The organism is Arthrobacter sp. 179 (assembly GCF_052379645.1).
Lineage (GTDB): Bacteria > Actinomycetota > Actinomycetes > Actinomycetales > Micrococcaceae > Arthrobacter_H.
In genome coordinates, this window is sequence record NZ_JBQSYU010000025.1 from 1 (window position 1) to 54,081 (window position 54,081).

Consider the following 54,081-nt stretch of genomic DNA (forward strand, 5'->3'; position numbering starts at 1 on the left):
TCACTGCCGACCCGGCGAGGCGGCCGGTGGTTTGTGGTCGGAGCAAAACCGGCGACACACCACCGGCCAGGCTAGGCGCGCCGGATGGATCGACGGATCTGGAGGCCCGCCAGCCCGAAGAGGATGGCCAGGATCCCGGAGACCAACCCCGCCCACCAGCAGGACGTCGTCCAGCGGGCGGCGATGGCGACGACCACTTCCGTGATGCCCAGCATCATGGCCCAGGCACCGACGAACAGGGCCACGGCCAACGCCGTCAAGCCGGGGGCGACCAGGCCGGCCAGGACTGAGATGACGGCACCGGCCAGGATCCATTCCGAGTGCCGCCGCGGCCTCGGATCGCGGCGCGCGCTGAACCACTGGGAGCCGGCCGCCACGCCATCGACGATCGCGTGGATCCCGAAGACGATCGACACCAGTCCACGCCACCACAGGGCATTCCCGACGGGCCTGGACGGGGCAACTGTCAGACTATTGGCCACTTGAACTTCTTCGACCGAAACCCCGGTGCCCCCCGAACGGGGGAGCCGGGCCGTGGGAGACTTCGGGCCGGGAGTCGGGGCGTCCTTCGTGGAACCGGCAGGGCACCAGCACACCCTCGGGGTCAGGGGGCTACCTCGTCCGAATCGATGGTGGCCCTGGCATAACTCGCCCGGGTCGCCGTGGCCGTATGCATCCAACTGAATCCATGCGATCTCGCGACGGCCGTATGGCCCATCCGTGCGACGTCGTCCCGGTGCGTCGCCGCGTGGGCGATGGCCTCGGCCCAGCTTTCCGCCGAGAGATCGGGGACGAGGACCCCGGTGGAGCCATCGGCGACACTATGGCGCAGGCCGCCGACGTCATGGGCCAGCACGGGGGTCCCGCAGGCCTGTGCCTCCATGGCGACCAGGCCGAAGGATTCGCTGTAGGAAGGCACGGCCACCACATCGGCGGCCCGGAACCAGGCAGCCAGCTCGTCGGCCGGCGACGGCGGAAGCAGGTGGGCGATCTCCTGGAGCTGTTCTTCATCGATCAGCCGCGCCAGGTCCAGGTCCTTCGAGCCGCTGCGGGAGCCGATGATTGCCAGCTCCACCTCGATGTCCGGCCGGGTGCGCGCCAGCAGCCCCAGGGCGCGCAACAGCACCTGGGGTCCCTTGAGCTTCTGGATGCGCCCGGCAAAGACCAGCCGCAGGGGATCCACTGCCGGACCAGGGGTGTGTCCCGCGTCGGCGACCCACATCCGGGGCCCTTCGGGGTGGAAGGTCTGCAGATTCACTCCGGGGACCACCAGGTCGATGCGGGAGGGCTCGGCGCCGTAGTCGGTGACCAGCTCATCGGCCTCGGCTTGGCTGTTGGCCGTCAGTCGGGTGGCCCGGCGAGCCAACTGCGTCTCGGCCTCGACCCGGCGATCCGATTCCTCAGCATCCTGTTGGAGCCGGCGTTTGACCTTCGCCAGGGTGTGCATGGTGTGGACCAGGGGCAGTTCCCACCGGCTGGCCAGTTCCAGACCGACGATCCCCGACATCCAGTAGTGGCTGTGGATGATGTCGAACGGTCCATGGTCGCCGCCGGCGATCCTTGCGGTGATCTCCGGAAGGTGGTCGGGCAGATCCTCCTTGGCCAGCGGGCCGTCGGGGCCGGCCGGGACATGGTGGACCCTCACCTGCTCGTTCAAGGACACCGACTCGGTGCCCCGGGGGCCACGGGTGAAGATGTCCACCAGCAGTCCGGAGGAGGCCATGGCCAGGGCGACCTCACGGACGTAGACGTTCATTCCCCCGGCATCCCCCGAGCCCGGCTGGTCCAACGGAGAAGTATGCAGGCAGAGCATCGCCACATGCAGCGGTGGCGAATTCTCGGGATCCGGCAGGTGGGTGGCCGGATGAGGGGCGTGCGTCATGGAGGTCCTGGAAGGGCTGGGTGGAGGATGGCCAAGCGTTCCCCTGAAGACTAGTCCGAACGGCCGCCCGGGTACTACTTGCCGGTGTCCCCGGTGTCCTTCGTGCTCTTGGTTTTCGCGATGAAGGCCTTCACCAGGGCCGAGACATCAGCCGTCGGCGTCTGGCCGTCAACTTCGTCAGGGAACCATTCGCCGCAGTGGCGGGCCACCTCCTCAACGGTCAGGGGCGCCGCGAATTCCTCCGTATCGGGCGAGTCCCCGGCCCAGGGGTGGGCCTTGACGGCCCGGGTCAGGAGAGTCATCTCGATCGTCCCCAGGACACGGGATGCCGGGGGCTCCGGGGCCTTTGCCGTGTCCTCTTCCCCGCTGAGGTATTCGTCCTCGTAGGCGAGGCAGAGCCCGTCCAAGGTCGCTGGCTCATCCCTGCCCGGATCCGGCGAAGCGCTCGGCTCACCGGCGGTCGGGGACGGTGTCGGGGTCGGAGTGGAGGTCGGCGGCACCGAGGGCGTCGGGGTGACCGTGGGGGTCGGCGCCGCGGAGGGGGTGGGTTTGGCCGGCGGTGTCTTCGTCGGCGTCTTGGCCGGTGCCTTGGTTGGTGGTTTGCCCGGTGTCGGCGAGGGGGATTTCACCGGAGTCGTGGTCGGGGTGCTGGACGGAGCAGGAGCCGAGGGGGTGGGCTTCGTCGAGGACGAGCGCGGTTTCCGTTCCACGTCCGTGGAATGTGCGGGGGCCTGTTGCTTCGCGGATTCCTTGGTTTGCCCGGGCCGTGGGCGTGTACCCGGTGTGGGGTCCTTCGGGGCAGGGCCGGCAGCGGTGGGGCTCTTCGACGCCGAGGGCTGCGGGGCCGCCGCGGCCCGGTGCGATGCGGCCGGAGCGCTGGAGGAGGCCGCCGTCGTCGTACGCGAGGGGGTGGGCGAGGGGGACGGGGAAGTCCGGCTCTTGGCGATCTGGCGTAGCTCCTGTTCGGAGACCGGCCGCTTCTGGCCCGGGACCCGGGGCAGATACTTCGCCGGGTCGACCCATTTGCCGTGCAGGTAGACCTCGAAATGCACATGGCACCCGGTGGAGTTGCCCGTGGTGCCTGACAGTGCCAAGAGGTCGCCCCGGTGCACGCGGTCACCCTGATGGGCCACGAGCAGCGAATTATGGCTGTACGCGGTTTCGACGCCGCTTCCATGATCCACGCGGACGCGTTGGCCTGAATGTCCGGCCCAGGCCGATTGGACGACGCGCCCATCGGCAGCCGCCCGGACCGGGGTCCCGCACGCGACCCCGTAGTCCTGACCGATATGGATGTAGGAGCCGGGGCCCGTCGGATTCAACCGCCAGCCGAAACCGCTGGTGATCCGGGTGGTTTCCACCGGTGGGGCGAGGGCCAGTCCGCCGGGCAACAAACCCGCCGGACCGGTGGTGACGTGCTCGGCGCCGCGTCGGGAGGGCAGGCCCTCTCCATCGGCCGGGCTGCCGTCGGGGCTGACGATGGAGGTGATTTCCGGTTGGTAGCCCGGGGACCAGTCCCCGCCGCCGAGGCCGGAGCCGGCAGAAGGGTCACGGAGCGGGGAGGTGCCGGCGACCATGGCGAAGTCGGGTTGGACCGTACGGCTCGGGCTGGATTCCGTGGAGGCGGTGCTGGTCGCAGCGGCCGCGGGGTCGGGTGCGGGAAGGCTGCCGGCGGCCGGGGCCGTGCCGATGAGCAGTGCGCCCGCCGTGGCCAGACCCAACCATTTGAGCAGTGGGCCTTTGCTGGACGGGCGTGACGGAGCGTGGCGAGGCACTTGCTGGTGCTCTGGCACCCGTGCACCCATGTTTCCCCCGAGTGGTCGGCCCCTATGCCCGCATTGCGACACTCATTGTCGTCCGCGGAGTGGTGGAGATCACGCTACCCGTGCCCGGGAGTTTGGACCAGAGGTGCCGACCGGAAATCGGAGGGAGGGGTGAGCGCCGCGGGGTGGGGCAGCGCCCGGGCATGAAAAAAGCCCCGGAGAACCGGGGCTCATTTCGTGCGCGGAGGGGGACTTGAACCCCCACCCACTATACGTGGACTAGCACCTCAAGCTAGCGCGTCTGCCTATTCCGCCACCCGCGCAGGTGGTGCGATTCGGCCGGTCGGGAGTACTCGTGGGACTTCCTGCCCGGCGAAAGCAGCGAGTAAGACTCTAACATGTCGGTGAGGCAGTTCCCAATTCCACCCTCTTTCCACGGATGACTAGGCTGGAACCACCCGAACAACCCGGAAGGCCAGGCCATGACCGAGCTAGGAAACCACGGTGCCGCAGGCATCACGGCAGCCGACGAAGTCGAAGAAATCTGCCGTACCTTGATCCGTTTCGACACCAGCAATTTCGGCGGCAACGACGCCCGCCCCGAACGTCCGGCAGCAGAGTACGTCGCCGAGCTGATGACCGGGGGAGGGCTCGCCCCGAAGATCTATGAATCCTCCCCGGGCCGTGCCAGCGTCGTGGCCCGGATGGAAGGCACGGATCCCTCGCTGCCGGCCCTGGTAGTCCACGGCCATCTGGACGTGGTCCCGGCCCAGGCCGAGGACTGGAGCGTCGACCCGTTCGCCGCCGAGGTCAAGGACGGGCTGATCTGGGGGCGGGGCGCGGTGGACATGAAGGACATGGACGCCATGATCCTGGCCGTGCAGCGGCAAATGCACCGTGAAGGGGTGAAACCCCAACGCGACCTCATCTTCGCCTACTTCGCCGATGAGGAGGCCGGCGGGACCTACGGGGCCGGGTGGATGGTCGAGAACCATCCCGAGGTCTTCGCCGGTGCGGGGGAGGCCATCAGCGAAGTCGGGGGGTTCTCCTCGACCGTCGGCGGGCGACGGGCCTACTTCCTGCAAACCGCGGAAAAGGGACTGCACTGGCTCACCATGCACGCCGGGGGCCGCGCCGGACACGGATCGCAGATCAACGACGAGAACGCGGTGACCCGGCTGGCTGGGGCCATCAGCCGCATCGGCGCCCATGAATGGCCCATCGAATACACGAAGACCACCCGGGCACTGATGGAAGGTGTCTCCGAGCTCACGGGCATCGAGTTCGACGAACGGAATCCGGAACCGTTGCTCGATGCGTTGGGCAATGTGTCCCGGTTCGTCGGGGCCACCTTGCAGAACACCTCGAATCCCACGGCCCTGAAATCCGGCTATAAGCACAACGTCATCCCCGGCGCCGCCGAGGCCTTCCTGGATTGCCGGACCCTGCCCGGACGCGACGAACTGCTGCACGAGACCCTGCGCGAACTGGCAGGAGCCGGAGTCGATTTCTCCACCGAGCACTCGGATACCTCACTGGAGGTCCCCTTCTCCGGATCGCTGGTGGACAACATGGTCGCGTCGATCTCCGCCGAGGATCCCGGGGCCGTCGTGCTGCCCTACATGCTCTCCGGCGGCACCGACAACAAATCGTTGTCCCGGCTGGGAATCACGGGATACGGCTTCGCCCCGCTGCAGTTACCCGACGAGCTGGACTTCACCAGCATGTTCCATGGTGTGGACGAACGGGTCCCGGTGGACGCACTGAAATTCGGCACCCGGGTCCTGTCCCGGCTGCTGCGCACCTACTAGGGTGCCTCGGGGCCCGAAGGGCGGCTGGGCAGGGTCCGGAAGGATGAAGCCCGGCCCCGCTTCGGCGTTGTTCAGGCGGGGAAGCTGTCCAGGGTGCTGGTCACCCGCATGACGCGGCGGCGCATCCAGTATCGGCGCATCCCGCCCATGTAGATGCGGGTGGTGCGCAATTCCCATTTTCCGTATTCGGCGTGCTCGGCCAGTTCACGCCGGGCATCGGCGATCGACTGGCCGGGACGGACCGTGAGGACCAGATATTCGAAGCCCGCCGCGTGGTCGGTGGACTTCCGTGCTGCTGTGGGGGAGTTTTTCATCATCTTGCCTCCATTCTGCTCGCTCTACGGGTAACGTCTAGACCATGAGCACTGATCCGCGTGTTGCACTGCAGGCACTGGTTGCCTCGTTCGAAGAACATCTCTCCGCCGTGTCCTCACGCCGGGGCGATGACGACCCCGCGGTGGAGAGCGCCGCCTACAGGATGATGGACGCCTTCGAGGAGTACGAGGACTCCCTCTACGACACCTATGGTGAAGTCACCCCGCTGGACGTCTACGACGACTCCGACGATGACGACCTCGACGACGATGACGACGATGGTCCCGACCTGGACGACTCCGACGACGAGGACGACGCCTCCGAGACGGACGACCGCCGCTGAACCGTCCCCTTCCATGCGGCACACCCCACATAAGTGGGCCCGGGCCCTGCCGGGTGAAGTAGTGTTTCACGCGTGAATTGGTTTGAAGCGGCCTTTTTGGGCCTGATCCAGGGACTGACCGAGTTCCTCCCCATCTCCTCCAGCGCCCACCTGCGCATCGTGGGGGAGTTCCTGCCCAATGCAGCGGATCCGGGGGCCGCGTTCACCGCGATCACCCAACTCGGCACGGAAACCGCCGTCGTCATGTTCTTCTGGCGTGACATCGTGCGGATCATCCGGGCCTGGTTCCGGGCCATCACCGGCAAGATCCCGCATAGCGACCCCGACGCACGGATGGGCTGGCTCATCATCGTCGGTTCACTGCCGATCGGCGTGCTGGGGCTGCTCTTCCAGGACGATATCGAGACGACCTTCAGATCCTTGTGGCTCGTGGCCACGATGCTCGTGGTCTTCGGCGTCTTCCTGGCCATCGCCGACTATTACGGCAAACAGAAGCGCGAGCTGAAGGAATTGACCGTCAAGCACGGCATCCTCTTCGGCCTGGCCCAGGCGCTGGCCCTGATCCCGGGGGTCTCCCGCTCGGGAGGCACCATCACCGGTGGTCTGCTCATGGGCTACTCCCGCGAGGCGGCCGCCCGCTACTCCTTCCTGCTGGCCATCCCGGCGGTCTTCGCCTCCGGGCTGTTCCAGGCGTTCAAGAGCTTCGGTGAGCCGAGCGTCTATTCCGGGGCGGAAACCATCCTCGCCACCGTCATTGCCTTCGCCGTCGGTTTCGTGATCATCGGGTGGTTCCTGAGATACGTTTCCACCCACAGCTACAGTGTCTTCGTGTGGTACCGGATCGCTTTGGGTCTGGTGCTGTTCCTCCTCCTGGGTTTCAACGTCATCAGCGCCTGATTCCCCCTTCCATACCCCGCTTTCGAAAGGCCGATCCTTCGTGCACGCATGGCCCGCGCCCAGCATTCCCACCCTCCCTGGAACCCCTCCGCCGTTGCGGATCTTCGACTCCTCACGGGGAGAGGTCCTCACCCCGGCCACGGAGCAGCAGGCGGGCATGTACGTCTGCGGGATCACTCCGTACGACGCCACCCACATGGGCCATGCCGCCACCTATGTCGCCTTCGACCTGCTCTACCGTTTCTGGCGCGACGCCGGACTGGACGTGACCTACGTGCAGAACGTCACCGACGTCGATGACCCGCTGCTCGAACGGGCCACCGAAACCGGCGTCGATTGGAAGGACCTGGCCGAAGGACAGACCGATTTGTTCCGCGGGGACATGGAATCGCTGAACGTGATCCCGCCCGAGCACTACATCGGCGCCGTCGAGTCCGTGTCCTGGATCGTCCCGGTGGTGGAGAACCTCCTCGAGGCGGGATTGGCCTACCGGGTGCCCGGCCCCGGGGACGAGCCCGACGGCGACGTCTACTTCGACTCCGACGCGGCCGCCTCCGAGGTCTGGCGCCTGGGTTCGGTGAGCGGTTACGACCAGGAGACCATGGCCACGTTCTTCGCCGAACGCGGCGGGGACCCCGAGCGGGCGGGAAAGAAGAACACGCTGGACCCGCTGCTATGGAGGCTGCGCCGACCCGGCGAACCCTTCTGGGACGGAGCGGGCCTGGGTGAAGGCCGCCCGGGGTGGCATATCGAATGCTCGGTGATCGCCCGGCGTTTCCTGCCCGCCCCCTTCACCGTCCAGGGGGGAGGAAGCGACCTGATCTTCCCGCACCACGAATTCTCCGCGGGCCACGCCACGGCGGGCGACGGGAAGCCGCTGGCCGAGCATTACGTCCACACCGGGATGGTGGGCCTGGACGGCGAAAAGATGAGCAAGTCACTGGGCAACCTCGTGTTGGTGTCGAAGCTGCGGGCCGCGGGGGAGGACCCCATGGCCGTTCGCGCCGTCCTGGTGGGCCAGCACTACCGCACCGATTGGGAATGGACCGATGAACTGCTGAGCCAGGCCAAGGACCGCTTGGCCGCCTGGCGCTCCCGGGCTGCCGGGACGACGCCGGAACGGGCCGAAGCACTCGTGGCACAACTGCGCACGCATCTGGCCGACGACCTGGATTCCCCCTCGGCACTGGCGGCCCTCGACGAATGGGCCGCCGAAGCACCCGGCAATGATCCCACCGCCCAGGGAGCCACCACGGTCCTGGCCGCACTGGATGCCCTGCTGGGGCTGAAACTGGCGTAGCGGCGCCCCCGCGCCCCGGGGCTCACCTCCGGGGACGGAGGGACGAAGTCAGCGGGGCGCTCCGGTGCAAGGAAATGATCGGGCCCAGCGCCGTGGAGACCGTCATGAAACGTGCCGCCAGGTCCCGCAGACTACAGAACGCCCGCCCGGTGGCGAACATCAGTTTCGCGAGCCGGCGGGAATTCTCGTGGGCGGCCAGTACCCGCGGGCGTTGGGCCTGCTCATAGTCCAGCAAGGCGCGGGCCACGCCGGTGGCCGGGACCCCGGCCAGATGGGTATCGAGCACCGCCGCCGATTCGATGGCCATCGCGGCGCCGACCCCTGCGGTCGGCAGGAAGCCGGCGGCCGCATCCCCCAAGAGGATGACCCGCCCCAGCGCCCAGCGGGGGCTGCGCGCATCAGCGAGCTTCCAGAGAAAAGGCGAATCGGCCGATTCGATGGCGACCAGGGCGTCCGCCGTCGGACGGTCCAGCTCGGCGATCCGGGTCCGGAGATGGTCGACGAAGGCGGCCGGACCGGCGTCGGTCCGACCGCGGGGCCCGCCGACGAAGACACCCACCCGGTGACGGACCGGATAACGTCCGATGAAAAACCCGCGGCCCCAGGTTTCGGCATAGAGGTCGTTGCTGGTGGTGTCCGTCCCGGCGTCGGACCAGGCGACCCAACCACCCCACCCCGTATCGAACCTCTCGACGTCGGCGGGATCCACCACCAGCGCCCGGGTGGTCGAGTTCATCCCGTCCGCGGCAATGACGAGATCGAAGCGGGCCACCACCGGGCCGTCGGGGGTCTGGATCCTCGCGGTGGCCCCGGCGGCATCCTGGACCAACGCAGCCACCGACGCCCCCAGGGTGGCCGGCAGTCCGGGGCCGGCCATCGCCTCGATCAGCTCCCCGCGCCCGATGCCGCCGTACCTGCCGTAGCGGGCGAACACCCCGTCGAAGGAGTAGGTGCGGATCACCCGGCCCCGGCTGGAGCGCAATTGGTAGCGATGCATCGCCACGCTCTGCCGGAGGTAACGGTCCCTGGCCCCCAGCCGGCGCAACGGTGCTTCGACCAGCGGCATCAGCCCCAGCATGTAGCCCTCGTCCGCACCGCGGGGGGATCGTTCCAGTACTACGGGATGCAGCCCGCGACGCCGCAGCAGTCCTGCCACGCAGACGCCGGCGACCCCGGCCCCCACCACGAGTACGCGCAACCGGTCCCGGGCCGCGGCCTCGAGCTGCCCGGTGAGCGGGGTGTCCTCCACCATGGTTCCGTGCCTTTCCCCGGCCTGTTCCGGACGCTGCGGTGGGGCTAGCCTTCGGTTCCGCCGTCGCGCCGTTTCAGATAGCGCTCGAATTCGCGGGCGATCGACTCTCCGCTGGCCTCGGGCAGCTTGGTGGCGTCCTGGGTCTCCTCCAGCTGCTGGACATAGGCGGCGACCTCAGGATCCTCCTCGGAGAGTTCGTTGACCCCGCGTTGCCAGGCCTCGGCCTCCTCGGTGAGCAGCGTCAGATCGAAGGGCGTGTGCAGGACCGCCTCCAGCTGGGTCAACAACGCCAGGGTCGCCTTCGGGGAGGGTGAATGGCCCACATAGTGGGGGACCGCGGCCCAGATCGACAGGGTCGGCAGGCCCGCCGAGTCGGCGGTCTCCGCCAGGACGCCCAGGATCCCGGTGGGTCCCTCATAGGTGGTGCGGTCCGCGCCGAGAAGCGCCCGCAGATGCCCGTCCTCACTGGTGATGCTGGCCGGCAGCGGGCGGGTGTGCGGGACATCGGCCAACAAGGCCCCCACCAGGACCACGGCCTTCACGTTCTGCAGTTCGGCCTGGGTGAGCAGTTCCGCAGTGAAGGCCTGCCAGCGGTAGGTCGGCTCCGCCCCGCGCACCAGCAACAGGTCCACGCCGGTATCGGGGATCTCGGCCCGGAACATCCGGGTGCTGGGCCAGCGGATCGTGCGCTTGCCTGCGGCATTGCGCCGGACCGACGGACGCGAATACTGGTAATCGTAATAATCGTCTTCCGAGAGTTCGGCGACCTTCTTGGCCTCGAAGTGCCGGGCGAGGAATCGCAGGGAATCACTGGCGGCCTCGCCGGCGTCGTTCCAGCCACCGAAGGCGACCACCATGATGGTGGGCCGTCGGCCGCTTCCCGGAGGCGCCTCGGCCGCAATCAGCTCGGTGAGCGAGCCCTGCGAATCATTATTCTCAGCCACGCTCTCACCCTAACGCGAACGGTGGCCGTGGCAACGTGCCCGCCCACGTAGAATCGAGGCATGAGTGCCTTCCCCACCCACGCCCCACGGACCACGAACGTTTTTGATGCCCATGACGGGTTGCAAGCCGTACTCTGGGACATGGACGGGACCATCGTGGACACCGAGCCGTATTGGATCGCCGCCGAGAAGGAACTGGTCCACCGCCATGGCGGGACCTGGAGCGATGAAGAAGCCCAGGAACTGATCGGCCAGGCGCTGCCCACCAGCGCAGCGGTCCTGCGTGAGGCCGGCGTCGACCTCGAGATCCGCGAGATCATCGACGAGATGACCGCCAGTGTGGTCCGTGGTTTGCGCGAGCACATGGTCTTCCGTCCCGGCGCCCGCGAGCTGCTGGCCGATCTGCGCGCCCACGGGGTGCCGTGTGCCCTGGTCACCATGTCCGAGGGCCCGATGGCCCAGCTGGTCGCCGATTCCCTCCCGTCCGGGACCTTCGAATTCCTGATCACCGGGGACCAGGTCCCCGCCGGCAAACCGGATCCGGCGCCGTACCACCTGGCGATGGACCGGATGTCGGGGCAGGTCCCCTCGCTGCAGCGCCACCGGGTGGTGGCCATCGAGGACTCCGATCCCGGGGTCCGCTCGGCGGCGGCCAGTGGAACCCCCACCATCGCCGTTCCGCATTATTCGACCCTGCCCGCGACAGGCAACTGGACGGTCTGGCCGACACTCGCCGGTGTCACCGCCGGCGACCTGGACTCCTTCGTCGCCCCCGAAGGCGCCGCCGGATGAGCGGTTCCGCGCAGCAGTCGGGCCACCACGACACCCCGGTCCCCGGCCAGGAGAAGTCCCGCCGCCCCGGCATCCCGTTGGGACGCATCGGCGGCATCCCCGTTTATCTGGCCTGGTCCTGGTTCCTGATCGCCGGCTTCATCCTGTTGGTCTTCACCCCCGATGTGATGCGGATCCTGCCGGGAATCGGTCTGGGCGCCTACGCGGTGTCCTTCGGCTATGCGGTCCTGCTGGCCCTGTCGATCCTGATCCACGAGCTGGCCCATGCCCTCTGTGCCACTGCCTTCGGCTGGCCCAACGCCCATATCGTGCTCACCCTGTGGGGTGGACACACCCAGTTCGGTTCCTTCCATGCCACCCCCGGGAAGTCCCTGCTCGTGGCATTGGCCGGGCCGGCAGCGAACTTCCTGCTGGCGGGGTTGGGGTATCTGGCCATCGTGAACCTGGATCCGATCGGGGTCACCGGGCTGCTGCTGACCATCCTGGTGTGGGCGAACCTCCTGGTCGCGATCTTCAACATCCTGCCCGGGTTGCCGCTCGACGGCGGCCGACTGGTCGAATCCGCCGTCTGGGCGGGAACCGGTTCGCAGGAAAAGGGGACCGTGGCCGCCGGCTGGGCGGGACGGATCATCGTCATCGCCCTGGGCCTGTACTTCGTGGTGCTCCCGCTGTTCAACCGGGAACCGATCAACCTGCAAGTGACCATCATCGCGGTGCTGCTCTGCGGGTTCCTCTGGGTGGGGGCCAGCGGGGCCATCAACGATGCCCGCATGCGGTTGCGGCTGCCACGGATCGGGGCCGGGGAACTCATGGAGCCGGCCACCGCCCTGCCCGGCACCGCCGTCGTCACGGACATCGACCACCGGCTGGCCCGCTCCCCGGGGCATGTCCTGCTGTGTTCGGCCACCGGCCGGCCCGAAGCCGTCGTGGACCGCACCTCGCTGGCTGCCGTGCCCGGGACCTTGCGCTCCACCACTGCGGCGGGGACCGTGGCCCGGGCCCTGGCCCCCGGGGCCGTCGTGGCCGCCAGCCGGTCCGGGCGGGACCTGGTGACCTACCTGGCCAGCCTGGACGGCAGCGAATATGCCGTCGTCGACGGCAACGGCAGGATCGTGGGCCTGCTGCTCCAGCGGACCGTCGTCTCCGCCATCACCGGCAAGAAGTCCGGTTCATGAACCATCCAGCCAACGGAACGAGCCCCAGCATGAACGAAACCCCCCACCAGCCCGCCACCCCGCATGGCGCCGCTCACCGCCGCGGGCCCTTCGCCCCGGGGGACCGGGTCCAGCTCACCGATGAGAAACGGCGGATGAACACCCTGACGTTGACTCCCGGGGGCCAGTTCCACACCCACCGCGGGGTGTTGGACCACGATGCGTTGATCGGCCAGCCCGAAGGCATCGTGCTGGAGAATTCGGAGGGACGGCGCTACCAGGCGCTGCGCCCGCTGCTGAAGGACTTCGTGCTCTCCATGCCGCGGGGGGCCGCCGTCGTCTACCCCAAGGACGCCGCGCAGATCGTCACGATGGGCGACATCTACCCGGGCGCCCGCGTCCTGGAAGCCGGCGTCGGTTCCGGGGCCCTGTCGATCTCCCTGCTGCGGGCGGTGGGAGATGGCGGATACTTGCACAGCATCGAACGTCGTGCCGAATTCGCCGAGATCGCCCGTGGCAACGTGGAAACGATCTTCGGCGGTGAACATCCGGCCTGGAGGATCAGCCTCGGCGACTTCCAGGACCAGGCCACCGCCACCGAGGAACCCGGTTCCATCGACCGCGTCGTATTAGACATGCTGGCTCCCTGGGAATGCGTGGATTCCGTGGCCACCGTGCTGGCCCCCGGCGGGGTCTGGGTGAACTACGTCGCCACCGTCACCCAGCTTTCACGCACCGCCGAGGCCATCCGGGCCGATGGCCGGTTCACCGAACCCGAATCCTGGGAATCGATGGTCCGCGGCTGGCATCTGGACGGTTTGGCCGTGCGCCCCGACCACCGAATGGTCGCCCATACCGGGTTCCTGCTCACCGCCCGCCGGCTCGCCGACGGGGCCGCGGGGATCCCGGGGCAGAAACGCATGAAGAACACCGAATTCGCCGCCGAGGACGTCCAGGCCTGGACCAAGGAGCACGACGACGGGGCCTGGGATGCCACGGGACTGGGCGAACGCGGGGTCTCGGACAAGAAACTGCGTCGGGCCGCCAAGGACGCGAAATCGATGAAGCAGCGCGGGGCCTTCCGTGATGCCGACGGCAACGGCCTGGATCCCGCCGACTTCCCGAAGCCGACCCCCGGGGAGTGAACCCCGGCCTGGACGGCGACACTTGCGGTTAACATCGATGCCCTGACGGGCCGCGGGTGGCTACGATGAAGGGGACGGACCCCATCGGGGCAAGGCGCGACGAAGGGTGCTCATATGCCGGACAACACATCGACCCCAGCCTCCGGGGCGGCCGAGGGGGACGGGCGGCTGCAACGCCAACTCGAGATCGCCGAACGCCAGCTCAACGTCCTGCGCGACAAGTCACGGACCTTGGATCGCCAACTGGGGACGACGACGGCCAACAACGCCCGGCTGACCGCCATGCTCGAACGCACCCGGGAACAGATCGTCACGCTCAAATCGGCGTTGGATCGGGACGGGGACACCCCGTTCAGTTTCGGCACCATCGTGGGGATCAACGCCCGCAGCCATCCCGCAGCCGGAACCGCCATCTCCTCCACCGGGGTCCCGGGGGCGGACATCGTCCAGGGCGGCCGGAAGCTCCGGGTGGCGATCAGCCCGCTGCTGGACCTGGAGAGCCTGCAGCTGGGGCAGGAAGTGCTGCTGAACGAATCCTTGACCATCGTCGCCGGACTCGGCTTCGAAGCCTCCGGGGAACTGGTCTCCGTCAAGGAGGTCATGGAGGACGGGCGGGTCCTGGCCGTGGGCCGGGCCGACGACCAGAAGGTCATCCGGCTGGCCGGGCCGCTGCTGCGCGAAAAGGTCAGGGTGGGCGATTCACTGGCCATCGACCCGCGGACCGGGCTGGCCACCGAACGGGTGCAGCTCTCGGAGATGCAGTCGCTGGTCCTGGAAGAGGTCCCGAACATCTCCTACGCCGATATCGGCGGGCTGGGCCCGCAGATCGAACAGATCCGCGACGCCGTCGAACTGCCGTTCCTGCACCAGGATCTCTACCGCGAACACGGGCTGAAGGCCCCCAAGGGCATCCTGCTCTACGGCCCCCCGGGCTGCGGCAAGACGCTCATTGCCAAGGCGGTGGCCCATTCACTGGCCGAACGGACCGCCGAACTGCGCGGCGGGGAAAGCGCCCGCAGCTACTTCCTGAACATCAAGGGCCCCGAACTGCTCGATAAATATGTCGGCGAAACCGAACGACATATCCGGCTGATCTTCTCCCGTGCCCGGGAAAAGGCCGCCGGGGGCAACCCGGTGGTCGTGTTCTTCGACGAAATGGATTCGCTGTTCCGCACCCGCGGCACCGGGGTCTCCTCCGATGTCGAAACGACGATCGTTCCCCAGCTGCTCAGCGAGATCGATGGCGTGGAGAAGCTCGACAACGTCATCATCATCGGCGCCTCCAACCGCGAGGACATGATCGACCCGGCCATCCTGCGGCCCGGACGGTTGGACGTGAAGATCAAGGTGCTGCGCCCCGACGCCGAGGGCTCCGCCGAGATCTTCGCCAAATACCTCACCACCGACCTGCCCCTGCACGCCGACGACCTGGCCGAACACGGGGGCAACGCCGAGGCCACCGTGCAGGGGATGATCCGCCAGACCGTGGAGGCCATGTACTCCACGGGCACGGAGAACGAGTTCCTGGAGGTCACCTACGCCAACGGCGAGACCGAGACGCTCTACTTCAAGGACTTCAACTCCGGGGCGGTGATCCGCAACGTGGTCGATCGGGCCAAGAAATCGGCCATCAAGGAACTGCTGACCTCCGGGGAGCGTGGATTGCGGATCGACCACCTGCTGCGCGGTGTCGCCGACGAATTCCACGAACACGAGGACATGCCCAACACCACCAACCCCGACGACTGGGCGCGGATCTCGGGCAAGAAGGGCGAACGGATCACCTACATCCGCACCATCGTCGCCGATAAGAGCGGCTCCGGCGTCGGACGCAGCCTCGAGACGGAACCGGGGCAGGGATACTCCAATACGGGGCAGTACCTGTGAGTGTCCGGCGGGTCATCGGTCTGGAAACCGAATTCGGGGTGCTGGCCCCCAGCCAGCCCGGAGCGAACTCCACGATCCTGTCCGCGCAGGTCATCAACGCCTATGCCGCCACCGTGCGCCAGGGCTACGGGCAGCTGGCGGGGACGCGCTGGGACTATGCCGATGAGGCGCCGTTGGCCGACGCCCGGGGTTGGAACATGCCCCGGGCCGTGGCCGACGCCTCCCAGCTGACCGACACCCCGCGCGAACTCACGGCCGAGGAGATCGCCTTGGCCGGCGGGGACGTCAGGGCGGGGGAGACCCTGTATGCCGAGCAGGACACGGACGGTCATGTGCTGATGAACATGGTGCTGGGCAACGGGGCCCGGCTCTACGTGGATCATGCCCACCCCGAATACTCCTCACCCGAGACCACCGGACCCCATGACGCGGTCCTCCACGACCAGGCGGGGGACCGGGTCGCCCTGGCCGCCCAACGGCGGATCGCCGAGTCCCCTGGCTTCGCCGAGGTCCTGCTGTACAAGAACAACACGGATAACAAGGGCGTGAGCTACGGGGCCCACGAGAACTACCTGATGCCGCGGTCCACCCCCTTCGACGACATCGCCGCAGGACTGATCCCGTTCTTCGCCACCCGGCAGGTCCTGTGCGGTTCCGGACGCGTGGGCCGGGGGATGACCGGGGCGGAACCCGGCTACCAGATCAGTCAACGCGCCGACTTCTTCGAAGCCGAGGTCGGACTGGAAACCACCATCAGGCGTCCCATCGTGAACACCCGCGACGAGCCTCATGCCACCTGGGAGAAGTACCGGCGGCTGCACGTGATCGCCGGGGACGCGAACCTGGGCCAGGTCTCCACGCTGCTGCGGGTCGGGACCACCTCCCTGGTCCTCTCGCTCATCGAAGCCGGTACCGCGCCGCGGATCCAACTCCGTGAACCGGTGGCCGCCCTGCAGCAGATCAGCCACGACCCCACCCTGCAGACCGTCGTCGAACTCTCCGACGGCCGACGGGTCACCGCCCTGGAGATCCAACGGATCTACCTCGACGCGGCACGCGCCCACTGCCGGACCACCGGGGCCGAGGATGCCGCGACCACCGATGTGCTGACCCGCTGGCAGGACACCCTCGACACCCTGGGCCGGGACGTCTTCGCCGCGAAACGCACCGTGGACTGGGTTGCCAAACTGGATCTGATGAACCGCTACCGTGACCGGGATGGCCTGTCCTGGCAGGACCACCGGCTGGCGATGATGGACCTTCAATGGGCGGATCTGCGCCCCGAACGCGGTCTCTACCACCGGTTGGCCGGACGCGGGATGGTCGAGACGCTCTTCAGCGAGGAACAGATCGCCCGGGCCGTTGTCGAACCCCCGGAGGACACCCGCGCCTACTTCCGCGGCCGCTGCCTGAGCCAGTACCCGCAGGATGTGTTGGGGGCCAGCTGGGATGCGGTGATCTTCAGCATCCCCGGCCGCCCCGGCAGCCACCGGGTGGCGACCCCCGAACCGCTGCGCGGAACCAAGGAGCGGGTCGGGCGGCTCTTCGACGCGGGACTCGACGTGGGCCGGTTCGTCGACGAGCTGGCCCGCGGGCGGACCTGAACCGGGCAGGACCGCGGTCCCGCCGATCCACCAGCAGCCGGAACCACCAAGTGAGACGATAGACAGACCGGCGATTCGTCGCCCCGAGGAGAGGAGCAGACCATGGCACAGGAACAGCAGCGGCCGCAGCCGTCCACGCAGGAGCAGGAAGTCGAGGAGACCCCGGCCCCGGCCGCGGCGGCACCGGCCACGCAGGAGCAGACCCAAGGTGTGGACGACCTGCTGGAGGACATCGACGGCGTACTGGAACAAAATGCTGAGGAGTTCGTGCGTGGTTTCGTGCAAAAGGGCGGACAGTAGCCATGCAGATTCCCGAGGGGCCTTCCTTCGTCGAGCATCTGCGGCGCGAACGCCCTGACCTGCTGCCGGCGGCCGATACGGCCGGGGCCACTGAAGGGCTCCGGCATGCCACCACGATCGTCGCGCTGACCTATGACCAGGGGGTGGTCATGGCCGGTGACCGGAGGGCGACCATCGGCAACGTCATTGCCAGCAGGCATATGCAGAAGGTCTTCGCCACCGACCACTTCTCAACGGTCGGGATCGCCGGTTCGGCCGGCATAGGACTGGATCTGGTGAGGCTCTTCCAGGTCGAACTCGAGCATTACGAAAAGATCGAAGGGGCCCTGCTCAGCCTCGACGGCAAGGCCAACCGGTTGGCCGCCATGATCCGTTCGAACCTGGGCCGGGCCATGCAGGGCATGTCGGTGGTCCCGTTGTTCGCCGGCTACGACCCCCGCCAGCAACTGGGCAGGATCTTCTCCTACGACATCACCGGCGGACGTTTCGAGGAGATCGAACACCACAGCATCGGTTCGGGCTCGGTCTACGCCCGCGGGGCCCTGAAGAAGCTCTGGCGCCCCTCACTGGGCGCCACGGGCGCCATCCGGGTGGCCATGGAGGCCCTGTACGATGCGGCCGACGATGATTCGGCCACCGGGGGCCCGGATCTGGTCCGCCAACTCATGCCGATCCTCTACCGGGTCGACGCCGACGGCTCGGCACGGATCCCCGACGACGAGCTGGTCCGTCTCGCCCGGGAAATCGTCGCCGAACGCTCGGCCACAGCCAGGGAGGCCTGATGAGCGCACAGTTCTACGTTTCACCCGAACAACTCATGAAGGACCGGGCGGATTTCGCCCGCAAGGGCATCGCCCGGGGCCGTTCGGTCATCGTGGCCAGCTGCCGGGACGGCATCGCCCTGATCGCCGAGAACCCCTCCAGGACGTTGCGCAAGATCGGGGAGATCTACGACAGGATCGGTTTTGCCGCCGTCGGCAAATACAACGAATTCGAATCCCTGCGCCAGGCAGGGGTCAGGTATGCGGACACCCGGGGCTACTCCTACGACCGGGAGGATGTCACCGGCCGCGGTTTGGCCAGCGTGTACGCCCAAAGCCTCGGCGCGGTCTTCACCGCCGAATCCAAACCCTTCGAAGTCGAACTGGCGATCGCCGAAGTAGGGGAGGAGCCCGCCTCGGATGAGTTGTACCGGGTGAATTTCGACGGTTCGATCTCCGACGAACCCGGACTGGTCGTCATGGGCGGTGACGCCCGGTCGTTGGCCGAGGCCATGGACGCCGCCTGGGCCGGCCGCGAACTGGCCACCGCCGGATTCGACGAGGTCATCCGGACCGCGGCCGCCGCCTTGCCCGAGGTCTCCGGGCCCGACGCCGTGGACCTGTTGGAGGTCGCCGTCCTGGAGCGCAGCCCGGTCGACCGGCCGCTGACCGGCAGGACCTTCAAACGACGGGGCAAGGACGAGATCCTGCGCGCCCTGGCTGGAAAGGACGGTGCCTGAGATGGACCGCCGCATCTTTGGAATCGAAACCGAATACGGGATCGCCTACTCCGATCCCGGAGGACGACCGCTGACCCCCGAGGAAGTCGCCCGCTACCTCTTCAAGCCGGTGGTGGCCTGGGGGCGCAGTTCCAACGTCTTCCTGACCAACGGTTCCCGGCTCTATCTCGACGTCGGATCCCACCCCGAATACGCCACCGCCGAATGCGACGACGTCGCCCAACTGATCGCCCACGACCGGGCCGGGGAGTCGGTCCTCAACGATCTGGTGGCCAGCGCCGAGGAACTCATGAAGGCCGACGGGCTCCGGGGATCCATCTACCTGTTCAAGAACAACACCGACTCGGCCGGGAACTCCTACGGCTGCCACGAGAACTACCTGATCCCGCGCAAACTGGAATTCGCCCGGCTGGCCGAGATCCTCATCCCGTTCCTGGTCACCCGCCAGCTCTTCGCCGGGGCCGGGAAGGTGCTGCCGGTGGACGGCGAACACCGTTTTGCCTTCTCCCAACGTGCGGACCACGTCTGGGAAGGCGTCTCCTCGGCGACCACCCGGTCCCGCCCGATCATCAACACCCGGGACGAACCGCATGCCGATGCCGAATATTATCGGCGCCTGCACGTGATCGTGGGGGATTCGAACATGTCCGAAACGACCCAGCTCGTGAAGATCGGCGCCACCGATCTGGTCCTGCGCATGATCGAGGCCGGCACGATCATGGAGGACCTGCGATTGGAGAACCCGATCCGCAGCATCCGCGATATCTCCCACGACCCCACCGGGCGGCACCGGGTGCGGTTGGCCAGCGGCCGCGAGCTGAGTGCCCTGGAACTCCAGGAGATCTTCCATGCCAAGGTGACCACGTTCATCGAACGCCACGGGGCCCATAACGAGCACGTGCCCCGGGTGATGGACCTGTGGCGCCGTGCCCTGGATGCGGTGGCCAGCGGGGACGCCTCGGGGATCGACACCGAAATCGACTGGGCCATCAAACAGCGGCTGATCCGGCAATACCAGGAAAAGCACTCCCTGGAACTCTCCTCCCCGCGGATCGCCCAACTGGATCTGACGTATCACGACATCGATCCGCGCCGCGGGCTGTTTTCGCTGCTGCGCCGGGGCGGTCGGGCGCAGGCGGTGGTCTCCGAAGCCGAGATCGCCGCCGCGACGACGACCCCACCCCAGACCACCCGAGCCAAACTACGCGGGGACTTCGTCCGGGCCGCCCAGGAAGCCGGCCGCGACTTCACCGTGGATTGGGTCCATCTCAAGCTCAACGACCATGCCGGCCAGACGGTCCTGTGCAAGGACCCCTTCGCCCAGGTCGACCCGCGGGTGGAGGAACTGACGGCCCTGATTCGGTCCCAAGACTGATTTTCCGGCGCGGCCTCAGGACATTCACAGGCGGGAACCTTAAGCTGGACGGGGCCCGGGTGGCGCCGTGGTGCCCCCGGGTCGATTGTTGACCATTGATGTACGACGACGAAAGTGGATTTTGTGCGCAAGCTGCTGGCACTGGTTCTCGGGGTCGCGCTGCTAGCGCTGACCGCCTGTGGAGCCGGAACCCCGAGGACCGTGGGCGCGGCCGAGCCGCTCTCCTCCATCAAACTCACGCCCGGGGAGGATGAGGACTCGGCGCCGAAGGTCGAGTTCGATACCCCCTTGGAAGCCACCGAGCCCGGGGCGAAGGTCCTCGAAGAGGGTGACGGGGCCAAGGTGGAGGAAGGCCAGGACGTCTCCTATAAGTTGGCCGGATACAACATGAAGGACGGCAGCGAGGTCGGCAACACGTTCAAGGAACCGGCCATGACCCTCAGCGTCAATGACGACTTGAAGGAACAGGACGAGCAGATCCACGAGATCCTCGTCGGGACCAAGATCGGTTCCTGGGTTGCCTACGTCCATCCCAAGAACGCCGACGAATCCGATGACGACGGCGCCTCCGCCAACCCGAAGGATCCGTCCCAGATCGATCAGCTGCTGATCCTGAAGGTCGTGGACGCCAAGGACAAGATCAAGGTCGACTTCACGAAGGAAGACGGCGACGCGAAGAAGGACGCCGAACCCACCGCCGACATCGCCGAAGACGGCAGCGGCACCGTGAAGATCCCCGCCGGCAACGAACCGCCCGCCGACCTGAAGGTCACCACCTTGAAGGAAGGCGACGGCGACAAGGTCAAGAAGTCCGACACCATCACGGTGGACTATGCCGGGGCCCGCTGGGAAGACGGCGAACAGTTCGATTCCAGCTACGAGAAGGGCTCCCCGGCGACCTTCGGCCTGGATCAGGTCATCAAGGGGTGGACCGAAGGCCTCGAAGGGGTCAAGGAAGGCTCCACCGTCCTGCTGACGATCCCCAGCAAGCTCGCCTACGACGGCCAGGACGGCATGCCGCAAGGTACCCTCGTCTTCGTCGTCGACGTGAAGTCGATCGACAAGCCCGCGAAGTAGAAATCCCGGAACGGAAACAGGAGAAGGACGAATATGTCTTTTGGCAAACGCGAGTACGACCGCACCAAACCCGAAGTCGACTTCCCCACGGAAGGCGCACCCACCGAATTGCGTTCGGAGGACCTCATCGTCGGTGACGGCGCCGAGGCGACCGCCGGCGCCACGGTTTCGGCACACTACGTCGGGGTCGCCTGGTCCACGGGCGAGGAATTCGACGCCTCCTGGAACCGCGGCGAACCGCTGCAGTTCCGGGCCGGTACCGGACAGGTCATCCAGGGCTGGGACGAAGGCATCCTGGGCATGAAGGTCGGCGGACGCCGGCGCCTGGAAATCCCCTCGCATCTGGCCTATGGCGAACGCGGGGCAGGGGCCGCCATCGCCGGCGGCGAATCGTTGATCTTCGTGGTCGACCTGGTGGACGTGCGCTAGCAGTCCTCCCGCCACGACGGCGCCGTCCCCCCCACCGGGGGGCGGCGCCGTCGTGCTTTCTAGTAACGTGGGTCCGGTGTCTGCCAAACGTAATGCGGGTGCGCCTTCGCGCACGGAAAAGCTCGTCAGCCTCACCTATGCCCTGATGTCCCGACGCCGGGGCTACACCCGGGCCGAGCTGCGGGGCATCGTGGATGACTACCAGGATTTGTCCGACGAGGCCTTCGAGCGCAAATTCGAACGTGATAAGAGCGATCTGCGCTCCCTCGGGGTCCCGCTGGAATCCCTGGTCGGGGACACCTACTACGGCAACGACCGCCAAGAGACCCACTACCGCGTCCGCCCCGAGGAATACCGGCTTCCCGCGGTGTCCTTCACCCCCGAGGAAGCCATGGCCCTGGGACTGGCGGCCCGGGTCTGGAAGGATCCGACGATCGCCTCCGCCGCGGACCGGGCCTTCAACCGGCTCTCCCCGGGCGCCGCCGGAAGCCCCGACTCCGAGGGCGCCTCCTTCGAGACCTTCGAACCGAGGCTCCATGCCGCGGACGCCGCCTTCCGCGATGTGCTCGGCGCCGTATGGGATCGAACCCCGATCCGTTTCAGCTACCGTGCGGCCTCCGGGCAGAGCGCCGTGCGCACCATCGAACCCTGGGGCATCGGCAACCGCTTCGGCCACTGGTACCTCGTGGGCCGCGACCGCGACCGGGACGGCCAACGCATCTTCCGGCTCTCGCGGATCTGTTCCGAGATCGCCCGTCGCCCGGGCACCGTCGAGAGACCCGAAGGATTCCGCATCGCAGAGGTCCTGGACGGGCTGGACCCCGACACGGCCCGCCAACGGGCGAGGGTGCGTCTGGCCCCGGGGCGGGGACTGGCCCTGCGGAGCCGGGCGGTCGAGCCCGTCGACGGCACGGACCCGGGGCAACCACCTGCCGGGCAGGACCCCGAGGACACCGCCGATACCGTGTGCCTGGACTACCAGGACGACGAGGCGCTCAGCGCCGAAATCGCCGAACTCGGTCCGGCAGCGGCGGTCCTGGGCCCCGAGGGCCTGCGCGACGCCGTCGGACGCCGCTTGCAGGGGGCCTGCGAAGCACAAAACGCCCCGGTGCCGGCCTACTCCTTCGGACAGGCACGCCCCGGGGGCCGGCCGTCCTCCTCCGACGTCGTGGCCCGGGCCCTGGACATCATCGCCTACGTGGTGCGCGAAGGCGCCCCGCTGCTCGAGGACACCGCCGCGCGGTTCGGATTGTCCCGGCGTCGGCTGATCGAGGACCTGACCATGATCCAGCTCTGCGGGGTCCCCAATGGCCTGCCCGATGAACTGATCGACGTCGACCTGGAGGGGGACCGGGTCTCCATCGTCAACGCGGAGGGCCTCGCGGCCCCGATCCGGCTGAACCTCCTGGAGGCCTTCTCGCTGCTGGTCGGATTGCAGACCCTCCTGGACCTGCCCGGGACCACGGACCGCAGCGCCGCGCGGTCGGCGCTGGAGAAGCTGCGCGGGGCCGCGGGGGAATTCGCGGACATCGACCGGATCGCCTCCGCGCGGTTGGCAGCCACCGAGTCCTCCGCCGTCCGCGAGACGGTGAGCGCCGCCGTGGCCTCCGACGAGGTGCTCCAGCTGCGCTACCACCAACCCAGCCGCGACGAGATCAGCGACCGGGAGATCGAGCCGATCCGCCTCCTGGAGGACGGTGGCCGGACCTATGTCCAGGCGTGGTGCCGCAGCTCCCGGGCCAGACGGAACTTCCGGCTGGATCGGATCCTCTCCGCACGGGCCACCGGTGAGAGGTTCGTCCGCGAGGCCGAACGACACACCGTGGCGGAGGGCACGCTCTACACTCCGGCCCCGGAGGACATCGCCGTCGAACTCGGATTCGCCCCCCGGCTGCACCGGCTCGTCGAGGAATTCGCCCCGTACCAGAGCGCGAAGGCCAAGGACGGGACCCTGATCGCCGAGGTCGGTGTCCCGGCGCCGGAATTGCTGCCCGGGCTGGTGGCCCGGCACGGCGGAGGCCTGCGGGTCATCGCCCCCGACACCGCCGCCGACACCACGCGCCGCTGGTTGGACGCGGCCCTGGCCGCCCACGAAAACCGTCGCCCCCACCCCCTGACCAAGGAGAACGCATGATGCCCTGGTGGTTCTGGATCCTGCTCTGGGCCGTGCTGGCCCTGGCCACCCTCGTGTTCCTGGGCCTGTGCGCCCTGCACCTGTACCGCAAGTTCATGGTCATGTTCGATGAAGTGACCACGGCCGGGGACGCCCTGTCCCTGCCGCCGGGGGAAGCATTGGAAGAGGACCTCGGGGGCCGGCCGCGGCCGCCGGCGGGTACCGCGGTGTTGTTCAGGTCCCGCGACGCGGCCCGGCGGGAATATGACGCCGGGAAACAGGCCCGCCGCACCGCCCGCCGCGAGCGCAGGATCGCCGGAAAACATCGGCGGGGACAGGCCCAACGCGTAGGCGACCTGTACCGGCGTGACGTAGACTGAGAGCCAGACGAAAGGAAGTTCCACCCATGGCTGGTCTACAGGGATGGCATATTGTCATCATCGTTGTGTTGGCGCTGATTCTCTTCGGTGCCCCCAAACTCCCGGGGCTGGCACGTTCCCTCGGGCAGTCCATGCGCATCTTCAAGTCCGAGGTCCGCCAGATGAAGGACGACGATCCACAGGCTCCGCAGGACCCCCAGGATCCGACGGCCACCGACGAGCCCTACGAGGGCAAGGTCGTGGACCCGGAACACCGCGGCCCCAAGCGCTAGTTCCCGGTGGCGGAAAAGACAGGGCGTAAATCCAACCCCGAAGGGAGGATGGCGCTCAAGGCACACCTGATCGAGCTGCGGAACCGGCTCTTCATTTCCCTCGGTGCCCTTTTCGTCGCGGCGGTCGGGGGATTCTTCCTCTACCAACCGGTGCTCGGTCTGCTCTTCCAACCGTTGAAGGACGCCGGCGGGACGGCGAACTTCAATACGGCGGTCTCGCCTTTCGACATCATGATCAAGGTGTCGCTGTTCCTGGCCCTGATCATGGCCTCCCCGGTCTGGCTCTACCAGCTCTGGGCGTTCATCGTCCCGGGGCTGAAGAAGAAGGAAAAGCGCACCGCGCTGTCCTTCATCAGCGTCGCGGTACCACTGTTCCTCGGCGGCATCTACCTGGGCTACTGGGTGCTTCCCCACGCCCTGCTGTTCTTCCTGGGGCTGACCCCCGATATCGCGGTGAACCTCATCACCGTCCAGGACTATCTCACCTTCGTGCTGCGCCTGCTGATCGCCTTCGGCATCTCGATGATCATCCCCGTGCTGTTGGTGGGGTTGAACATGGTCGGGATCCTGCCCGGCAAACTGATCGTGAAGAACTGGCGGATCACCGTCTTCCTGATCTGCCTGGTGGCGGCGATGGCCGCCCCGGGCGGCGACGCACTGACCATGTTCGTCCTGGCCGGACCACTGCTGGTGCTCTTCGCCGCCGCCACCGTTTTCTGCCTGCTCAACGACCGGCGTCGGGCCAAACGCCGCCTCGAACAGCAAGAGGAGAACGAGAGGTTGATCGCCAACGGCGAATCCATCGACTGAGCCGTGGTGACGCCCGGGTAGGCTGGTTTTGTCCCCTGAGACGAGACACCAATGAAGGGGTGGTCAGGCATGGGCTCTCCAGCAGAGCAGTACGCCGCGTGGCGTGAACGCGCGGCCGAGGAAAAAACCCATTTCGGCGCGTTCCGCCGGAGCCTGGAATTCGAACTCGACGACTTCCAGATCCAGTCCTGCACCGCCGTCGAAGAAGGCCGGGGCGTCCTGGTGGCCGCGCCGACCGGCGCCGGGAAGACCGTGGTGGGCGAATTCGCGATCCACTGTGCACTGCAGCGGGGCATGAAGGCGTTCTACACCACGCCGATCAAGGCGCTGAGCAACCAGAAATACAACGAGCTGGCCGCCTATTACGGCCACGATCGGGTGGGGCTGCTCACCGGGGACACCTCGATCAACAGCGAAGCCGACGTGGTCGTGATGACCACCGAGGTCCTGCGGAACATGCTCTACGCGGATTCTGATACCTTGACCGGTCTGGCCTACGTCGTCATGGACGAGGTCCACTACCTTGCCGATAAGTTCCGTGGCGCGGTCTGGGAGGAAGTCATCATCCACCTGCCGCAGAGCGTCCAGGTCATTTCCCTCAGCGCCACCGTCTCCAATGCCGAGGAATTCGGCGGCTGGTTGGATACGGTCCGCGGGGATACCGCCATCGTCGTCACCGAACACCGTCCCGTCCCGCTCTGGCAGCATGTCATGGTCGGTGGCCGGCTTCTGGACCTCTTCGCCGGAAACCTCGCCTTCGACCAGGCGGCGGCCCTGGAGGACCAGGGCGCCGAACACAGCATTGCCGTGAACCCGGAACTCACCCGGCTGGCCCAACGCGATGAACGGCATCAATTCCGTGGCGGTGCCGGTCGGGCCCAGCGCCGGGGACGAGGCCATGCCGGGCCCCGCAACACCTCCGGACCACCCCAGAAACATCGGGTCTCCCGCCCCGAAATGGTGCTTTCGCTGGACCAGTCGGGACTGCTGCCGGCCATCTTCTTCATCTTCTCCCGCAAGGGCTGCGATGCCGCCGTCGCCCAATGCGTGCGCACCGGTTTCTTCCTCACCACCGAGGCCGAATCACGGATCATCGAAGAAGAGATCGACGCCGTGGCCCGGGAGATCCCGGCAGGGGACCTGGAAGTCATCGGTTTCTGGTCCTGGCGTGAAGGCCTCCTGCGGGGATTCGCGGCCCACCATGCCGGATTGCTGCCGATTTTCAAGGAAGTCGTCGAGAAGCTCTTTGCCCGGGGCGTGGTCAAGGCGGTCTTCGCCACCGAGACCCTGGCCCTGGGGGTGAACATGCCGGCACGGTCGGTCGTGTTGGAGAAGCTCGAGAAATTCAACGGGGAATCGCATGTCTCGATCACCGCCGGCGAATACACCCAGCTCACGGGGCGTGCGGGCCGGCGGGGGATCGACATCGAGGGCCACGCGGTGGTCCTCTGGCAGCCGGGCACCGATCCGGCGGCGGTGGCAGGTCTCGCCTCCAAACGCACGTACCCGCTGAACTCCAGCTTCCGCCCCACCTACAACATGTCGTTGAACCTTTCGGCGCAGTTCGGGATGGGGCGGGCACGCACCATCCTGGAATCCTCCTTCGCCCAGTTCCAGGCCGACCGTTCCGTCGTCGGGCTGGCCCGGCAGGTCCGCAGCCGCCAGGAATCAATGGCCGGCTACGAGGAATCGATGGCCTGCCACCTGGGCGACTTCAAGGAATACGCCCGGATCCGCCAGGAACTCGGGCAGGCCGAAAAGGATGCGTCGCGCACCGCCCACCGGATGCGTCGGTCGGCGGCCGAGGAATCCCTGGAACAGGTCGTCCCGGGCGACGTCATCGACGTGGCCGGTCCGCGCCGGCTGGGACGCTGCGTGATCATCGCCGTCTCCGATTCGCTGCGTGATCCCCGTCCGACGGTGCTGACCGAGGACCGCCAGGTCCGCCGGGTCGGGGTCCAGGACCTGGACGGCCCGATCGAGGTCATTTCACGGATCCGCATCCCGAAGTCCTTCACCGGCCGCACGCCGAAGGAACGCAAGGACCTGGCCGCCTCGCTGCGCAATGCGCTGCAGGAACAGCGGCCACCTCGTCGGGGGGCCAGCGGCTTCGACTTCCCGGGCACCGACCGGCAGGAAGCCCGCATCACCGAGTTGCGTCGGCAAATGCGTCGGCATCCCTGCCACGGCTGTTCCGAACGGGAGGACCATGCCCGTTGGGCCGAACGCTGGTGGAAGCTCAAGGCGGAAACCGACAGGCTCTCGGGCCAGATCTCCGGGCGGACCAACACCATTGCCAAGACCTTCGACCGCGTGTGCACGATCCTGGAACACTACGGCTACCTGGCCCTTCCCGAGGGAGGTTCCCCGGACGGGGAACTGGTGACGACGGCCTCGGGGAACCGGTTGCGACGCATCTACGGCGAACGCGACCTGTTGACGTCCCTGGTGCTCGAATCGGGTTGCATGGATCAGCTGGGGGCCGCCGAGCTGGCGGGGTTCGTCACCACGCTGGTCTACCAGGCCAAACGCGAGTCCACCGCCGGGCATCCCAAGATGCCCAGCCGGCAGGTCGAGGAAGCCTGGACGGTTGCGGTACGCAACTGGTCCGAACTGACCGACCTGGAGGAAGCCAACCGGCTCCCGGAGACGGGCGAGCCGGATTCCGGCCTCGTCTGGCCCATGTACCTGTGGGCGCGAGGGAAGGACCTGAAGGACTGCCTGCGCGGCACCGACCTGGCGGCCGGGGACTTCGTGCGCTGGGCCAAACAGGTCATCGACACCCTGGACCAGTTGGCCAAGGTCCCGGACCTGTCCCCGGTGCTGGCCGGGAGGTGCCGGGCAGCGGTGGACGCCGTGCGTCGCGGTGTGGTGGCCTACTCCAGCGTCGCCGACTAGGCACGCTTCCGGCAGGCCAACCACCACCGGGCATCAAGAACCACTTTGGGGGCGAGCCGTCGGGCCGCCCTCCTGCAGGGAAGGAAGTACACATGCCCGCACTGGTCATGTACCGCAACGGAGCCATCTACAGCGCCGCGGATCCATTCGCCACGGCAATGCTCATCGATGGAGGCTCCGTGGCCTGGGTCGGCCAGGAGGCGGCCGCGGACGCGCTGATCGACGAGAGGATGGAGATCGTCGACCTGGACGGGGCACTGGTGGCTCCGGCCTTCGTCGACTCCCACGCCCACCTGACCGAGACCGGCGTCGCTCTGGCCTCGCTGGACCTGTCGGGCTGTACCTCGGTGGACGGATTCCTCGCCGCGGTCTCCGAACGGGCCGCCACCCGGCCCGGCCCGGTCATCGGGGCCGGGTGGGATGAGAGCACCTGGCCCGAGGCCCGGACCCCCACGGTGGAGGAGCTGGACACGGCGGCTCCGGGCCGGGAGGTGTATCTGACCCGTGTCGACGTTCATTCGGGCCTGGTCAGCAGTGCATTGGCTGCTGCTGCCGGAATCCACGGTCTCGACGGTTGGGACGGCGGCCCCGTGGCCGTGCGTGAAGCCCATACCCGGGTGAGGGAGCACATTCTCTCCTTTGACGCCGGATCCCGCGCCGACCACCAGCGCCGGGCCCTGCAGCATCTGGCCTCCCACGGCTACGCGGCCGTCGCCGAAATGGCGGCCCCGCATATCGGGACCCGCGCGGATGTCTCGGCATTGAACGACCTGCTCGACGCCGAGGGCGAGGACCTGCCGGCGGTGCGGATCTATTGGGCCGAAACCGTCGACACGGCACAGCAGGCCCGCAGCCTGTTCGATGACTTCGATAGTCCACGGATGGCCGGGCTCGGCGGGGACCTGAACATCGACGGCTCGCTGGGCTCCCGGACCGCCTCCCTGCGCGAACCCTATGCCGACGCCCCCTCCACCAGCGGCTGTCTCTATCTGGACGCGGAAACGATCGCCACCCATGTCCAGGCCTGCACCGAAGCCGGTATCCAGGCCGCGTTCCACGTCATTGGCGATGCCGGCATGGATGAGGCGGTGGCCGGGTTCCGGCTGGCCGCCGACCGGCTGGGGATCGCGGCCATCCAGCGGGGTCGCCACCGGATCGAACATGCCGAGATGCTGGACGAGACCGCGATCGACACCTGGCTAGAACTCGGGGTCACGGTCTCCATGCAACCGCTTTTCGATGCCCTCTGGGGCGGCCCCCATGGCCAATACGAACAACGCCTGGGGGGTGAACGTTCGGCGCGGATGAATGAAGTCGGCCGTCTGCTGACCAGAGGGGTGCCGGTCTGCCTGGGCTCCGACAGCCCGGTCACGGAGATGAGCCCCTGGGCCACCGTCAAGGCGTGTCTTGAACACCACACCGAATCGTCCCGGATCTCGGCACGGGCCGCCTTCGTCGCCCATACGCGGGCCGGCTACCGGGGCTTCGGGGATCCGGACCCGTTGGCCGGTCAGCTCGTCCCGGGCTCGGAGGCGACCTTCGCAATCTGGGCGGCTTCCGAACTGGCGGTCCAGACCCCCGACGCCCGGGTGTCCTCCTGGAGCACCGACGCCCGGGCCGGGACCCCGATGCTTCCCGTGCTCGAGGACTCCCTGCCGACCTGCCTGGGCACGGTACGTCGGGGACGGAGCATCTTCCGTCGTGCGTGAGCGCCGCCCCGGCGATTTCCGATGCGCGGAAAGGGTGTCGCGACGCGCCGGGCCTGACTAGGTGGTACGCCTGAAAATGCTAGTCAGGCTTCAGTTGACAGGGCGATCTGAGCCGATAGGGTGGATTCTCAACGGCGATGGTAGGGAGTCCTACAACGTCGAGTCGGCATCACGGCAAATAAACAAAGGTCTGGCCCCGGGAGCAGTAGAAAACAAATTGCTTGTGCTTGAATGCACTCTTTTTGGTCCGAAGTTCCCGGGGTCTTTCCGTGCCCTCAGGTCGGTGAACGGTATACTTGGTCATTGGCTTTTCCCCACCCGGTCCTCCGGCGGGGGAGTGGACCGTTGGTCCGCAGTCGTGTCCGAAGGTCCCGAGGGATCGCATCGAGGCCCCTGGGGGGCCGCCGAGACAGTTCAGAAGGGTAAAACCGCGTGCGGGTAATCACCATCATTCCGACCTATAACGAGATCGAGTCCCTCCCCATCACGATCAAGCGTCTGCGCGAATCCGTCCCGGAGTCGGATGTCCTGGTGGTCGATGACAACAGCCCCGATGGCACCGGTGAGTTCGCCCGGAACCTGGGAACCACGGACCCGCAGGTCCATGTGCTGCACCGCAAGGGCAAGGAAGGCCTCGGGGCCGCCTATCTGGCAGGATTCACCTGGGGCCTGGAACAGGGCTATGACGTGCTCGTCGAACTCGATGCGGACGGATCTCACCAGCCCGAACAGCTTCCTCGCCTCCTCGAGGCGCTGAACACCCAGGGGGCCGACCTGGTCATCGGGTCCCGGTGGGTCCGTGGGGGCAGCGTCGTGAACTGGCCGCCCTACCGCAAGCTCATTTCCCTGGCCGGCAGCACCTACTCCCGACTGATGTTGGGGCTGGGCATCCGGGATATCACCGCGGGCTTTCGTGCCTTCCGCCGGGAGACCCTCGAAGCGCTGGACTTCAACGACATAGAATCCGTGGGCTATGGTTTCCAGGTGGACATGACCTTCCGGGTGGCACTGATGGGCAAGAAGATCGTCGAAGTCCCGATCACCTTCGTGGAACGCGAACTCGGGGTATCGAAGATGAGTGGGAACATCGTGGTCGAGGCCATGCTCAATGTCACCCGCTGGGGGCTGGGTGCCCGCTGGAGGAAGCTGACCGGAAAGCTGTGAGATCGTCCCACCGTGCCGTGGAATGAGAAGAGGCCGGTTCCCGCACCCCACAGGTGCGGAAACCGGCCTCTTTATTCTTTGTGCGTCCGGTCGAGCTCGACGAGCGGTTAGGCTTCGATCTTCTCGCCGCGGCCGGCGCGGAGCTTATTCAACCGATCCTTGAGGGTCTGTTCGAGCTCGTCGATGGAACGGCGCTCCAGCAGCATGTCCCAGTGGGTACGGACCGGCTTGTCCTTGGAGGTGTCCGGCAGTTCGCCGTCGACCAAGAGTGCTTCCTTGCCGGTCTTGGAGACCCAGGAGAGGGGAATCTCGGCCTCGGTGGAGAACATCACGAAAACCTGCTCCCCATCGGCGCAACGGTACTCCACGCGCTGACGCGGTGCCGGCTCCACCCCGGCTTCGGTCTCCATGCTCTGTGCGCCCAAACGCATTCCACGCAGACTGCGATCGCTCATGTTTTCTCCCTACTACGTTCTGCTGCTCTTCGGCATCATCCACTGTTTACAACGCCTGGGGTGGGGTAATCATTCCCCTGAGCCCTTGGCGGAAGCCACAAAGACACCAGTATACGCGTTGCCAGCCCACGTTGTCGTTTAACGAGGTGGGGCACGAAGGGTGTTCCCTCCGTGCCCCACCATCTGGTGTTATCAGCCGTGGAAACCTAGGGCTGCTTCGGGGCGCCCGGTGCCGTGGCGGCGCCGGCCGAATCGTCACCGTCCGTGAAGTTGCCCAAGGCCCCACCGATGCCCTTGAGGGCTTCGCCGACCTCGCTGGGGATGATCCACAGTTTGTTCGAGGAGCCCTCGGCCAGCTTCGGAAGGGTCTGCAGGTACTGGTAGGCCAGCAACTTCTGGTCCGGGTTTCCGGCGTGGATGGCGTCGAAGACCTTCTCGATCGCCTGGGCTTCACCATCGGCGCGCAGGATGGCGGCCTTGGCGTCACCTTCGGCAGCGAGGATGGCAGCCTGACGCTGGCCCTCGGCGGTGAGGATCTGGGACTGCTTGGTGCCTTCGGCGGTCAGAATGGCGGCACGGCGGTCACGCTCGGCGCGCATCTGCTTCTCCATCGAGTCCTGGATGGACAGCGGCGGGTCGATGGCCTTGAGCTCCACCCGGGAAACGCGGATGCCCCACTTGCCGGTCGCCTCGTCCAGGACGCCGCGCAACTGGCCGTTGATCTGGTCACGGCTGGTCAGCGCCTCTTCGAGGTTCAGGCCGCCGACGACGTTACGCAGCGTGGTGGTGGTCAGCTGTTCGACCGCCTGGATGTAGTTGGCGATCTCGTAGGTGGCCGCCCGCGGTTCGGTGATCTGGAAGTACACGACGGTGTCGATGGAGACCACGAGGTTGTCCTCGGTGATCACCGGCTGCGGCGGGAAGCTGACGACGTTTTCACGCAGATCCAACAGCGGCAGCAGGCGGTCCACGAATGGGATCAGCAGCGTCAGGCCCGGTCCGAGCGTGCGCTGGTATTTACCCAGCCGCTCCACGATGCCTGCCCGCGCCTGCGGGACGATGCGTACCGATCGCAGGAGCACGATGATCACGAAGACCGCGAGTACTGCCAGGACTATGCCTAGGCCTGTCATTGATGGTTCCTCTTTTCCTTATGGCCCTTCGCAGGGCATTGGACTGACCAGATCCGGATGTTTCCTTCTCCGGCCGTGTCGAAGTACTAGTTCTCGTGTGGTTCCGCGGCGCGCATCGTGATGTACGCCGTGGCTCCATCGATGCTCACGACGGTTCCGTACATCCCGGGAGCCAACGCGGCGTCGTCCTGGCTTCTGACGCTCCAGGTCTCTCCGCCGATCTTGGCGCGGCCACCGAGTTTCGTGGTGGGTTCGAGCACGAGGGCGTCCTGGCCGACCAGGCGATCGACATTGGTCAGCCGGTCGGCGGGGCCCTTATGCAATTGCCGGAGGGCGATCGGTCTGATGAAGAGGATCATGGCCAGGGAAACGAGGCAGAAGGCCAGGGCCTGAAGCCAGAATTCTCCGCCGGCGAGGGCCACGACGACCCCACCGAGTGCGCCGGCACTGAGCATGATGAAGTACAGGTCCAGCGACATCATTTCGATGATCGCCAGGATCAGGAACAGTGCGAGCCAGAAGACCCAACTGTTCTCGAGGACCCATTCGAACATTTCGTCACCCGCATGCGTTGGGAGGGCGCTTGCCACCCTCGGTCCTACCATCTTGCATGATGAGTGCCGGTGGGATCGTCACCCTTGGGAGGTATGTTCGAGTCCTTCCGCTGGTCCGCGCGCTATCGACGGCGAAACACCTGCAGGCGGAAGGCGGCGGTGACCCGGGCCGGCATCGGGTGGGTCTGCAACCGGGAGCGGGTCGACGCGTCATCGTGGTGGTGGCCCGCCGGGCCCATCGTGGCCAACCGGACGGCGTCGTCCGTGGAAAGCTCCAGCGAGGAACGGATTTCCCGGGTGTGGACGGCCTCGAATTCCGGGCCCACCGCCGCGGCCACGGACTCGTCCTTCCCGGCCGCGATGCCGAGCAGCCCCAGGGGCACCGTGGCTTCTGCCAGATGTCCGGGCAGGGGAGTGGCCACCAGGGCCAGCCCGCCCGGGGCGATGACGCGGGCAAATTCCTTGCCGTTGCGAGGGGCAAAGACGTTCAACAGGAGATCGACGCCGGCGTCGGCAACCGGAAGCGGACGCCAGAGATCCCAGACCAGCGCCCGGGTCCGGGGAAGCCTGGCGGCACGCCGCATGGCGTACCGGGAGATGTCCAGCGCAAGGGCGGGCGGCCTCTGGCCGCGGGATCCGGCCAGGGCCGAGGCCACCGCGTCGAGGTAGTACCCCGTTCCGGCGCCGGCATCGAGAAGTCGCGGGACCCGGTCCGGAAATCCCGTCAGGGCCTCCTGGGCGAGGGCGTCGGCCAAAGGTTCGTAGTGTCCGGCAGCCAGGAAGGAGGCCCTGGCCTGGACCATGGCGGCCGTATCTTCCCGAAAGGAGGTGCCCCGGCCGGTCAGGAGATTGAAGTAGCCCTGCTTGGCGGCATCGTAGCGATGCCCTGTGGGGCAGGTGAGCGTGCGCTCCCCGGAGGAAGCCGCTGCCAGGGTCCCGGCGCAGAGCGGGCAGCGCAGGGGGACCAGATCATCGCTCATGGCTATTTCCTTCAATAAGTCTTTCAGATACGCTCACGGGGTGAAACCAGATCAGTTAGAGCTCCTGACCACTGTATCCGCCCCCGCTTTGGACCCGGCCGGTCGCCGGGTGGTGTTCGCGGCGACCAGGCCCAGCTTCGACGCCGATTCCGGGGTGGGGCAGCTCTGGCTGATCGAGCTTGATGAATACGGCAGCGCCGCGGGCCCCGCGCGGAGGATCACCCGCGGGACCTCGGATGCCCAGCCCAGGTTCTCGCCCGACGGGCGGTTGATCGCCTTCCTGCGCCCCAATGGCGAGGGCGTCCCGCAGTTGGCCATCGTCGACGCCCGCGGCGGTGAACCCCGGGTGATCACCAACCGCCATCTGGGGGTGTCGGAGTTCGTCTTCTCCCCTGATGGCCGCCGGGTGGCCTTCGGCAGCCGTACCCCCGAGGAAGGACGCTACGGCACCGTGGAGGGGGTGGGCGCCGGGGCCGAGGCCCCACGCCGGATCACCGGATATAAGTACCGGTTCAACGGGCTCGGATTCGGCAACGACCGCCGGAACGGGATCCACCTCATTGAGGTCCCGGCCCCCGACGCCGAACCCTTCATCAAGCCCGTGGGCCGGGCAGCTAAGACCGTCCAGAAAGCCGCCGCGGCCCGCGAAAACGTAGAGGGGGACAGCCACACCTGCCAGGCACCGGCCGAGGGCTTCCCGGTGACGCGCCTGCTCACCCCCGCCGATGCCGATTGCAACAGTCCGGAGTTCGGGCCCGATGGCAAGCACCTGTATTTCACCGCGGCATTGCATCACGGAGCCGATGCGGATCTGCGCTCGATGATCCACCGGGTCCCGGTGGAGGACGTGGACACCTCGGCAGCGGGAGAACCCGACGTCGAATTGGTGGCCGGCTCACCGTCGGGCGATACTGTTTACGACGCAGCGACCTTCAGCCGCGACGGGGAGAAGCTGTTTCTGCTGGGGAGCAAGGTGGGGGAGTCGGGCACCGACTTCGTGGCTCATAGTGCCGCCGTCCATGTCCTGCCCACCGAAAAGATCGGGGCGGCGGAACCCACCCTCCTGACCGATCCGCAGATACTCGACTACAGCGAAAGCGGAGGCCTCTTCCCCGTGGGCTCCGGTGAGGTCGCCGCCTTGGCCCGGGTGCGGGGCAGTAGCGAACTCCATGTCATCGACGCTTCCGGTGCGACCCGGATCCTGGTTTCGGGCCCGCTGGAGGTGACCGGGGTTTCGGAGGCCGCGGACATCGTCGTCGTGTCCTATACCGACCCGGCCACCCCCGGGGAGATCGCCCTGGTGCAGGACGGCGGAGTGGTTGCCTTGACGGATTTCGCCGCTCCGTTGCGCGAGCAGACCCGCATCAGCGCACCACATGAACTGACCGTGCCTTCGGCCGACGGCTATCCGGTCCATGGCTGGCTCTATCTGCCCGAAGGCGAGGGCCCCCACCCGGTGCTGCTGAACATCCATGGTGGCCCCTACGCCCAATATGGTTGGGGTTATTTCGACGAGGCTCAGGTCTATGCACGGGCCGGATACGCGGTACTGCAGTGCAACCCACGGGGCAGCGCCAGCTACGGCCGTGCCCACGGCCTGGCCATCAAGGAGGCCATGGGCACCGTCGATCTGCAGGACGTATTGGCCTTCCTGGATGGTGCGGTCGCCGCCGAGCCGTCGCTGGATGGGAACCGGGTCGGGGTGTTGGGCGGTTCCTACGGCGGATACCTCACGGCCTGGACCATCGCCCACGACCACCGTTTCGCCGCAGCGATCGTGGAGCGTGGATTCCTGGATCCGATCTCCTTCGTCGGTTCGAGCGACATCGGCTGGTTCTTCGGTGACGAGTACACCGGGCGGGATGTGGCCGCAACCCTGGAACAAAGTCCGATGGCGAAGGTCGGGCAGGTGCGGACCCCCACCCTGGTGATGCATTCGGAAGAGGATTACCGGTGCCCCTTGGAACAGGCCCAGCGCTACTACGTGGAGTTGCTGCGGCAGGGGGTCGAGACCGAATTCCTGCTCTTCCCCGGGGAGAACCACGAACTCTCCCGCGCCGGGACGCCGTGGCACCGTCGCCAACGCTTCGAGGCGATCCTGGACTGGTGGGATCGGTACCTTCCGGTGAACCCGGCCCGCGACTGATCGTTGGTGGGCCCGGGGAGCTAGAAGCCCAGGCCCGCCCGGGCGGCAGCAATATCGGCGCCGGCCCAGCGGCTGGCGTATTCCTCGGCGCCCACCAGGCTGCGGGTCATCGCCCGATCGATGTAGACCGTTCCGTCCAGATGGTCGGTCTCATGGGCGAGGATCCGTGCCTGCCATCCATGGAATTTGCGCTGGATGGTTTCCCCGGTGGGAGTCGTATAGGTGGCTGCCAGATCGGCTGGACGCTCGACGACCGCCTGGAAGCCGCTGAAGGACAGGCACCCCTCGTAGAAGGAAGCCGTCCGCGTGCCCACGGCCTGATAGTGGGGATTAATGATCGCGAAGTACTCAAGCGATTCCCGTTCACGCACCCTGGCGATCTCGGCATCGGTGGCGAAGGTGTCCTCCAACACGGCCAGTCGCAGGGGAAGTCCGATCTGCGGGGCGGCCAAACCAACCCCGGGGGCGGCATGCATGGTGGCCCGCATGATCTCCAGCAAGGCCTCCAACACTTCCGGTTCCAGCTGACCGGTGTACTCCTGTGCTTCCATCCGCAGCACGGGATGGCCGAGTTGGACGATGGACGGCAGTGTTTCGGGCAGCAAGGTGCCGTGGTTTCCCCGGGTGGCGCGTTCGAGCATGGTCCCCACCAGATCCGCCAGCCGGCCGGGGGAGTAGGCGGCAGTTACAGATCGGTCCAGGGTCATCGAAGCGGGCTTTCCTGTTGGGAGGGGGCGGGATCGTGGAGGGAATCTTCATCGGAGGTCCCGGGAACCAGCGGTCGCAACGCCATGAGCCGGCTGCCCAGCCGGGCGGCATCGACGGGATGACCTTCCACCGCATCGGGGTCGGGCGGATCCACGCAAATCAGATCGGTGCGCACATCGCGGTCGTACAGGACGTCGATGAGGTTGGCCAGGCGCTTCCAGGCGCTGGTCGTGGCCCGGTCCGGTGCGGGGATGCCATCGATGATGACATGGTGGAAATTCCGGGCCAGGTGCAGGTAATCGGAGGCTGCCGAGGGGCGGTCGCACAGGTCGCGGAAATCGAACCAGGCCTGCCCATGGGCGGCACGCTGGGCCGTGAAGCTGTGCGTCGTGGGCTTGAGGTCGGTGATTTCGTTGTGGTGGGGGACCGCGAGTCCTGCCTGGGCCAGTTGTTCCGCCGTGCCGGGGACGATGATGTGCCCTGCCGCATAGCCGGAGAGGCGGTCTGCTTCGGTGATCCGGGCCCGGTAGTCGGTTCCGCCGTCGAGCATGACCACTTTCATACGTGACTTGATCAGTTCGATGGTCGGTTCGAAGAGGTGGTGGAAGTAGTCATTGGGCAGCAGATCGTCCGGGGCATAGTTCGAGGTCGCGATCAGCAGGATTCCCCGGGCAAAAACTGCCTTGAGTGCGCGGGCAAAGAACATCGCATCGCCGGGGTCGTGCACGTGGAGTTCGTCGAAGCACAGCACCCGTACGTCCCCTAGCAACTCGTCCAGTGCCACCTCGACGGCGGTATCACCGGCGGACTCAGCCAGTTCGGAACTATGCGCCGAGGCATGGAGATCGCGGAAGAAATCGTGGAAGTGCAGCCGGCGGGTGGCCTCGCTCTGTAGTGCCTCATGCACCAGCCCCATGAGCCATGACTTGCCGCGCCCGGGAGGGCCGTAGATGTAGAAGTTCTCCACCGACGCCGTTTTGGAGCGTCGTGAAAGCGCCCGGGCAGCGGCCGTGGAGAGGTCTCTGACCAGGGACTGCTGCTGGGGATCGAGTTCCACACCTGCTGCGTCAACGGATGCCTGGACCCGGGCGATGATCTTCCGCACTGAATTACGCGGGCCGAACGGCAGGGGAGAGGGCCTCATCGGGCCGACTCCCGTGCTTGCGAAGTCTTCATGGGTGCATTCTACAAAGGTTGCTGCACCATTGGGTCATACGTCCTGGGCCACGCCGCCTGCGACCCCTTCCGCATTGACACGAGCCTGCTGATCCTTGTCCTGCTGGGCATCGCGGATGCCCCTTCTGACCGCTGAACGGATAGTGGTGTGAAGGAGATAGAAAAACACCCCGAGGCCGAGCGCGCAAAGGACGATGGAGTTGAGTATCGAGGCATCCATATACTGGAGTGTACTTCGTGATGACGTCCTATTGGAAACGGTTGGAAGATTGTCAAAACATACGCTCATCAGGGCCGCGACGCTGACTGACTCACCATCGATAGCCGATAAAAGCCACGACGGTGGCGCGAGCAGCAGTGCCGTGCCTGGCTATGTGGGTGCCATGAAGGACCCGGATCGTCTGGTGTTGGTGGCAGAAGCCGGCGGACAGGTGGTCGGCTGGGCAAAAACCCATGTCTGGGACCATGCCGACGGCCCTGCGTTGGCCGGACATTATCTAGGTGGCGTCACCGTCGACCCCAGGTGGAGGCGGCAGGGGATTGCAGCTCGCCTCACGCAAGAGCGGCTGGCCTGGATCTGGACCCGTAACCACGAGGCATGGTGCGTGGTGAACGCTGAAAATATTGCCTCGATCGAGCTACACCGTGCGTTGGGATTCGTTCAGGTTGCCGCGGCGGCACGGTTTCACACGACCATATTTGCTGGGGGACGAGGGCTGCTCCTTCGAGCCGAACGCCCCATTGAGAGCCCCAATCACTAGAGTTATGCAGGGGAGAGGTGGTGAGGTCAAGCAGGGCCGGTCGTGGGTGTCTCGGAGCTGTGGGCCCACGGAAGGGCTTGGATTCTCCTCCGGCGTCAACCAGGAAGAACGCATCAGCCGAACGGGATGGGCATGGCGGGGTGCGGGTGGAGTCAATGGCCGTGTCGATATCTCGGGGCTCCAGATCGACCGGCGGAGTCGGAACGCGAACGATGGCGTGTGAACGCAATCTGTGACGGTGCCGGAGAACACTCCGTGAGTGAGGCCGATGCACTTGATCTCTTATCAGACCGCGGGCCGGACGCTTTATGGCGGGCGGGATGGCGCTGGCATCAAGAGGCGTCGTCCAGCAGCACATAACCCAGTGGGCACGAATGCATTTCGCCGAAGTACCTGATCAGGACAGTCCGACCTTCACGATTTGATAAAGCGCCGATAATCTACATTATGTCAAGTAATGCTTTGCTCGGGGTTCTTCCTGTCCTTTGCCTACCCGAGTGAAACAGGCAGTCCTGCTGTCCTGTCTCACTACAGTTAGGGCAACTGTCCGCCTGTCTTGCCCAAGGTGGGCCTGCAATAGGTTTCGTCGGCCTAGAGTCGAAGCGTGGGACGTGCACTCACGGCGTCCGATGTTCGCACCGAACGAGAACCGATTCCGGGCACCCTGACGTTCAGGGAACAACACTCCCCTGCGCCCATCAATGGCCACCTCTCTGCATGCTGGTCGACGCCCTGAGAAGACGTCGTTCCCGTTGAACTTGGATGTCGCACCAAGAACCGTGGAAATCTCTTCGTAGCCATTCCGCGTCAGGTACCTTGCAGCACTTCCCTAGCATTCGCGCGTGCCCGAGCATTTGGCCCGACTACCGCGACGGCACGGGTCTCGTGATTTCTGTAGGACTCCGGCGCCATCATGAAATCAGACGACTCGCGGCACAAACCTGCGACGACAGATGTGCACACACAGCTTCGTCATCCGAGGGTCCAACCCTGCCCATCGGGGCATCGAGATCTGTGCTGAGTTCATTCCTTGTCCGACAGTCGGCTGCATAAGTCACAGCAGGGTCCTGTTGCCTGCTTGCGGGACACCAACTATTCACGGGTGAAAAGTGGCAGAAGGCCCCTGAACTTTTACCTGCGCGCGGCCACGAGGAGAGGCAGTGTGATAGCTGTTGCGATCATCCCGATGGCTACAGTCCATCCGAATGCTGAGCGAAAGTCTTCGGCAAACAGCCCGACGACCAGACCGAGCGCCAGACTCGCCAGGAACGAGATCCCTATTAGAGTGAAGGCGCTCGCCACGGGACGGTCTGCGGGGAAGATTCGGGCGAATGAACTAAACACAAGTCGATGGTAATTGCCGTATGACCTACTCGTGCTCCCCCGTCGTTGCCCAAAAGGGCTACCCGTGGACTTCAACGTCGCCCGCACAACGATTTCTTCCCCTTTTGTGTGGCGTTCTACGGGCATCCTGTCATTATTTGGCAGGGATGTGGTCTAGTCGGTCAATTCACGAGGCCACGTCACCCGTAAGCGTTCGAACACTATCCTGTCTTGCTCGGATCCAAACATCGTCGCGGGCGACGCAGTCACGTTCCCTATACCTGCGGTGCCCGCTATTCCAGCTCTCAAGGGATCCAACCCCTGGCAAGTCATCGCCGTGTTCCCTGATCTCGGAAACGAGCTCCGATGTTGCCGGTTTTGCCCCGTGCAGGACCTTGCCTAGGGGTTCGTCGGCGAGGCGAGAGGAATCACCGAAGTGCTCAACGGTGGATTCCGGGCAGGTACTTACGGCCGCCGGATGAGCGAGAGCGGATTCGGCCCAGCGGGTTTACACAGCGGTGACGTTAGGGGCATTGGCGCCGAGCGAGTGTTCCTCCATGCGCTCATTCTCCCGGCACGAGACGCATCTCTCTGGCATTACTCTGTGTTGGTGACTTGTTCGGACCTTCTGATTTCTCGGCTGCAGTCCTTGCCCTAGCCCTGACGTCAACGGGTATGCATATCCGTGAAAGCGCTCGAGGAGACGACGTGGCGAGATCCCCGTAGGCCGCCCTGACCGAGGATGAACGTGGGCCGTCCGTGACCTGATCGCATGTTGGATTTGATGGTTTGGTTCGACTGCCGAGAGATACCTGGAGCAAGCCCGTTTGAAGTCAGTTGAGTCACGCGAATAGTTTCCTGGCTATTCGTGGTCCACCCCAAGTGAGACGGGAAGACTCCACCGCCAGCACCGACTCTGGATGAAGACCGCGTTCCCTACGGGTGTCGGGCGCCGGCGCGGGGAGATCCATTCGACCTTCCAACTGCCGGTCTCCAGGCTGATTCGTGGTTTTGCCGCAACTCGGATATTCCACACCGAAACCATCAGAGTGATTGACGGTTGGAGAAACCCGCTTCGGCGGGCTGCAATGGTATGAAGGTATTCCCACGAACGGTCGTCGCGCCGCGGCCCGGTTGCGCTTCCCCGCGCCTGGAAGTGTTGGCTGTTCGGTCAATTGAGCAGGTGGAGGCTGAAATGAGCAATGCTGAAGAGCGAGGGTTGGTGGTTCGCCCCAGCCGATTTGGCCACGGGGAAACCCTCAGGTTGTTGACCGCTGCGATTGCCCATCACGGGGCCACGTTGTTTGCGGTCATTGATCACGCTGCCAACGCAGCCGAAGTTGATTTGGAGCTCCCCCCGACCGCCGTGGTGATCTTCGGCAATCCCGCGGTCGGCACACCGCTGATGCGCGGAGAGCCGGACCTGGCCCTGGACCTGCCCAGCCGAGTACTCGTCCGGGAGGACGCGACCGGCATGGTGGAGGTTGTCTACCTCGATCCAGCCCGTCTCGCTGAACGGCATGGGTTGGAGAGCAATCAGGTCAAGGGGCTCGTCGGGCTGACTGCGATCGTCGATGAAGCCCTGGGGTCCCGCTAACGCCGTTGCTTAAACCGTCTGGAGGGGCGGAGGGGCCGTGATGACGGAGCGTCCGTGCAGGGTCCTGGTCCGCGGACCCCCGGATTCTGGGGCGTGGTAACCTCCAGATTCGTCTACTATGACGGGCGTTTCTCCGGTCAGCTCATACGAATGGTGGCCCAAAACGCCCCTCGAAGGAGCAGGAAATGCCTACTGGACAAACTTTCGTCGTTGTCGGTGCCGGGCAAGCCGGCGGGACTGCTATTCAGAAGTTGCGTGCAGAAGGCTTTGACGGGCGGATCGTGCTCGTCGGCGCCGAATCCCACCTTCCCTATGAGCGGCCACCGCTGTCGAAGTCCTATCTGAAAAATGAAGGATGGCTCTCGCATAAGTCATTGCTGGGCCAACAGTGGTACGACAAACAAGAGGTCGAGGTCCGTCTCGGGACTCGAGCTGTAGCGCTGCGGAGCGACGATCACCAAGTGGTTCTCGACGACGATACGACGCTGGACTACGACAAGATCCTGATCGCAACCGGATCAAGTGCCCGACGATTGAAAGCGCCCGGTGCCGAACTTGCCGGTGTGCACTACCTGAGAACCCTTGAAGACTCCGAAGCGTTGGGTGCCGCCTTGGACAACGCGCCGAACGTCGTGATCGTCGGTGCGAGCTGGATCGGACTGGAAACTGCCGATGCCGCTCTGCAGAAGGGATGCCGGGTCACCGTGATCGGTCCGGGCGAAGCCCCGCTCGAGGCATCCATGGGAACGCTCCTGGGCGGGTATTTTGCTGACGTGCATCGAAGCCATGGCGTCGAATTCGAACTGGGGCGTCGTGTGGTCGGGCTGGAAGGCGCTGAAAGCGTCGAATCCGTCGTCGTCGACGACGGCACAAAATTTCCTGCCGACGTGGTGATCGTGGGGGTCGGGGCCGTTCCTGAGTCTGGATTTCTCGAGGAGCGGTTGCTTGCCGAAGACGGCGGCATCCGTGTCGACTCACGGATGCAGGCCGAGGCGCCCGATGTCTTCGCCGCTGGCGACATCGCTAGCGTGGCCAACCCCCTCTATGGCCGGCAAATGCGGGTCGAGCACTGGAATAATGCACTAATGGAGGGAAAAATTGCCGCACATTCAATGCTCGGACAGTCCTCCGATTTCGACCCGGCACCCTTCTTCTTCACCGACCAGTACGACCTTGCCTTGGAGTACGCCGGACGAGTGGATGCCAGGAGGGCCGATGATCCGGTGATCCGCGGGGATCTTGCTGCCGATCGGTTCCACGCTTTCTGGCTTGTTGACGACGTGGTTGTCGCTGGTCTGCATGTCAACGCGTGGGATGAGGGCATCGAACCGGTCCAGGAGTTGATTCGTTCCCAAGCCCGGGTGGATCCAGCTGAACTAGCCAATCCAGCAGTGCCTCTGACGCAATTGGTGCAGGCGTCCCGACCCTAGGTATTTTCCGCCCATGACCCGGGGCCGGCGCGCCGCCCGGTTCCGGGGGAACAAGTCAGTGGGGTTCAGCGGCTCAGGCCGGTTCCACGCGGAGCCCGGTCGAAGACGGGGGGATGATTCTTCGGCGGGGGCACTGCTGGCGACGGCGCCATCAGGTTGTCGCAGAGCGTCAGGGGCGGTGTTGCACGATGTTGACGACGGTGCCGTCGGGCGCACGGACCAGGAATCTGCGGACTCCCCAGGACTCGGTGTTCAAGGGATGCACGATGTCGTACCCCAGTTCCAGGGCCTCCGAGTAGGCCGCGTCGACGTCGTCCGTGTGGATCGACATCTTTGAATCGACCGGGGAGGTCTCGTCCCGGGTGACGAGTTGAACATTGGCTCCACTCAGCGGTGAGGTAAACCGGGCCACCCAACCCAGATTGAATTCCTCATCGGCCAGACCCAGGAATCCGGTGTAGAACGCCTTCGCGGCCTCTATGTCCTCCACCGGCACATTGGGGGTGATCTTGAGCGAATGCATGGGAACCTCCACGTGGATCGTTACCGTCGATCCTCCACCGAAGGCCGGCCCCTGTCGAGGGGCGTCGGCCTACCTCTTCTTCCTCAGCCGGTTCTCCGCTGGGTGTACGCTTTCACGGTCCTCGGCCCCACGGCCGGGACCACACCGACCCTCGGGGGGAAATAATGGAAGATGCCATCGCGACCGGAATCATCATGGCGGTGATCGGCATGCTCATCGCCGTGCTGGGTGGGCTCGGGCGCGCCCGCCGGCTACCGGCCAGCGCGATGATCGGGATCCGGTTGCCGGCCACGAGGGCCTCCGACGACGCCTGGGAAGAAACCCATGTTGTCGCCGGCCCATGGCTGATGCTGGCCGGGCTGGTCCCCTTCCTTACCGGAATCCTCATCCTGATCCCGGGCGCAAGCATGCCGGAGTGGACCGTCCTGGGCGCTTATGCGGCGATGGTCGTCTTCGTCATCGTTGGTGCGGTGCTCGGTGTTCGGGCTGCCAATGCGGTGAACAGCCCTAGCTAGTGGCGAGCACGGCGATGCCCGTGCAGGCGCAGGCCCACAGAACACTGGCAAAGGTGCCCAGGATGAACCGTTCGGCGGCGCCGTCCTTGCCGAGTTCGGCATAGCGTCCAAGCCCCTTGACCGCGAGCACGATCGCCAGACCCTCCGGCCATCCGCACCAGAGCGTCACGGAGATCGCCGTCCGCTCGAGCACGCCGATCCACGCGCCTCCCTGCAGCACGACTTCGCCGTGGAAATCTGCCGGACCGGTGGCGGAGGCCTCAGGCGGAGGTGGCAAATACGAGCGGTCCCCCGAAGCCCGGGTTCCTTCAGCGCGCAGATCGGCAGCGACGGAGCGTTCCGACAGGCGCAGGATGCTCATGGTCACCGGTCCCCCGCCGACGGCTGCCGCGACGACGGCGAACGAGGCGGCCGCTCCCCACGCGATGCCACCCGTGCCTGCCGCGGCCAGGAGGGCCGCCGCGGCCAACAGGGCCAGCTGGACCGACGCCGTGAGGTAGAGCCAGCGGTTCGTGCTTCCGCGAAGACGACGGAAATACTGCGGGAGCCCACACGCTCCGGCCAGGATCAACAAGACCAAAACAGGCATCCGCTACTCCCCTTCCCCGAATTGTGTGTTGTACCGGGCCAGGGCCACCCCGGCCTGCTCGGCCAGTTGGCGGCACGGGAGCCATAGTCCGGTGGCGAGACGGCTGGAAACCGCTTGCTGGGTGATCCCCAGGCGAAGGGCGGCTTCATGCTGCGAGAGGCCCTGGTCGATGAGCAGGCCCGCAGCCCAGGAGGCTTCGGTGCGTCGGCCATTGACCTCGGCGACCAGCTGGAGTTCGGCTTCGAGGCGTTCCGCCTCTCCCCCGCGCCCCGAGACCGCAACGGAGGCCGGGGCGTGCTTGGCGCGTTCGACGGCGTCGCGGGCTGCTTCAAAGGCCTCGCCGGAGCCGGCGCGCGTCTGTTGGGGTAGCGGGGATTTCACGCTCCCCACCCCCAGGCCCACGCTCCACCGAGCGCTCCGGGCCACCTCCAGGAGTAGGCGCACGGCTGCTACGCCGTCATCCATGACGCCCTGCAGCTCGTCCCCCGCGGTACGCTCGAAGGCTCGGAGCACCGGGAAGTCGGCATTCAACCGGGCCACCAGAACTTCGACCCGGTCGGGGTTGTGTCGTGAATCCCGTTGGTCGATGGTCAAGACGATCATGCCAACAAGGATAAAGCTTTGTAGTTACATATACAAGACTGATGGCTTGTCTGAAGAAGTCGGCGGCTTTTGATCTCGATAGACTGTCAGCCATGCGCAATGTTCGACAATGGATTCCACTACTCGTCATCGATCTGCTGCTGGTGATCATCTTCGCCGTGCTGGGCCGTCGCTCGCATGCCGAGGGGTTGGACCTCGCCGGAATCCTCGGGACGGCCGGCCCGTTCCTGATTTCCTTGCTGGTCTTTTCAGGCATCACCGCTCTCTGGCGGGAGCCTCATCGGATCTGGCCGCATGGGGTGATCACCTGGGTGGGAACCGTCGCATTGGGGCTGATACTCCGGATACTCTTCGGGGCAACCGCCGCGGTGCCGTTCATCATCGTGGCAACCGTCGTGCTCGGGGCGTTCCTCCTCGGCCGCAGACTGGTTTCGGGTCTTTTGGTCCGTCGCAAGGTGCACTCCGCTGGTGCTGTGAACTAGGGTCGAAGCACGAAACAAGTACCGGACGCCGCCGGTACCGGAAGGTGGAGGGACACGAGATGATCACCGCGTTTGTCATGATCCAGACCGCAGCGGACCGCATCCCGGAATGCGCGCAGGAAATCTCCGAACTGGAGGGGATCAGTGAAGTCTATTCCGTGGCCGGTGACTCGGATTTGATTGCCATTGCCCGGGTCCGCAACCACGAGGATCTGGCTGAGGTCATCGCCAACAGGCTCTCCAAGGTCGACGGCGTCGTCGAAACCACCACGCATATTGCCTTCAGGTCATATTCCCAACACGACCTCGACGCGGCGTTCTCGCTCGGGCTCGAATAGACCACGGGGGTCGATCCCCCAAGCGGGACCCGGTGCGGCGTCGGTCGCACCGGGTTCTTCCGCGACTACCCCCCGACGGCCGTGGAGGCGATCCAGCGGCTGAGAACCTGATGAGCGGCACCGGAGTCGATGGCCTCCTCCGCGCGCCTGGCAGCGGCCTCCAGACGCTCTGTCAGACTGCCTGTGGCCAAAAGGTCGAAGGCGACCAGGCCGGCCGCCGCATTCAGGACCACCGCGTCGCGGACCGGCCCCCTGGCACCGTCGAGGACTTCGTGGACGACGGCGGCGTTGTGTCGGGCATCCCCGCCGCGCAGATCGTGCAGCGTGGCCCGTTCCAGGCCGAGATCCCTGGCATCCAGGACCGAGGCAGCCACCGAGCCGTCACGGACCTCCCAGACGTGGTTCGCCGTGGTCGTGGTCATCTCATCCAGACCGTCATCGCCCCTGAAGACCAGGGCCCGGGAGCCCCGGGAAGCCAGGACGCCCGCCATCAGCGGGGCCATGCGTTCATCGGCGCAGCCGATCGCAGACGCGGTAGGACGTGAAGGATTCGTCAACGGGCCCATGAAGTTGAACGCCGTCGCGACCCCCAACCCCGAGCGGGCCGCTGCGGCAAAGCGCATCGAGGGATGGAACATCTGGGCGAAGCAGAAGGTGATGCCGGCTTCATCGAGGATCGTGCCCAACCGTTCGGCCGGGGCGTTCAACCGAACCCCGAGGGCCTCGAGGACATCGGCGGAACCGGAGGAAGAGGAAGCGGCTCGGTTTCCGTGCTTGACCAACCGCGCCCCGGCCCCCGCGCACACCAACGCGGCCATCGTGGAGATGTTCACGGTGTTGTGACGATCGCCACCGGTGCCGACGATATCGAGCTTCTCGCCCGGAATTTCCAGCGGCCGGGCATTGGCGATCATGCCTTCGACGAGTCCTGCCAGCTCCTCCACCGATTCACCCTTGGCTCGAAGAGCAACCAGAAAACCAGCGATATGGATGTCGGAGGCATTTCCGCCCATGATCTCACCCATCGCCCACGTCGCATCCGCGGTCGAAAGATCGTCTCCGCGGATGAGGGAGGTGAGCATAGTTGGCCAATTCGGGAACTCTGATGGCGTAGAAATCGTTGACACGCACCTAGGTTATCTACGTTTTGTAGAAAGTGCGGAATTGTTTCTCCCTTGATATTCCGCGGAACTTAGGCCTGACCCGGCCAAAAAGAAGCGACTCGGCCTCGAATGCATTGGTGTCAGGAGCACTTTTGTAGCCATAATGGCTCTGTGACAACTGCGACTCATAACCTCAATGCCCAGGCGCACCCTGCGCCTAACCGTCCCAACATGGTGTCGGTCGGAACCGTCGTCTGGCTTTCCAGCGAGCTGATGTTCTTCGCCGCGCTATTCGCCATGTACTTCACACTCCGTGCTGCCTCGCCGGAGTTGTGGGCGAACGAGACCTCCAAGCTGAACGTCCCGTTCGCACTTATCAACACGCTCATCCTGGTTTCCAGTTCCTTCTCTTGCCAGCTCGGTGTCTTCCGCGCCGAGGATCTCCAGCCGCGTCGCCTCGGCGGCCTGCTGAACTTCCGCAAGTGGGGAATGGTCGAGTGGTTCATCCTCACCTTCATCCTCGGGGCGATCTTCGTCTCGGTGCAGGCGTTTGAATACACCGAGCTGGTCCACCATGGCGTGTCACTGAGCTCCAACGCCTATGGCTCCGCCTTCTACATCACGACAGGCTTCCACGGCCTGCACGTGGCCGGCGGACTGATCGCCTTCGTCCTGATCATCGGGCGAGCGTACGTGGCCAAGAAGTTTGGTCACTTCGAGGCAACTTCCGCCATCGTCGTGTCGTACTACTGGCACTTCGTCGACGTTGTGTGGATTGCTCTGTTCGCGATCATCTACTTCCTGAAGTAGCACCGGCCTCCCAGGCACCCAAGCATCACCAACCAAATCAAGTGAGGAACCAGCAAGTGAAGGCTCTTTCGCAAAGGCGCCGCCATCCGCTCGCCGCCGTAGCGCTGCTTTTGATGGGCCTGCTCATCACCGGCGGCCTGTACGCCGCGGCGGGCAGCGTCAATGAGGCCAAGGCCGCTACGACCTATAGCGCCAGTGACGTCGATGAAGGCAATAAGCTCTTCGTCGCCAACTGCGCCACCTGCCACGGCATGAATGCCGAAGGCACGACCGATGGCCCCTCGCTTGTAGGTGTCGGCGCCGCAGCCGTCGACTTCCAGGTTGGCACCGGACGCATGCCAATGCAGATGCAGGGGCCCCAGGCCCAGGCCAAGCCGAAGCAGTTCGGCGACGAGGAAACACAGAAGCTCGCAGCGTACGTCGCATCCCTCGGCGCCGGTCCCGCAGTGCCGGACGACGAGGCAGTCGACACGACCGAGGGCAACTCGGCCGCTGGTGGCACGGTCTTCCGCGTCAACTGTGCCATGTGCCACAACGCCGGTGCCGCCGGCGGCGCACTGACCCGTGGCAAGTTCGCTCCCGGGATCTCCGATGTCAGCAGCAAGCACATCTACGAGGCCATGGCGACCGGCCCGCAGAACATGCCTGTCTTCAACGACTCGAACATCACCCCCGAGGAAAAGCGTGACGTCATCACGTTCCTCCAGGAAATCGATGCACAGGGCTCCGCCGGCGGTGCCAGCCTCGGCTCCCTCGGCCCGGTCTCCGAAGGCCTCCTCATCTGGACCGGCGGCCTGGCCATCGTCATCGCCTTCACGATCTGGCTGACCTCCCGGCCGTCCTGATCCGGCGCTGCGGGCCAGGGCCCGCACACCACACTTCGTACCAAGGAATTTTGAGAAAAGGATGAGAGAGAACATGGGCGACCATAGTCACGGCAGTCCGAACGATCCGGGCACCGTTGCTAAGGCCGGTCAGGGCTCCGTGGAAAGTTTCCAGGACCCGGGCCTGCCCCCGCATCGGCCGCGTCTCGCCGACGTTGACCCGCGCGCCGCTAAACGGGCTGAACGCCAGGTAACCCTGCTGTTCGTGGTGTCCATCCTGGGCACCGCACTGTTTTTCGTCGCCTACTTCGTCGTGGGACGCACGAGTACATTCAGCGGCATCCGGCTGCAGAACACCCTGCTGGGTCTGGGCACCGCATTCGCGATGATGGGCATCGGCGTGGGGATCGTGCACTGGGCCAAGACCCTGATGCCGGACCACGAAATCACCGAAATGCGCCATGAGATCCGCCCCGAGGCTGAACGCCAGGAAGCGGAAGCCATGATCGGCGACATCCTCGACGAGACGGGCATCAAGCGCCGTCCGCTGATCCGCAACTCGCTGATCGCCGCCGTGGCATTGGCTCCGATTCCGGCCATCTTCATGTTCCGCGACCTGGACCGCACCGGCGCCACCGCCAATGAGATCGTCGACCGGTTGCGTTACACGATGTGGGACAAGGACACCAAGCTCGTCCGGGACCCCTCGGGCACCCCGATCAAGGCCTCGGATGTCCAGATCGGTTCGGCATTCCACGTGATCCCCGAAGGTCTAGACGACACCGAGGATCCGCTGAACGAGAAGGCCAAGGCAGTTGTCCTGCTCATGCGTCTTGATCCGCGGGAGATGGAAATCTCCCCGGAGCGCGAGACCTGGCACCACGACGGCATCGTGGCCTACTCCAAGATCTGCACCCACGTGGGTTGCCCCGTTGCCCTGTATGAGCAGCAGACGCACCACCTGCTGTGCCCGTGCCACCAGTCCACCTTCGACCTCACGCAGGAATGCAAGGTCATTTTCGGTCCGGCCGGTCACGCACTTCCGCAACTTCCGATTACTGTCGATTCGGAGGGCTACCTGGTCGCCCAGAGCGACTTCCATGAGCCCGTCGGTCCGAGCTACTGGGAGCGTGGCTAATCATGTCCTCAACTACTGAGTACCGTCCCAAGACCTCGACCGGCAAGATTGCGAACTTCGTTGACACCCGTGTCGGCGGTTCGGCCATGGTCAAGGAATTCGGTCGGAAGATCTTCCCCGACCACTGGTCGTTCATGTTCGGCGAGGTGGCGTTGTACACCTTCGTCATCCTGCTGATCTCCGGAACGTTCCTGACGTTCTTCTTCGATCCCTCGATGGCCCACACCGTCTACGAAGGCAGCTACAACCCGCTCAAGGGCGTCCACATGTCGGTGGCCATGGCTTCGACGATGGATATCTCCTTCGACGTTCGTGGCGGGCTGTTCATGCGCCAGGTCCACCACTGGTCCGCGCTGCTGTTCGTGGCAGCCGTATCGGTGCACATGCTCCGGGTGTTCTTCACCGGTGCCTTCCGCAAGCCGCGCGAGCTGAACTGGGTCGTCGGAGGCACCTTGCTGATCCTCGCGATGGCAGCCGGTTTCACCGGCTACTCGCTGCCGGACGACCTGCTCTCGGGCAACGGCCTGCGCATCATCGACGGTGTCATCAAGGCACTGCCGGTCGTTGGTACCTTCATCTCGGCCTTCCTGTTCGGCGGGGAATTCCCCGGAACAGCGATCATCGGGCGCCTGTACATGATGCACATCATGTTGGTTCCCGCGTTGATCCTGTTGATGATCGGCATCCACCTGTTCATGGTCGTCGTGCACAAGCACACGCAGTACCGCGGCCCCGGCCGGACCAACGACAACGTCGTCGGATTCCCGGTTGGCCCGGTCTACGCCGCGAAGGCCGGTGGGTTCTTCTTCATCGTCTTCGGCATCGTTGCGCTGATCTCGGGCTTCTTCCAGATCAACCCGATCTGGAACTACGGACCCTACGACCCCTCCCCCGTCTCGGCCGGTACCCAGCCCGACTGGTACATCGGTTGGGTTGATGGCGCCCTGCGTTTGATGCCTGGTTATCTGGGCAACTTCAGCTTGGAATGGATCATCCCGTTCCCGTGGGGCGGAAACAACCTCATCCTGAACGTGCTGATCCCGATGATTCCTGCAGCAATCCTCATCGGCGCCATGTTCGCGTGGCCGTGGATCGAACGATGGGTCACCAAGGACGACCGCGAACACCACCTGCTGGACCGTCCGCGCAACGCCCCGTTCCGCACCGGTGTCGGCGTGGCCGGCGTCATCTGGTACTGCGTGATGTGGTGCGCGGCCTCCTCGGACCTCATCGCCACGCACTTCCACGTGTCACTGAACGACGTGACGTACTGGCTGCGGGTGCTGTTCTTCCTGGGACCGATCCTCGGCTTCATCGTGGCCCGCCGCATCGCCCTGGCGTTGCAGCGCAAGGACCGCGAGATCGTGCTGCACGGCCGTGAGGCCGGCGTCATCCAGATGTCGCCCGAGGGCGGCTTCTCGGAGCAGCACGCCGAGCTGGACGTCTACAAGCGCTATAAACTGGTTGCCTTCGAATCCCACGAGGTCATGCCGGCGGAAGCCGACAGCACGGGTCATGTCAGCCGCGGTGAGAAGGCGCGTGGTGCAGTCTCGAAGTTCTTCTTCGAAGATCGTGTCGCACCGGTGACCCCGTCCGAGCTGGAGGCCGCCCATGGCCACCACGCCCCGGCCATCGAGGAGTCGTCGGAAGACGCATCGATCGATCGCTAGACACTAGCGGCTTCGGCACCACGAGGGACCCCGACCATTGAGGTCGGGGTCCCTTGTGTTGCATCCACCTCCCGTGCCGAACGCCTCGTCCCCGTGGATCCCTGGCACTGAATCGAAGAACGGGGTTCCGCTCTGTACCGGGTGCATAGCCGGTCGGGGGCGAGGTCAGCCCCGATGGCGGCGGGGATGTTGGGGTGCCGCGCGATCGCTTCCGGACGCCCCGGGGAGGGATGAAGGCGGCACTACCCCTGCTAGCAGTCCACGGATCAAGCCGGCCGGGCGGGAGCCCGTGCGGTCGTGACGACGGCCCGGTGCATCGGATGCCGCCGGTTCCGAAGGGGCGCCGTCACCGTACCGTGTCCCCCACGGTCCCAGGGGGCTCCTGTGGGCCCGGGGCCGGTCAGTGCGTCAGAGGGAGCGGGGCTGGCGTGTCCCGGGCCTCTGGAGCGGCACGAAGAGCTTATAGCGGTCCGCGCGGTAGAGCGAGACGGAATAGTCCACGAGCTCGCGTTTGACGTAGGCATGGCGTTGGATCTTCAACAGCGGGGTGCCCGCATCGACCCCCAGATGCTTTGCGTCGTGATGGGTCGCCGCCGTCGCCTCGACCTGGTCCTCGCCCCACTGCATGACCAGCCCGTACCTCTCGTTCAATGAGGCGTAAAGCTGTCTGGGTGCCGGATCATCAAGGAACCCCGGAACCCGGTGGGAGGGCAGGTAGTTCTCGTCCAAGTTCATGGGCAGGCCGTCGGCCAACAGCAGGCGACGCAGACGGACCACGGGGGTACCGTCATCCAATTCCATTTCGCGGGCCAGTTGACCGGTGGCGGGGACCTCGTCGAAACGGAGGACCCTCCCCGTGGGGACCATCCCGCGGCGGACCATCTCCTCGCTGTAGGAGGTCAGCTTAACTTGGAGATCGACCTTCGGGAAGGCGGCGAACGTCCCGACACCGACGATGCGTTCGAGCACGCCGTCGTCGACCAGTGCGTCGATGGCATTCCTGATGGTCATCCTGGCGACCCCGAACTGTTCGGTCAGCTCGCGCTCGGAAGGAATGGCCCGGCCCGGGTCGCAGACCGCCGTGGCATGGTGGCGCAGGATTTGTTTCACCTGCTCATGCTTCTTCAGCGGCGATGAGGCATCCAGGGTTCCGGCAACCGGAACGGGCGGTCTATGCGACATGCGGTACCCACCATTCATCAATGTGCTTCTTGGTGACCATCCTACCGTTGCCGCCGCAGGACCCTGCGGGGCCGTGGGCGCACAAAAAGGGCGGTTCCCTCCTGGAGGAAGGAACCGCCCCTGATGACGTTGGACCGTTGCCTAGTGGGCGTGGTCTCCGCGGCTGAATTCGTAGACCCAGCCGACCAGCGCGATCACACACAGGCCTGCGCCGATGTAGGTGACCCAGAACCCAACGGCGATGCCGAGGAATCCGGTGGCGGCGGCGGTGCCCAGGACGAGCGGCCACCAGCTCCACGGAGCAAAGGTTCCGATGACACCGGCGTTCTCGTGGATTTCGCCGTCGACGCGATCCTCGGGCCGGTCTCCGACGCGCTTGGCGGTCGAGTACAGGTAGAAGCCGACCATCAGGCCGAGTCCTGCGCACAGTCCCAGGGCCAGGATGCCGACCCATTCATTCCAATCGGTCATGATGCCGTAGAAGACCATCACCGGGACGAAGAACAGGAACAGGACGAGGAAGAGTCCGGTTTCAACTTTCATGGCTACACGTCCTTCTGGTCTGCGGGGCCGAACACCGAGGCTGCCATGGCCGTGGGCGTCACCCGGGCCGAAAGCTCCGGATGGTGCAGGTCCAGGGCAGGACGTTCGGAGCGGATCCGCGGGATCGAGTGGAAGTTGTGCCGCGGCGGCGGGCAGGAGGTCGCCCATTCCAGCGAAGCACCGAAGCCCCATGGATCATCGACCTCGACGCGCTTGGCCGACCGGGCGGTGATCCAGACGTTCCAGAAGAACGGGATCATCGACAGGCCCAGGATGAAGGCGAACACCGTGGAGAACTGGTTCATGGTCGTGAAGCCGTCCTCGGGCAGATAGTCCGCATACCGGCGCGGCATGCCGATCACACCGAGCCAGTGCTGGATC

The 54,081-nt window shown here is 65.8% G+C and carries 52 protein-coding genes, 1 tRNA gene and 1 pseudogene; 33 read left to right on the plus strand and 21 right to left on the minus strand.

What is annotated here, in order from left to right:
* Nucleotides 1-71: 71 nt before the first annotated feature.
* The 4 genes from ACT3UE_RS13320 to ACT3UE_RS13335 all read right to left on the minus strand — a co-directional run bounded on the left by ACT3UE_RS13320 (nt 72) and on the right by ACT3UE_RS13335 (nt 3,968).
* Nucleotides 72-482 carry a DUF308 domain-containing protein gene (locus ACT3UE_RS13320; protein WP_444561426.1) on the minus strand — a complete coding sequence of 137 codons (411 nt, stop codon included), beginning with the start codon at nt 480-482 and terminating at the stop codon, nt 72-74.
* Between the two features lie 122 nt (nt 483-604).
* Nucleotides 605-1,882 carry a glycosyltransferase gene (locus ACT3UE_RS13325; protein ID WP_444566865.1) on the minus strand — a complete coding sequence of 426 codons (1,278 nt, stop codon included), beginning with the start codon at nt 1,880-1,882 and terminating at the stop codon, nt 605-607.
* A 74-nt stretch (nt 1,883-1,956) separates the two neighbouring features.
* Nucleotides 1,957-3,657 (minus strand): peptidoglycan DD-metalloendopeptidase family protein, encoded by a 1,701-nt coding sequence (locus ACT3UE_RS13330; RefSeq protein WP_444566866.1) that lies wholly within the window; start codon nt 3,655-3,657, stop codon nt 1,957-1,959.
* A 226-nt stretch (nt 3,658-3,883) separates the two neighbouring features.
* Nucleotides 3,884-3,968, minus strand: a tRNA-Leu gene (locus ACT3UE_RS13335).
* A gap of 159 nt (nt 3,969-4,127) precedes the next feature.
* On the opposite strand from ACT3UE_RS13335, the gene ACT3UE_RS13340 reads away from it, so the two are divergent.
* Nucleotides 4,128-5,456: a M20/M25/M40 family metallo-hydrolase gene (locus tag ACT3UE_RS13340; protein WP_444566867.1), complete on the plus strand. Its 1,329-nt coding sequence runs from the start codon at nt 4,128-4,130 to the stop codon at nt 5,454-5,456.
* Between the two features lie 71 nt (nt 5,457-5,527).
* On the opposite strand, the gene ACT3UE_RS13345 is transcribed toward ACT3UE_RS13340, so the two are convergent.
* Nucleotides 5,528-5,773 (minus strand): DUF5703 family protein, encoded by a 246-nt coding sequence (locus ACT3UE_RS13345; protein WP_444561422.1) that lies wholly within the window; start codon nt 5,771-5,773, stop codon nt 5,528-5,530.
* Between the two features lie 41 nt (nt 5,774-5,814).
* Here ACT3UE_RS13345 and ACT3UE_RS13350 point away from each other — a divergent pair, with 41 nt between their 5' ends.
* The 3 genes from ACT3UE_RS13350 (at nt 5,815) to mshC (ending at nt 8,311) form a co-directional block, all read left to right on the plus strand.
* A complete protein-coding gene (locus ACT3UE_RS13350) occupies nt 5,815-6,114 on the plus strand; it encodes a hypothetical protein (protein ID WP_444561421.1) in 300 nt (99 codons plus the stop codon).
* Between the two features lie 72 nt (nt 6,115-6,186).
* Nucleotides 6,187-7,011: an undecaprenyl-diphosphate phosphatase gene (locus tag ACT3UE_RS13355; RefSeq protein ID WP_444561420.1), complete on the plus strand. Its 825-nt coding sequence runs from the start codon at nt 6,187-6,189 to the stop codon at nt 7,009-7,011.
* 40 nt (nt 7,012-7,051) lie between these two features.
* On the plus strand, nt 7,052-8,311 hold the full coding sequence (gene mshC / locus ACT3UE_RS13360) for a cysteine--1-D-myo-inosityl 2-amino-2-deoxy-alpha-D-glucopyranoside ligase (RefSeq protein WP_444561419.1): 1,260 nt from the start codon (nt 7,052-7,054) through the stop codon (nt 8,309-8,311).
* A gap of 22 nt (nt 8,312-8,333) precedes the next feature.
* On the opposite strand, the gene ACT3UE_RS13365 is transcribed toward mshC, so the two are convergent.
* On the minus strand, nt 8,334-9,563 hold the full coding sequence (locus tag ACT3UE_RS13365) for an FAD-dependent oxidoreductase (protein ID WP_444566868.1): 1,230 nt from the start codon (nt 9,561-9,563) through the stop codon (nt 8,334-8,336).
* Nucleotides 9,564-9,607: 44 nt separating this feature from the next.
* Nucleotides 9,608-10,507 (minus strand): PAC2 family protein, encoded by a 900-nt coding sequence (locus ACT3UE_RS13370; protein WP_444561417.1) that lies wholly within the window; start codon nt 10,505-10,507, stop codon nt 9,608-9,610.
* Between the two features lie 60 nt (nt 10,508-10,567).
* On the opposite strand from ACT3UE_RS13370, the gene ACT3UE_RS13375 reads away from it, so the two are divergent.
* From ACT3UE_RS13375 to ACT3UE_RS13460, 18 genes are all read left to right on the plus strand, one after another.
* Entirely contained in the window at nt 10,568-11,299 is a 732-nt protein-coding gene (locus ACT3UE_RS13375; RefSeq protein ID WP_444561416.1) for an HAD family hydrolase, read from the plus strand.
* The gene (locus ACT3UE_RS13380) at nt 11,296-12,474 is read left to right on the plus strand and encodes a site-2 protease family protein (protein ID WP_444561415.1); all 1,179 of its coding nucleotides are present in this window, start codon (nt 11,296-11,298) and stop codon (nt 12,472-12,474) included. The genes ACT3UE_RS13375 and ACT3UE_RS13380 overlap by 4 nt, the downstream gene beginning before the upstream one ends.
* 29 nt (nt 12,475-12,503) lie before the next feature.
* Nucleotides 12,504-13,598, plus strand: coding sequence for a tRNA (adenine-N1)-methyltransferase (locus ACT3UE_RS13385; RefSeq protein ID WP_444566869.1), 1,095 nt, complete (start codon nt 12,504-12,506; stop codon nt 13,596-13,598).
* 114 nt (nt 13,599-13,712) lie between these two features.
* The gene (gene arc, locus ACT3UE_RS13390; protein ID WP_444566870.1) at nt 13,713-15,485 is read left to right on the plus strand and encodes a proteasome ATPase; all 1,773 of its coding nucleotides are present in this window, start codon (nt 13,713-13,715) and stop codon (nt 15,483-15,485) included.
* Nucleotides 15,482-17,089 carry a depupylase/deamidase Dop gene (dop, locus tag ACT3UE_RS13395; RefSeq protein ID WP_444566871.1) on the plus strand — a complete coding sequence of 536 codons (1,608 nt, stop codon included), beginning with the start codon at nt 15,482-15,484 and terminating at the stop codon, nt 17,087-17,089. Before arc ends, dop begins: the two co-directional genes overlap by 4 nt.
* Nucleotides 17,090-17,191: 102 nt before the next feature.
* The gene (locus ACT3UE_RS13400) at nt 17,192-17,389 is read left to right on the plus strand and encodes a ubiquitin-like protein Pup (protein ID WP_444561411.1); all 198 of its coding nucleotides are present in this window, start codon (nt 17,192-17,194) and stop codon (nt 17,387-17,389) included.
* Between the two features lie 2 nt (nt 17,390-17,391).
* Nucleotides 17,392-18,171 (plus strand): proteasome subunit beta, encoded by a 780-nt coding sequence (gene prcB, locus ACT3UE_RS13405; protein WP_444561410.1) that lies wholly within the window; start codon nt 17,392-17,394, stop codon nt 18,169-18,171.
* Nucleotides 18,171-18,890: a proteasome subunit alpha gene (gene prcA / locus ACT3UE_RS13410; protein WP_444566872.1), complete on the plus strand. Its 720-nt coding sequence runs from the start codon at nt 18,171-18,173 to the stop codon at nt 18,888-18,890. The genes prcB and prcA overlap by 1 nt, the downstream gene beginning before the upstream one ends.
* Nucleotide 18,891: 1 nt before the next feature.
* The gene (pafA, locus tag ACT3UE_RS13415; RefSeq protein ID WP_444566877.1) at nt 18,892-20,265 is read left to right on the plus strand and encodes a Pup--protein ligase; all 1,374 of its coding nucleotides are present in this window, start codon (nt 18,892-18,894) and stop codon (nt 20,263-20,265) included.
* A gap of 114 nt (nt 20,266-20,379) precedes the next feature.
* Entirely contained in the window at nt 20,380-21,342 is a 963-nt protein-coding gene (locus ACT3UE_RS13420) for an FKBP-type peptidyl-prolyl cis-trans isomerase (protein ID WP_444566873.1), read from the plus strand.
* Between the two features lie 33 nt (nt 21,343-21,375).
* Nucleotides 21,376-21,771, plus strand: a complete 396-nt coding sequence (locus tag ACT3UE_RS13425) for an FKBP-type peptidyl-prolyl cis-trans isomerase (RefSeq protein ID WP_444561406.1) — start codon at nt 21,376-21,378, stop codon at nt 21,769-21,771.
* 76 nt (nt 21,772-21,847) lie between these two features.
* Nucleotides 21,848-23,905: a helix-turn-helix transcriptional regulator gene (locus ACT3UE_RS13430; protein ID WP_444566874.1), complete on the plus strand. Its 2,058-nt coding sequence runs from the start codon at nt 21,848-21,850 to the stop codon at nt 23,903-23,905.
* Entirely contained in the window at nt 23,902-24,264 is a 363-nt protein-coding gene (locus ACT3UE_RS13435) for a hypothetical protein (RefSeq protein WP_444561404.1), read from the plus strand. The genes ACT3UE_RS13430 and ACT3UE_RS13435 overlap by 4 nt, the downstream gene beginning before the upstream one ends.
* Nucleotides 24,265-24,290: 26 nt before the next feature.
* Complete coding sequence (gene tatA / locus ACT3UE_RS13440) at nt 24,291-24,536, plus strand: Sec-independent protein translocase subunit TatA (protein ID WP_444561403.1); 246 nt, start codon at nt 24,291-24,293, stop codon at nt 24,534-24,536.
* Between the two features lie 48 nt (nt 24,537-24,584).
* A complete protein-coding gene (tatC, locus tag ACT3UE_RS13445) occupies nt 24,585-25,346 on the plus strand; it encodes a twin-arginine translocase subunit TatC (protein ID WP_444561402.1) in 762 nt (253 codons plus the stop codon).
* 51 nt (nt 25,347-25,397) lie between these two features.
* Entirely contained in the window at nt 25,398-28,244 is a 2,847-nt protein-coding gene (locus tag ACT3UE_RS13450; RefSeq protein WP_444561401.1) for a DEAD/DEAH box helicase, read from the plus strand.
* Nucleotides 28,245-28,336: 92 nt separating this feature from the next.
* Nucleotides 28,337-29,953, plus strand: coding sequence for an amidohydrolase (locus tag ACT3UE_RS13455; RefSeq protein ID WP_444554675.1), 1,617 nt, complete (start codon nt 28,337-28,339; stop codon nt 29,951-29,953).
* A 432-nt stretch (nt 29,954-30,385) separates the two neighbouring features.
* Nucleotides 30,386-31,117, plus strand: coding sequence for a polyprenol monophosphomannose synthase (locus ACT3UE_RS13460; RefSeq protein ID WP_444554674.1), 732 nt, complete (start codon nt 30,386-30,388; stop codon nt 31,115-31,117).
* A gap of 107 nt (nt 31,118-31,224) precedes the next feature.
* Here ACT3UE_RS13460 and ACT3UE_RS13465 read toward each other — a convergent pair whose 3' ends face one another.
* The 4 genes from ACT3UE_RS13465 to ACT3UE_RS13480 all read right to left on the minus strand — a co-directional run bounded on the left by ACT3UE_RS13465 (nt 31,225) and on the right by ACT3UE_RS13480 (nt 34,239).
* Nucleotides 31,225-31,572, minus strand: coding sequence for an RNA polymerase-binding protein RbpA (locus ACT3UE_RS13465; protein WP_444554673.1), 348 nt, complete (start codon nt 31,570-31,572; stop codon nt 31,225-31,227).
* Between the two features lie 206 nt (nt 31,573-31,778).
* Nucleotides 31,779-32,705 carry an SPFH domain-containing protein gene (locus ACT3UE_RS13470; protein WP_444554672.1) on the minus strand — a complete coding sequence of 309 codons (927 nt, stop codon included), beginning with the start codon at nt 32,703-32,705 and terminating at the stop codon, nt 31,779-31,781.
* An 86-nt stretch (nt 32,706-32,791) separates the two neighbouring features.
* The gene (locus ACT3UE_RS13475; RefSeq protein ID WP_444554671.1) at nt 32,792-33,259 is read right to left on the minus strand and encodes an NfeD family protein; all 468 of its coding nucleotides are present in this window, start codon (nt 33,257-33,259) and stop codon (nt 32,792-32,794) included.
* A gap of 122 nt (nt 33,260-33,381) precedes the next feature.
* A complete protein-coding gene (locus ACT3UE_RS13480; protein ID WP_444554670.1) occupies nt 33,382-34,239 on the minus strand; it encodes a putative RNA methyltransferase in 858 nt (285 codons plus the stop codon).
* A 40-nt stretch (nt 34,240-34,279) separates the two neighbouring features.
* On the opposite strand from ACT3UE_RS13480, the gene ACT3UE_RS13485 reads away from it, so the two are divergent.
* On the plus strand, nt 34,280-36,385 hold the full coding sequence (locus ACT3UE_RS13485) for a prolyl oligopeptidase family serine peptidase (RefSeq protein ID WP_444554669.1): 2,106 nt from the start codon (nt 34,280-34,282) through the stop codon (nt 36,383-36,385).
* A gap of 20 nt (nt 36,386-36,405) precedes the next feature.
* Here the strand turns inward: ACT3UE_RS13485 and ACT3UE_RS13490 are convergent, their stop codons facing one another.
* From ACT3UE_RS13490 to ACT3UE_RS13500, 3 genes are all read right to left on the minus strand, one after another.
* Nucleotides 36,406-37,092, minus strand: coding sequence for a peptide deformylase (locus ACT3UE_RS13490; RefSeq protein ID WP_444554668.1), 687 nt, complete (start codon nt 37,090-37,092; stop codon nt 36,406-36,408).
* Nucleotides 37,089-38,237 carry a cell division protein ZapE gene (gene zapE, locus ACT3UE_RS13495; protein WP_444554667.1) on the minus strand — a complete coding sequence of 383 codons (1,149 nt, stop codon included), beginning with the start codon at nt 38,235-38,237 and terminating at the stop codon, nt 37,089-37,091. The genes ACT3UE_RS13490 and zapE overlap by 4 nt, the downstream gene beginning before the upstream one ends.
* Before the next feature lie 66 nt (nt 38,238-38,303).
* Nucleotides 38,304-38,489: a hypothetical protein gene (locus tag ACT3UE_RS13500; protein ID WP_444554666.1), complete on the minus strand. Its 186-nt coding sequence runs from the start codon at nt 38,487-38,489 to the stop codon at nt 38,304-38,306.
* Between ACT3UE_RS13500 and ACT3UE_RS13505 the strand changes: the two genes are divergently transcribed.
* From ACT3UE_RS13505 to ACT3UE_RS13515, 3 genes are all read left to right on the plus strand, one after another.
* Entirely contained in the window at nt 38,470-39,030 is a 561-nt protein-coding gene (locus ACT3UE_RS13505) for a GNAT family N-acetyltransferase (protein ID WP_444566875.1), read from the plus strand. The two genes, ACT3UE_RS13500 and ACT3UE_RS13505, sit on opposite strands and share 20 nt — an antisense overlap.
* A gap of 2,416 nt (nt 39,031-41,446) precedes the next feature.
* Nucleotides 41,447-41,950: a DUF302 domain-containing protein gene (locus ACT3UE_RS13510; protein ID WP_444566876.1), complete on the plus strand. Its 504-nt coding sequence runs from the start codon at nt 41,447-41,449 to the stop codon at nt 41,948-41,950.
* Between the two features lie 185 nt (nt 41,951-42,135).
* Nucleotides 42,136-43,380 (plus strand): NAD(P)/FAD-dependent oxidoreductase, encoded by a 1,245-nt coding sequence (locus ACT3UE_RS13515; protein ID WP_444554663.1) that lies wholly within the window; start codon nt 42,136-42,138, stop codon nt 43,378-43,380.
* A gap of 169 nt (nt 43,381-43,549) precedes the next feature.
* Here the strand turns inward: ACT3UE_RS13515 and ACT3UE_RS13520 are convergent, their stop codons facing one another.
* On the minus strand, nt 43,550-43,903 hold the full coding sequence (locus ACT3UE_RS13520; RefSeq protein ID WP_444554662.1) for a VOC family protein: 354 nt from the start codon (nt 43,901-43,903) through the stop codon (nt 43,550-43,552).
* A gap of 164 nt (nt 43,904-44,067) precedes the next feature.
* Between ACT3UE_RS13520 and ACT3UE_RS13525 the strand changes: the two genes are divergently transcribed.
* Nucleotides 44,068-44,418 carry an SdpI family protein gene (locus ACT3UE_RS13525; protein ID WP_444554661.1) on the plus strand — a complete coding sequence of 117 codons (351 nt, stop codon included), beginning with the start codon at nt 44,068-44,070 and terminating at the stop codon, nt 44,416-44,418.
* Here the strand turns inward: ACT3UE_RS13525 and ACT3UE_RS13530 are convergent.
* Together ACT3UE_RS13530 and ACT3UE_RS13535 are read right to left on the minus strand one after the other, a co-directional pair.
* Nucleotides 44,411-45,007 carry a hypothetical protein gene (locus ACT3UE_RS13530; RefSeq protein WP_444554660.1) on the minus strand — a complete coding sequence of 199 codons (597 nt, stop codon included), beginning with the start codon at nt 45,005-45,007 and terminating at the stop codon, nt 44,411-44,413. The two genes, ACT3UE_RS13525 and ACT3UE_RS13530, sit on opposite strands and share 8 nt — an antisense overlap.
* Before the next feature lie 3 nt (nt 45,008-45,010).
* Entirely contained in the window at nt 45,011-45,610 is a 600-nt protein-coding gene (locus ACT3UE_RS13535; RefSeq protein ID WP_444554659.1) for a hypothetical protein, read from the minus strand.
* 92 nt (nt 45,611-45,702) lie between these two features.
* Between ACT3UE_RS13535 and ACT3UE_RS13540 the strand changes: the two genes are divergently transcribed.
* Nucleotides 45,703-46,092, plus strand: coding sequence for a DUF3054 domain-containing protein (locus ACT3UE_RS13540; protein WP_444554658.1), 390 nt, complete (start codon nt 45,703-45,705; stop codon nt 46,090-46,092).
* Between the two features lie 59 nt (nt 46,093-46,151).
* Nucleotides 46,152-46,430 (plus strand): Lrp/AsnC family transcriptional regulator, encoded by a 279-nt coding sequence (locus ACT3UE_RS13545; RefSeq protein WP_444554657.1) that lies wholly within the window; start codon nt 46,152-46,154, stop codon nt 46,428-46,430.
* A 65-nt stretch (nt 46,431-46,495) separates the two neighbouring features.
* Here ACT3UE_RS13545 and trpD read toward each other — a convergent pair whose 3' ends face one another.
* Complete coding sequence (gene trpD / locus ACT3UE_RS13550) at nt 46,496-47,512, minus strand: anthranilate phosphoribosyltransferase (protein ID WP_444554656.1); 1,017 nt, start codon at nt 47,510-47,512, stop codon at nt 46,496-46,498.
* A gap of 192 nt (nt 47,513-47,704) precedes the next feature.
* Between trpD and ctaE the strand changes: the two genes are divergently transcribed.
* The 4 genes from ctaE (at nt 47,705) to qcrB (ending at nt 51,975) form a co-directional block, all read left to right on the plus strand.
* A complete protein-coding gene (ctaE, locus tag ACT3UE_RS13555; protein ID WP_444554655.1) occupies nt 47,705-48,343 on the plus strand; it encodes an aa3-type cytochrome oxidase subunit III in 639 nt (212 codons plus the stop codon).
* A 56-nt stretch (nt 48,344-48,399) separates the two neighbouring features.
* Nucleotides 48,400-49,188: a cytochrome bc1 complex diheme cytochrome c subunit gene (gene qcrC / locus ACT3UE_RS13560; RefSeq protein ID WP_444554654.1), complete on the plus strand. Its 789-nt coding sequence runs from the start codon at nt 48,400-48,402 to the stop codon at nt 49,186-49,188.
* Nucleotides 49,189-49,261: 73 nt separating this feature from the next.
* The gene (qcrA, locus tag ACT3UE_RS13565; protein ID WP_444554653.1) at nt 49,262-50,305 is read left to right on the plus strand and encodes a cytochrome bc1 complex Rieske iron-sulfur subunit; all 1,044 of its coding nucleotides are present in this window, start codon (nt 49,262-49,264) and stop codon (nt 50,303-50,305) included.
* 2 nt (nt 50,306-50,307) lie between these two features.
* A complete protein-coding gene (gene qcrB / locus ACT3UE_RS13570; protein ID WP_444554652.1) occupies nt 50,308-51,975 on the plus strand; it encodes a cytochrome bc1 complex cytochrome b subunit in 1,668 nt (555 codons plus the stop codon).
* A 408-nt stretch (nt 51,976-52,383) separates the two neighbouring features.
* Here the strand turns inward: qcrB and ACT3UE_RS13575 are convergent, their stop codons facing one another.
* The 3 genes and pseudogenes from ACT3UE_RS13575 to ACT3UE_RS13585 form a co-directional block, all read right to left on the minus strand.
* Nucleotides 52,384-53,157: a GntR family transcriptional regulator gene (locus ACT3UE_RS13575; protein ID WP_444554651.1), complete on the minus strand. Its 774-nt coding sequence runs from the start codon at nt 53,155-53,157 to the stop codon at nt 52,384-52,386.
* Nucleotides 53,158-53,298: 141 nt separating this feature from the next.
* Nucleotides 53,299-53,700, minus strand: coding sequence for a cytochrome c oxidase subunit 4 (locus ACT3UE_RS13580; RefSeq protein WP_444554650.1), 402 nt, complete (start codon nt 53,698-53,700; stop codon nt 53,299-53,301).
* Nucleotides 53,701-53,702: 2 nt separating this feature from the next.
* Nucleotides 53,703-54,081 (minus strand): annotated as a pseudogene (locus ACT3UE_RS13585) (cytochrome ubiquinol oxidase subunit I); the annotation flags it as partial.

Bases quoted from the DNA above. Each gene is read 5' to 3' on its own strand.
- pafA (WP_444566877.1), top strand. From the start codon at position 18,892: ATGGACCGCCGCATCTTTGGAATCGAAACCGAATACGGGATCGCCTAC.
- ACT3UE_RS13375 (WP_444561416.1), top strand. From the start codon at position 10,568: ATGAGTGCCTTCCCCACCCACGCCCCACGGACCACGAACGTTTTTGAT.
- ACT3UE_RS13525 (WP_444554661.1), top strand. From the start codon at position 44,068: ATGGAAGATGCCATCGCGACCGGAATCATCATGGCGGTGATCGGCATG.
- ACT3UE_RS13520 (WP_444554662.1), bottom strand. From the start codon at position 43,903: ATGCATTCGCTCAAGATCACCCCCAATGTGCCGGTGGAGGACATAGAG.
- ACT3UE_RS13385 (WP_444566869.1), top strand. From the start codon at position 12,504: ATGAACGAAACCCCCCACCAGCCCGCCACCCCGCATGGCGCCGCTCAC.
- ACT3UE_RS13380 (WP_444561415.1), top strand. From the start codon at position 11,296: ATGAGCGGTTCCGCGCAGCAGTCGGGCCACCACGACACCCCGGTCCCC.
- ACT3UE_RS13435 (WP_444561404.1), top strand. From the start codon at position 23,902: ATGATGCCCTGGTGGTTCTGGATCCTGCTCTGGGCCGTGCTGGCCCTG.
- ACT3UE_RS13540 (WP_444554658.1), top strand. From the start codon at position 45,703: ATGCGCAATGTTCGACAATGGATTCCACTACTCGTCATCGATCTGCTG.
- qcrA (WP_444554653.1), top strand. From the start codon at position 49,262: ATGGGCGACCATAGTCACGGCAGTCCGAACGATCCGGGCACCGTTGCT.
- ACT3UE_RS13400 (WP_444561411.1), top strand. From the start codon at position 17,192: ATGGCACAGGAACAGCAGCGGCCGCAGCCGTCCACGCAGGAGCAGGAA.
- tatC (WP_444561402.1), top strand. From the start codon at position 24,585: ATGGCGCTCAAGGCACACCTGATCGAGCTGCGGAACCGGCTCTTCATT.
- zapE (WP_444554667.1), bottom strand. From the start codon at position 38,237: ATGAGGCCCTCTCCCCTGCCGTTCGGCCCGCGTAATTCAGTGCGGAAG.
- ACT3UE_RS13545 (WP_444554657.1), top strand. From the start codon at position 46,152: ATGATCACCGCGTTTGTCATGATCCAGACCGCAGCGGACCGCATCCCG.
- ACT3UE_RS13475 (WP_444554671.1), bottom strand. From the start codon at position 33,259: ATGTTCGAATGGGTCCTCGAGAACAGTTGGGTCTTCTGGCTCGCACTG.
- ACT3UE_RS13480 (WP_444554670.1), bottom strand. From the start codon at position 34,239: ATGAGCGATGATCTGGTCCCCCTGCGCTGCCCGCTCTGCGCCGGGACC.
- ACT3UE_RS13455 (WP_444554675.1), top strand. From the start codon at position 28,337: ATGCCCGCACTGGTCATGTACCGCAACGGAGCCATCTACAGCGCCGCG.
- ACT3UE_RS13345 (WP_444561422.1), bottom strand. From the start codon at position 5,773: ATGATGAAAAACTCCCCCACAGCAGCACGGAAGTCCACCGACCACGCG.
- ACT3UE_RS13580 (WP_444554650.1), bottom strand. From the start codon at position 53,700: ATGAAAGTTGAAACCGGACTCTTCCTCGTCCTGTTCCTGTTCTTCGTC.
- ACT3UE_RS13530 (WP_444554660.1), bottom strand. From the start codon at position 45,007: ATGCCTGTTTTGGTCTTGTTGATCCTGGCCGGAGCGTGTGGGCTCCCG.
- trpD (WP_444554656.1), bottom strand. From the start codon at position 47,512: ATGCTCACCTCCCTCATCCGCGGAGACGATCTTTCGACCGCGGATGCG.
- ACT3UE_RS13500 (WP_444554666.1), bottom strand. From the start codon at position 38,489: ATGGATGCCTCGATACTCAACTCCATCGTCCTTTGCGCGCTCGGCCTC.
- qcrB (WP_444554652.1), top strand. From the start codon at position 50,308: ATGTCCTCAACTACTGAGTACCGTCCCAAGACCTCGACCGGCAAGATT.
- ACT3UE_RS13490 (WP_444554668.1), bottom strand. From the start codon at position 37,092: ATGACCCTGGACCGATCTGTAACTGCCGCCTACTCCCCCGGCCGGCTG.
- ACT3UE_RS13365 (WP_444566868.1), bottom strand. From the start codon at position 9,563: ATGGTGGAGGACACCCCGCTCACCGGGCAGCTCGAGGCCGCGGCCCGG.
- tatA (WP_444561403.1), top strand. From the start codon at position 24,291: ATGGCTGGTCTACAGGGATGGCATATTGTCATCATCGTTGTGTTGGCG.
- ACT3UE_RS13425 (WP_444561406.1), top strand. From the start codon at position 21,376: ATGTCTTTTGGCAAACGCGAGTACGACCGCACCAAACCCGAAGTCGAC.
- ACT3UE_RS13350 (WP_444561421.1), top strand. From the start codon at position 5,815: ATGAGCACTGATCCGCGTGTTGCACTGCAGGCACTGGTTGCCTCGTTC.
- ACT3UE_RS13470 (WP_444554672.1), bottom strand. From the start codon at position 32,705: ATGACAGGCCTAGGCATAGTCCTGGCAGTACTCGCGGTCTTCGTGATC.
- ACT3UE_RS13325 (WP_444566865.1), bottom strand. From the start codon at position 1,882: ATGACGCACGCCCCTCATCCGGCCACCCACCTGCCGGATCCCGAGAAT.
- ACT3UE_RS13465 (WP_444554673.1), bottom strand. From the start codon at position 31,572: ATGAGCGATCGCAGTCTGCGTGGAATGCGTTTGGGCGCACAGAGCATG.
- prcA (WP_444566872.1), top strand. From the start codon at position 18,171: ATGAGCGCACAGTTCTACGTTTCACCCGAACAACTCATGAAGGACCGG.
- ACT3UE_RS13450 (WP_444561401.1), top strand. From the start codon at position 25,398: ATGAAGGGGTGGTCAGGCATGGGCTCTCCAGCAGAGCAGTACGCCGCG.
- arc (WP_444566870.1), top strand. From the start codon at position 13,713: ATGCCGGACAACACATCGACCCCAGCCTCCGGGGCGGCCGAGGGGGAC.
- ACT3UE_RS13535 (WP_444554659.1), bottom strand. From the start codon at position 45,610: ATGATCGTCTTGACCATCGACCAACGGGATTCACGACACAACCCCGAC.
- ACT3UE_RS13510 (WP_444566876.1), top strand. From the start codon at position 41,447: ATGAAGGTATTCCCACGAACGGTCGTCGCGCCGCGGCCCGGTTGCGCT.
- prcB (WP_444561410.1), top strand. From the start codon at position 17,392: ATGCAGATTCCCGAGGGGCCTTCCTTCGTCGAGCATCTGCGGCGCGAA.
- ACT3UE_RS13515 (WP_444554663.1), top strand. From the start codon at position 42,136: ATGCCTACTGGACAAACTTTCGTCGTTGTCGGTGCCGGGCAAGCCGGC.
- ACT3UE_RS13575 (WP_444554651.1), bottom strand. From the start codon at position 53,157: ATGTCGCATAGACCGCCCGTTCCGGTTGCCGGAACCCTGGATGCCTCA.
- ACT3UE_RS13340 (WP_444566867.1), top strand. From the start codon at position 4,128: ATGACCGAGCTAGGAAACCACGGTGCCGCAGGCATCACGGCAGCCGAC.